Origin of the sequence: Flavobacterium rhizosphaerae (assembly GCF_046000445.1) — a bacterium.
In the GTDB taxonomy this organism is placed as follows: Bacteria; Bacteroidota; Bacteroidia; order Flavobacteriales; family Flavobacteriaceae; genus Flavobacterium; species Flavobacterium rhizosphaerae.
Genome location: NZ_JBELPZ010000021.1, coordinates 1 through 57,671 on the forward strand (window position 1 = coordinate 1; position 57,671 = coordinate 57,671).

Genomic DNA, 57,671 nt, shown 5'->3' on the forward strand with positions numbered 1-57,671 from the left:
GCAGAATAAAGGGAACCCGCGGGCTCCCTTATTTGTTTAAAAAAAATAGGGCTGACTCACTTTTGAGACAGCCCCTTGTATGGGCTATTTTTTATAAACTACTTAATGGCAGTTAGGGTCTAAATGTTTTTTTAGCGTACCGCCTTCGCAGGTTGGTATTTCATCAAACGGATACTGCTCGTCTGTACCGGTAATGGTAATTTCATAAAAAGTGGTGTATCCGTCTCCGTCATCGTCGGTATCAAGGTAATTAGGAATCCCGTCTTCGTCCGTATCATAATAGTAAATATCTATGCCCGGTTCTGTTTCGTCTTTGTTCAATATACCGTCGCTGTCAAGGTCTGTATAATCAACAGCATACAGTTTAAAGGTAAATACAAGGGGAGAGTAATTTGGAATTAATACAGAGCGTGGGTTATTATAATATCCCATTCCCGAAGGTACAAACATTACCCCGGCACCATAATTTTCAAATTCTGCCGGATTAGGGTTGTCAGGGATATCAATGTAATCGCCACTTTTAAACAGGGGCATAAGTTCTTGCCAGGCCTCAATAGTCTCTGCCAGAGAAAATGTGCCCTGCGGGTAGGGTTGGTAGTCAAACTGTGTGCCATTTAAAAGGGTGCCGCGGTAAGAAACAAGTATGTTATCACCACGTGTAGGGGCATTGCCACCTCCTTCATTTAGTAAAAGGTAATATAAAGTATAGGTTACTGTATTATTTTCATTATAACTTTTAGCCTGTTTAGACATTAACGGATAATCAGTCTGATCCCATATAGAAACCTGGGTGATAGGGTCGGTTATTTCTGCAAATTCAATGTTATAATCTTCATCAACACTAACAATATAATTGTTTTTAAGGTAGTTTTCTATACTGTCCATATCAGCTGCATATTGTTCGCCATAATCGCGCGGTGGTACAGTGTTACTGTCATCATCTTTTTTACAGGAAACAAACAGGGCAATAAAAACAAGTGTCAAAACCTTTAAAAGTCTATTCATTTTAAATTTTTTTAATGGGGTGCAAGATACAATTTTCCCTTATTTTTGTATTGGTATATAACAATGATTTTTTAGAAATAGTATGAGGATTGATAAATATTTGTGGTGTACCCGTTATTATAAAACCCGCAGTATAGCTACCCAGGCCATACAAAAAGGACATGTAACGGTAAACGGGCAGCAGGCAAAGGCATCGCGGGAGGTTTTCCCTATGGATATTGTTACCGTAAGAAGAGACCAGATAAATTATAAACTAAAAGTGCTGGATATACCCGCCAACAGGGTAGGGCCAAAACTGGTTGATGTATACCGGAAAGACGAAACGCCTGCCAATGCTTTTGAACACTTAGAAATGCTAAAGCTGGCTAAAGAGCATTACAGGGCTAAAGGTACCGGGCGCCCTACAAAAAAAGACAGGCGCGACCTGGACGATTATACTACCGACCCTGATGAAGAAAACGATATTTTATAAGAATACATATAACAATACATGAAGAATATAATACTAAGCTCCGAAGAAATAGATTATAAAACCCGCCGCATAGCCTATCAGATTTATGAAACTTTTCCTGATGAGGAAGAGGTTGTTTTGGCAGGTATAGCCAGCAATGGCTACCTTTTTACCAAAATGATTGCCAAAGAGCTAAAAAAAATATCGGGCATTAAGATAGATTTATGCGAGGTGCATATTAATAAAACACAACCCCTGGAACCTGTAAAAACCTCTATGGCACCAGAAGAATATGCTAATAAAGCCTTGGTACTGGTAGATGATGTACTAAACAGCGGCACAACATTAATTTATGGTGTTAAGCATTTTTTAGAAGTGCCACTTAAAAAATTTAAAACCGCAGTATTGGTAGACCGTAACCATAAACAATATCCTGTAAAGGTTGATTTTAAAGGTCTCTCGCTTTCTACATCGCTACAGGAACATATTATTGTAGTGTTGGATAAAGAAGAACGCTATGCAAGCCTTAGCTAAAGCAGGCTTATAATGGCATTTACCACTTGCTCTTCGCTTTTGCCGTCTGTAACAACAGTATGTTTAGACTGGTGGTAAAAATAACTTCTGTCAAAAAGGTGTTTAGCTATGTATTCTTCCAATTCTTCAGGGGTTAGCGCTGCTAACAACGGACGATGTGACAGCTGGCCTTTTAGCCGTGCCACAATTTCTTTAATTCCGGCTTTAAGATAAATTGAAATTACATTGGGCTCTTGTAAAAACAAGTGGTTATTGGCATAACATGGCGTGCCGCCACCAAGGCTTATTATCAAGTCGCCTTTTGTTTCCAGTAGTTTTTTTAAGGCTATATGTTCGCGCTTACGAAAAGCAACTTCTTTTTCATCTTTAAAAATATCTGATATAGATTTTCCGGCTTCCTTTTCTATAACATGGTCAAGGTCAGCATACGGAATTTCGGTTGCGTGAGACAATAACCGGGAAATTGTTGTTTTTCCGGAGGCCATATACCCACATAAAATTATTTTTTTACTCATATTAAGGGCTTATAAATTAGGGAGGTAAAAAATAAGTATGAAAAAACTCCAAATTTATAATAAAATCGCTTTGAATAATAAATAATACATCCGTATATTTGCACCCGCGTTCAAGGAAATGTATTTAATGACTCGATAGCTCAGTTGGTAGAGCACAACACTTTTAATGTTGGGGTCCTGGGTTCGAGCCCCAGTCGGGTCACAAATTTTATTACTTTACTTGAATGCTACGACTCGATAGCTCAGTTGGTAGAGCACAACACTTTTAATGTTGGGGTCCTGGGTTCGAGCCCCAGTCGGGTCACAAAAAGTTAAGCGGGCATAACAGCGGCTTAACTTTTTTTGTTTACAACCATTTACCGGCTATGTGGAGAAATTGGTAGACTCGCCATCTTGAGGGGGTGGTGCCGCAAGGCGTGCCGGTTCGAATCCGGCCATAGTCACTTGATGGGACAAATTTAAAATGATGAGTTTGTCCCATTTTTATTTCCATTAATGTCTTTATCAATCTGCTTTATACTTTATTGCCTTATTGAATTGGGTGGTCAATTCAAATCTCTCAAAAGTCAGATGCAGGAAAGAATAGGAAATGTAATGAGAAAATGAATAAATGGTTTTCAACAAATAGACTTAAAGCAATTTTAATTAACTATCAATTTCTCCAATTTATCTCTATTATCTTCTCCCCATTTAGCTGTAGACTTAATAATTGGAATTAGTGATTCTCCCAATTCAGTTAAACTATATTCAACCATTGGAGGTTTTACATCATAAGTCTTTTTCGAAAAGATACCGTGATTAACTAATTGTTTTAATTGTCCCTCCAATACCCGCCTGGTAGCATTTGGTATTTTCCTCTGTAAGTCGCCTGGACGAATAATTTTATTATACACACACCATACTAAATTAATCTTCCATTTGCCACTCATTACTTCCATAAATAAATGAAGCCCACATTCTACCGTTACAGGTGTTTTTCTTTGGTACATAACAAATCAATTTACATTCAAATATAACATTATTATAGGGACAAATTTATCCGTACTTGACTCTATCATTTAATGCTTGTAGGTTTGTTTTATAAAAATAATCAATATGAAATATAAATTATTTGGATCTAATACAGGTTTATATGCGAGTGAAGTTATTTTGGGTGCTGCAAACTTTGGAACCAGGAAAGGATATGGAGCTTCACCAGAAGAATCTAAAAAAATACTTTCTGCGTATGCAGATGCGGGAGGGAATTTCATAGATATATCTGATTTATATCAATTTGGTGAAGCCGAAGAAATAGTGGGCAACTTTTTGGAGAACCAACGAAATAATTTCATCATCTGTACAAAGTATACAAAAAGCAGTGAAGTTAATCCTGCTGTAAGTAATTATGGAAATCACCGTAAGTCGATGAAACAAGCCGTGGAAGCGAGTTTGAAGCGATTAAAAACCGACTATATTGATATTTATATGCCTCATTTCGATGATGGTGTAACTCCTATGGAAGAAATCATCAGAGGGTTAGAAGACTTGGTAAAAGAAGGAAAAATTTTATACACTGGTTTAACTAATTTTCCTGCCTGGAAAGTTGCATCTATGGCAAGCCGGACAAATTTAACCGCACTGCAAATAGAATACAATTTGTTGCAGCGAACTGCAGACCGTGAGTTTGTTACGATGGCAGAGGAATTTGGTTTGGGAATGATGATTTATTCTCCATTAGCTGGTGGTCTGTTAACCGGAAAATACAGAAGTGGAGCATCAGGTCGTTTGAGTTTAGGAAGTAATTCAGAATATATAGAAAACGAAAGAACAAAAACAATCATTGATGAACTTGTTATTATAGCAAAAGAAGCAAATGCTACTGCTGGACAAGTTGCATTTGCCTGGGTATTATCAAAAGGCGCTTTTCCTTTGATTGGAGCCCGTAAACTTTCTCATTTTGAAGACTCTTTACAGGCAACTGCCATTCAGTTAACAGAAGAACAAATTACTAGTTTAGATAATGTAAGCAGTGTATCATTAGGCTATCCTTATGATTTATTAGCTACTGTAAGAAGCTGAAAAGGTATAACAATATTAAGCTTATCCACCGTATAATATAGCTTAAAACTGTGAATATGTATCAATGCTTATGTATAACATCTTTTAGCGTTTGTGCATCATCTATATCCATTTTCGGGATAATTAAAATATCGCCGGTAGGTTCAAGTATGGCAATATCAATATCTTTAAGTTCGGCTATGCCTTTTTTACGCGCAGCAGAATAAATCTCTTGCATTGTTACACGTTCTTGTTTAAGTATATTTTCATAAAGTTCTCCTTTGTACAGCAGCATGGCAGGGCGGTTGGTAACAAGGTGGCTAACGGTTTTATAGCGTACCGCAAGCCATGTTATAATAAACTGCATGCCTATGAGTAATACAAACACTGTAATGCCATCTGCAAGAGGTATATCTTTATTTAGGGTAACAGCAGCAAAAGCAGAGCCCAGCGCTATGGTAACTACAAAATCAAAAGCATTCATTTTAGATAAAGACCGTTTCCCGGAAATACGTAAAAGAATGATTAGGGCAATGTAGGCCAGTATTGTAATAATAAAAGTGCGGAGCACGCTCTCCCAGGTATCAAAAAATAGTTTATTCATAATGATATAAAGCTACGCATATAACATTACAACACAAGTTAAAAACAAAGCTCTTTTATCCATATTGTTGTTAATGTTTAAGCTGTTACTTATTATAAAAAAGCCGGGCTGCCTATTGCAGCCCGGCTTTACATAACTATTTAGTGTACTACTTTAAATTTTCAGCAAAAAAGCCCATCATGCATTTGTATAGCTCAATACGGTTATCTTCGCGGCCAAAACCATGGCCTTCGTTATATTTAACCATATAAGGCGTTTCTACACCTCGGCTTCTAAGGTTTTCTACCACCTGGTCGCTTTCGTTAATATTAACCCTTGGGTCATTAGCTCCCTGTACTACAAAAAGCGGCTTGGTTATTTTATCAGCATTAAGCGCTGGAGATACCTGTTTCATAATTTCTTGGTCAGCAGGGTCATTTTCATTATACCATTGTTCATAAACCTGCCCTAAAAAGGGTTTCCAGTACTCAGGGAACGATTTAAAGAAGGTAAACAGGTTAGATACCCCAACATAATCTACACCGCAGTTATATAAATCTGGTGTTTTAACAAGGCTGCCAAGGGTGGCAAGCCCGCCATAGCTACCGCCATAAATGGCTATTTTATTTTCGTCTATAAAGCCCAGAGATTTGGCATAGGCAACACCGTCTTCCAGATCGTTAAGCATATTGCGCCCTATCTGTTTGTTACCTGCCTGAAAAAACTCTTTGCCATATCCGCCAGACCCGCGGTAATTAACCTGTAATGTGGCATAGCCCCGGCTTGCAAAAAGTTGCGTTTCCGGGTTAAAGCCCCAGTTATCCCTAACACCGTAAGGCCCGCCATGAGGATTTACTATCAAGGGTACTTTTTTACCGCCTGTAGCCTGTTTTGGTATGGTAAGGTAGCCATAAAGGGTAAGCCCGTCTCTGGATTTAAACTGTATAGGGCGCATTTCGGCCATATCTTCTTCCTTAAGCTGCGGCATAAGGTTTATAAGTTCTTTAAAAGTATCCCCTTTGGTTTCATACAGGTAGTAGCTGCCATAATATTTATCGCTGCTTACATATATCAAAAATTTATCTTCATTATCGGTAACGCCGCTAATAGAAAACTCCTTATCGCCAAATTGCTTTTTAAATTTGGCATACAGTTTTTTTGCGGTGCTGCTCACAGGTATTATATTGCTTTTGTCTCCGTTGTAATAATAATAATCTACCTCAAAGCCGCGTTTACGAGAAGTGCTCAAACCGCCTACATCAAAGGTTGGGTTGGCATATATTTTCTTTATAGTTTTATTTTTTTCAAAATCATAAAGTATAATTTCGCGCGTATTATTTTCAAGGTTAGTTAATACATACGCATCGTTTGGGTTTGGGGTGGTATAGTCAAAATCAATAATACCAAAATCATCTTTCCATATGTTGGTTTTTACTTTTTCAAAAGGCTTGTCATTGGCTGTCCGGTAGTATAACACATTGTCTGTGCCGTTTTGTTGCTGGGTATATGCTTTCAGGTTGCCGTCTTTATCAAAATCATAACCTGTTATAGGGTTAGCAGGATCGGTATTTTCATATAGTTTTACATATTCGCCTGTTTTAACATTGATTTTAAAAGGTTCAAAAATTTGCGGATTATCCTTGTTCATCTCTACAATAATATAATCCGGCTGGTCTTTAAGCATATTTATAATGCTGGCACGCACCCCTTCAAAAGGCGTAAGCTCTTTAGGATTAGAGCCATCAATGTTTACCGCAAATATGTGATAGTTTTCATTACCGCCTTTATCCTGAAGATAAACCAGGCGTTCATTATTAATCCATCCATAACCGCGTACCAGGTCTTCTTTTTCTTCAATTACCCGCTCTACTTTGTTGGTTATAGTGTTTTTAATATACACATTCACTTTGCCGTCTGCATCCCTTTCTTTATACGAAATATAAGTCCCGTTAGGGGAGAACTGAAATGAAAATTGAGAAGGGCGTTTAAAATAATCTTCTACCGAATATTTATAGGTTCCAGTTTCTGCCGCCGCAAGGCGCGCAAGCTCTTCTTTAGAAGATGGCAAAGCGGTATTGCCGGGCAGGCTTTTTTCCTGAGCTGTTAAATGGGCCATAGCAAAAAATGCTGCAATAATTAAATGATGTTTTTTCATAATGCTTCTGATTGATGATGATTATCCAAATGTAAAAAAAATATATAAAACTTAAAGCTTTGTGTAATTTATTGAAATTGAAGCTTTATTTCTATAGACATAGGTTATTTTATTAGTAGCAATTGTTAAATAAATGTTACATTTGTTTTAATTAAAAATTAACCATGAAACTAACAAACCCCCTTAAAACCTATTTTTTGTGTTGCAGGTATGTACTTTTGTTAACTGTTTGCAGCACGGTATACAGCCAGGTAAACTTTACCCAGAGTAATTTACCTATTGTAATTATAACTACAGACATAAACCCGGATACAGGGCAGGCTACCGAAATACCGGACGAACCTAAAGTGGCTGCAAGTATGAAAATTATTTATCATGAAGATGGCAGTACCAATTATGTGGCCGACCAGGATAATGATGCATATTTAGATTATGATGGTCGAATAAAAATAGAAATACGCGGCTCTACATCTCAGGATTTACCAAAAAAACAATACGGGTGGACAACCTATGAAGATGATACCCAAACCAAACAGAACGTGAGTATTTTGGGTATGCCAAAAGAAAATGACTGGATACTCAATGGTCTTGCTTTTGATCCGTCACTCATGCGCGATTATATAAGCTATAACCTTTCACGTCAAATAGGTTATTATACTTCCAGGACACAATACTGCGAGGTTATTATAAACGGGGAGTACAAAGGGCTATATATACTTCAGGAAAAGCTTAAAGACGATTCTAACAGGATAAATATTGAAGAAATAGATGAAGATGCCAGTACGGGTATGTCCCTTACAGGCGGCTACATAACAAAAGCCGACAAAACAACCGGGGGAGACCCTGTAGCATGGTCTATGGACTCTTATGAAGGCTGGACAGATTTTATACATGAGGTGCCTAAACCGGAGGATGTTACACCTCAGCAAGATAATTATATACATCAGGTATTTACTGATTTGGCAACAACAGCAAACAGTAATAATATAAACCTGGCAACCGGTTACCCATCAATAATTGATATACCTACTTTTGTAGATTTTATGGTGATGAATGAACTGGGCTCTAATGCTGATGGTTACCAGATAAGTACTTTTTTTCATAAAGATATTGGCGGCAAATTAAGGGCAGGGCCAATTTGGGATTTTAACCTAACCTTTGGTAACGACCTTTTTATATATGGTTTTGACCGTAGCCATACCGATGTATGGCAATTTAGTAATGGTGATAACGAAGGGCCTAAGTTTTGGACTGATTTATTTAACAATCCGGAGTTTAAATGCTATTTTTCGCGCAGGTGGAATGCGCTTACAGCCGAAGGCCAGCCTTTAAATTATAACAGCATTGATGCGTATATTGATGAGATTGTAGCTCAGATAAGTGATGCAGCCGTACGTGAGCAGCAAACCTGGGGCACAGTGCCAAACTGGAGCAACGAAATTGCAGACCTCAAAAGCTGGATTGCACAAAGAATTAACTGGATTACTGCAAATGCGGGCAGCTATTCGGCTTGTGAAAACCCGGAATTACCCTCGCTTGTTATTACAGGTATAAGCTACCATCCAGGTGAGAGCGACGATTTTCCGGAATCTGATGACCAGGAGTTTATACAGATAACCAATACTGGCACTACTGAGGTAAACCTTACGGGAGTTTATTTAAGGGAACTTGGGGTTTCATACCAATTTACGGCAGGCAGCACTATAGCGCCAGGGGCGATGATTTATATTGTTAGCAATCCGGAGGTTTTTGAACTGAAGTATGGTACGGAAGCTTTTGGACAGTTTCAGCGTAATTTGTCAAACAGTACACAAAACCTCGTGCTTGCCGATGGTTTTGGTAATATTATAGATGCAGTGCAGTATGATGATGATGCGCCGTGGCCGGATACAGCAGATGGCGATGGGTATTATCTTCACCTTATAGATAATGCTTTAGATAACAGCATTGCTTCAAGCTGGGAGGCAATACAGGAGGCTACATTAAGCAACAAAAATTTTACCGCTACACCTTCATTTATCACACTGTATCCCAACCCTGTTTATGGCATATTTACAGTAAAATCTGCCCAGGCAATGCAACAGGTAGAAATTTATGATGTGTTTGGAAAACAATTGCAGCATTATACCACACCGGGTAATGAACTAAAGGTAGATATAAATCTGTTCCCGTCAGGTATTTATTTTGTAAAGGTTACTGCTTCAGGTAACAGTGTAACTAAAAAGATAGTGAAGAGTTAATTAAGTTATATATAGTAGTTATCGGTTCCGGAAAAGCATTGTTCATGATGCTTTTCCGGAACTTTTTTTTATTACTTTTATTCCGCATTTTTAAAACCAATGCACTATATATGGAGATTTTTAAAAACATTAATATAAAAGCAAAACCAAGCGAAACCACTGGGTTTGGTACCAATCCCAATAGTTATGGCGGGCGTTTTATTAATAAAGATGGTACTGCGAATATAGAAAAAAAAGGGCTTAATTTTTTTGATCGTATCAGTTGGTACCACACGTTACTTAACATGTCTGGCTGGAAATTTATAGGCATCATTTTTTGCTTTTATGCCGGTATAAACTTTCTCTTTGCATTATTATATTATCTTATAGGTGTTGAAAACCTTGATGGTATTGGTACCGCAGGTGGTGAATGGGTAAAATTTGGCAAAGCTTATTTTTTTAGTGCACAAACTTTTACCACGGTGGGTTATGGGCATATAAGCCCCTCGGGTGTAGGCACGAGTGCACTGGCGGCCACAGAAGCCCTTACTGGCTTGTTGAGCTTTGCTATTGCTACCGGTTTATTTTATGGTCGTTTTAGCCGCCCACGTATGTTTATACAGTTTTCTCATAATGCGTTAATAGCCCCTTATAAAGGCAAGAGCGGCTTAATGGTGCGTATGGCGCCGCATAAAAACACCAACCTTATTGATGCAGAGGCGCGTATGACATTGGGTATGGTAGTTATGGAAAATAATAAACCTGTAAATAAATTTTATACACTGGAGCTTGAAATGGTAAAAATAAGCTCACTAACATTAAGCTGGACCCTTGTTCACCCTATTACGGAAGAAAGTCCCTTTTACGGTTTTACCAAAGAAGACTTTGAAACTATTGAAGGAGAGGTTATTGTTTATATTAAAGCATTTGATGACCTGTTTAGCTCTACTGTGGCAGCAACTTCATCGTATACATTTGATGAAATTGTTTATGGCGCAAAATTTAATATGATGTATTCAGAAAATGAAGACAATAGTAGTACAATTTTATATCTTGATAAATTAAATTCTTTCAAAAAGGCCGATATAAGCGAATACTAACCGCCATGCCCAAAACACTAAATAGCAACCCATCTATTCTAGTTTAAAGCCCTGTGTTATTTATAGAACTGCGTACTTTGTTATATAAATAAAAACATAGGCATTATGAAAAAAACGTTACTACTATCAGCATTGTTGTTTGCCGGGGGGCTAACAGCACAAACTACCCACATGGTTAATTGGTTTATTGGGGTTACATCCAGTGAAACAGTAATTACTATAGAAAATGGAGACACCGTAAAATGGATGTGGGATGATACACTTCCGCATACTGTAACCAGCCAGGCAGGGGGGGCTGAAACATTTGACAGCGGTACCATTACCGGTTCGGGCGAATCATATTCTCATACTTTTACAGTAGATGGTACTACCGCTTATGCCTGTAATTTTCATCCTTCCATGCAGGGTAGTATAACCGTAACCACTACAGGAGGTATAAAAGATGTTAAAACAACGGGTTTTAAAGCTTACCCTAACCCTGTAACCGATATGCTTACAGTTACTTCAGATACGTTTATAAGCAGTATAGAAATTTTTGATATAAATGGTAAACTGGTTTATAAAGCAACCGCAGCAACGCCAAACGTAAATATATATATGCAAAATTTTACTCCGGGCACTTACATTATTAAGGCACATGCTGGTGATGCTATAGAAAATATAACAGTTATAAAGCAATAATAATTGGTTTTACTTGCAACATAAGAGCCTGCATTTTTGCAGGCTCTTATACTGTTTTATAAGCAGGGATATTTAATTTTTCTTACGCAGTTTTTCTTGTGTTAAGTGGTACGGCATCAGGCTCCGCCGGTTTTTTTAAACTTAAAATCTAAGGGCATTGTGTTTCCATTGTACTAATCCATTCGGCTATCATTTGCAGGGCCTCTTCATCTACAACACTACGGCCAATAGGCGGCATCATTTCAGACTGAATGTTATTGTTCATGCGGTAATGTAAAAGCGAATTTTCTATATCCTGTCCGTCTACAATATATTCCTGCCCAGAAGTAACAAAATCAACAGGCTCATTACATACCCCAAGGTTTTGCGGCAAATCAGTTACACCAAATTGAAAATTCATGGGAGTATACCCGCAATAAGCGCCGGGGTTGTGGCAATGGGCACAGTTAATATCAAGGTAAGAGCGTACCCTTAGCTCAAGGGGCTGGGTTTCATCAGTCCAGTTTACTGTTGAAGTTATATTTTGAGGAACAGTATTAAGGTATCCGGTAGCCATCCATTTGCTTAACTGGTTTTCAGTGCCATCCGCATAGTTATATTGTTTGTTGAGGTTTTGTGGTTTGGTACCAATGGTTGTGGCAACATCATTTAAGTCATGGCACATAATGCATGATGCCGTTGCAGGTATTTTATAGCGTGCCATACGCTCCTCGCCATTATGCATCCAGCTCACGCGTACCTCCTGCTGCATAGTATTTAAAGTAGCTTCGGTTTTATCCTGGTTCCATACATAATTGGCAAACATCCATCCGCTTTCTTTTTTAATCATAACCCTTGTTTCAATAATATTGGGCACATCGTCGTCTGTAGTGCTGTCATAATAAAACGTTTTTAGCAGCGCAGTACCTACTGGAAAATTCAGGGTTTCACCATCAGCAGCATAAGTTGCTTTAAGCCCGTCAGGCATCCACACAAAACGTTTCTTTTTAGCATAATCTGTAAATAGGGTACTGTTAAGGTCATACGGTATTACGCGGCTTGCCGGTTGAAGATTTTTAAGCTCGCCTTCAAAAAAATGATAATCACTAAGGTTAGGGTAAGGCACCTGTGCCAGGTCCATTACTACAGGGCTTTCAATTTGTGTTATTATTTCGTCGTAATCATCTTCATTATCGGATTGGCATGAAAACAATAATACTGTTAAAAAAGCTGATAATAATAGGGGCAATGAGTAATTTTGCTTCACTTTTAGTTGTAATTAGTGTATAGTCACAAATATAGAAAAATACTCATAACTCCAGCTTCACACGGTAATTATCCAGTTCTTTTAAAGCCTTGTCGCTTGTGTGGTCAAAATTTTTCTCATGTCGGTTACGCTCCTTCTTCAGGCTGATACGCTTAAGCGAATTGTAAAAGCGGCGCACTTCTTCCAGGCTGCTAAGTATTAATGTAGGGACAATAACATTTTTTCCAGTTTCATCTTTGGCTACCATAGTAAAGTAGGATGAATTACAATGTTTTACCTTGCCTGTCTGAATATTTTCTGCAGTAACACGTATACCAATAATCATAGAGCTGTTGCCAACATAATTTACAGAGGCCTTCATGGTAACCAGTTCGCCCACCTCAATAGGGTTTAAAAAGTCTACCGTATCTACCGATGCCGTAACACAATAGCTGCCGCTGTATTTAGAAGCCGATGCAAAAGCAATCTGATCCATTAGCATTAAAATATAGCCACCGTGTATTTTTCCGCTAAAATTAGCATGAGAGGGCAGCATAAGCTCTGATATGGTAATTTTAGATTCGCTTACCCTGCGGTAATGTGTGTTTTTTATAGCATTCATGGTTTTAGCAGTGTGGGTGTGCCTGAGTTGTCGTCATCTTCATTTTCTTCCTGTTGCAGGGCACGGTTAAGTATATTTTCAGGCAGTGTTTTTTTGGCTTTGGCACCCATTTTCTTAAGTTTTTCTATACTGGTAACAATATTACCACGGCCTTCAAATAATTTATTCATAGCACCCTGATACTCATTTTGGGCATCGCGCATTTTTACGCCAACCTTGGTAAGGTCACCAATAAAGCCTTCAAACTTATCATAAAGCGCCCCGGCCTGCCGGGCAATTTCATAGGCATTTTCCTGTTGTTTCTGGTTGGCCCACATGCTGTCTATAGTCCGAAGGGTAGCCAGCAGGGTGCTTGGGGTTACTATAACAATATTACGCTCAAAGGCTCTGTTGTATAGTGTGTTGTCTTCATTAAGCGCTATAGCAAAAGCAGGCTCTATAGGTATAAACAGCAATACAAAATCAGGGCTTTCAATTTTATACAGGTCATGATAATTTTTTTCACCCAGCTGTTCCACATGTTTTTTTATAGAATTAATGTGCTCTTTAAGGTGTACTAACCTTAAAGGGTCATCTTCTTCATTTACATAACGCTCATACGCCACAAGCGATACTTTACTATCTACAACCATTTTTTTACCATCCGGAAGGTTAATAACCACATCAGGTATTACCCGGCTACCCTCATCATCGGTATGGCGTTGCTGTACAAAATACTCGCGGTCTTTTTCAAGCCCCGATTTTTCCAGTACCCGTTCCAGCACCAGCTCACCCCAGTTACCCTGCATTTTAGTGTCGCCTTTAAGGGCACGGGTAAGGTTAAGGGTTTCGCGGCTCATTACCTCATTCATTTCACGAAGGCCAAGTATCTGCTGGCGCAGTGCGGCATGGTAGTCTATACTCTCCTTATGGGTATCTTCTACTTTTTTCTCAAAAAGGTGTATTTTTTCCTGTAGCGGAGAAAGTATATTTTTCAGGTTTTCGCGGTTCTGTTCGGTAAATTTGGTCGATTTTTCTTCTAATATCCGGTTGGCCAGGTTTTCAAATTCTTTAGTGAATTTTTCCCTAAGCTGTTCGGTTTCGCTGCGCTGTTCCCGCATGCGCTCCATAAGGTTATCAAAATCGGCTTCTTTTTTAGTGAGTTGTACGCTCAGTGCATCTTTATCATGCCTTATTTCGTTACGTTCATTTTGTAAAATAGCCAACTGATTTTCTATAGCCTGTTTTTCATTTTGTGACTGTACTCGTAATTGTTCTAATTGCAGCTGCATACTGTTGTAGCGTTCTTCAAAAATCTTTTTATCTGCAGCGGTTTTAGAAGTAAATACAGCCTTGCCAATAAAAACACCTATGGCAAGGGCAATAATAAAGGCTAATAAAAGGGGTATGGTTTCAGGCATGTAAAGTAGTATTTAGTAATTGGTAAAATTAATATAAAATTGAGTTTTATACCAGTTTAAGGTTGTCATTTTATAACTTTATACAGCACCTGCATTTTATTGGCTAAAAAATTTTCAGAGTTAATTTATCAGGGTGTTTAGTATCTTTGAAAGAAACCCTTATGTTTATTTGCTTATGAACGATAAAACAATTGTTTATCAACGTTTCATGATACCTGGCGAAGCAGAAGCCCTTCAGCAGCTTTTGCAGCAAAATAACATTGGCTGCCTGGTTAAAACCATTTCATCTGGCCTCGATGGAAATTTTGCAGGTAGTTATGATAAAGATTATGAAGTTCGTATTAATCCATTAGACCGTGCTGTTGTTGATGGGCTTGTTGCTCAAAAAGTGCGTGAGGATATAACTAAACTACCCAAAGATTATTACCTCTATACTTTTACAAATGAGGAGCTGATGGAGATTATACATAAGCGAGATGAATGGAATGCTCTTGATTACCAGCTTTCGTTACTGCTTTTACAGGAACGGGGTGTTGAAATAAATAAGGAAACGATACAGCTTGCGGAAAAAAAGAGGATTGCGGAATTAAAGCAACCTGAAAAGGTGAGCAGGGGCTGGCTTTTTGCCGGCTATTTATTTGCCTGTATGGGCGGCTTGGTAGGTGTTGTATTTGGCTATATATTATACTCTTCTAAAAAAACGTTGCCGGATGGCAGGGTAATGTATCGCTATAGTAATGCTGACCGTAGCCACGGCAGGATAATTATGATTTTTGGCCTTACAGTAATTTTTATGTTATGGGTACTAACTTTAGTATCTGGTGATTAATACATTATTATGTAGCTGTTTTTAAATAACTATAAATTACCTGTGTTGTATACTAATTCTAAAATACCTGCCGTTAGTATATACACACTACATACTTTAGCAGTTAATTATATAATTTAATTTCAGGTTATTAAAATGAGAGGCATTAAATTCTGCATTTTGGTTGCAGCTTTATGCTGCATGGTGCCGGCCATGGCACAAAAAAACTTCGGGTCGGCCAAATATACTGCTATGTGCAGCTATTATGGCGAAACTATTACGGGAGATATTATAGCATATGAATCGGGTACTACGGTCCAGAAAGCGGTAGCAGAGATTATGTCGGTAATAGGTCTCAAGCCCAATTTTGAACTCCGCGTAGCCAATGTACCTAATGCGGCAGCGGTTGTTATAAAAAATAAGCGTTATATACTGTACAACCCAAAGTTTATGAACCAGATTAATAAAGCATCGGGTACCAACTGGGCAGCCATAAGTATACTGGCGCACGAAATAGGGCACCACCTCAATGGGCATACGCTGGATAATGTGGGAAGCCGGCCTCAAACGGAATTAGAGGCAGATGAATTTTCAGGGTTTGTATTGCGTAAAATGGGCGCTACATTACCTGATGCCTAAGCAGTAATGTCAATTATTGCATCAATAAAAGGCAGCCATACACACCCTGCAAAAAACGACCGCCTGGCTTATATTGCTACAGGTTGGCAAAATGCAGCTCCTATTAAGGAGGCAGCTCCGGAAAAAGGTAAGGAAGCTAACCCTACTCAGGTAGCTGCCACCCCGGAAAAAGAAGATAAAAACTATATTGCATCATCGGGTACGCCTTCAACAACGTACAGGAAGCCCGTAGCGGCTAAAAAATCTGCCAATACACGGATGGTACGTATTAATGAAAGTATAAAATCAAATAATGTGGTAAGTGTTGCCTATTTTGATAATGATCCGCAGGGGCATTACTATCTTACCAAACGCGGAAACCTAGTTCAGGTTGAAGGAGATAAGGTATATCAGGTGGCCAAAATGTATAAATCTAACAAAATTGGTTACAATATTATGTTTGCTGATAACAACGCGCATAAAATATATATAGGCCGTAATGGGTTATTATTAAACAGTACGGGTAACCGCGTGGGCTATATAAAAGCACGATAATGTTTTTTGGCTAAAACTTTCTTAATGGTTTCAGCGGGTGTTTGGCGTTTATGTAAATTGCAGTATTAAAAACCATACTGATGGAAACTAAACAACATATTGCAGATTTGGAAAACAGGCTTACAGAAGCCATGAAAACCGGTAATGTGGCAGCACTTGATGTATTGCTGGCCGATACTATGCTGTTTACCAACCATAACGGCCATTTGGTAACCAAACAAGATGAGCTTGATGCACACAACAAAGGCAATATAGAAATTTTTGAAATAAAAATAAGCGCTCAGCTTATAGAGGTATATGGCGATATGGGTATAGTATCTGTAATAAAAGACATTAGCGGTAACTACAATGGCCATACCAATGTTGGCGTATACCGTTACACCCGCGTGTGGCAGCAAACGGGTGATAACTGGCAGGTAGTGGCAGGGCATTGCAGTAAAGTGCTGGTTTAATACTTTTTTAGCAATAAATACTGTATTTATTAGCTAATTTTATGGCTCAAATTTAACGCCCAAAAATGAATTTAAAAGTAATTGCTTTTGATGCTGACGATACGCTGTTTATAAACGAACCTTATTTTGAAGAAACTGAAAAAGCCTTTTGCGGGCTGATGGAAGACTACATGAGCCACCAAAGTATAGCACAGGAAGTATTCAGCATACAGATTAAAAACCTTCCGGTGTATGGTTATGGCATTAAGGCATATATACTCAGCCTTATTGAAACCGCAATTAGTATTTCCGGAGGTACAGTAAGCAGCAGGCACATTACCAAAATACTTGACTTAGGTAAAGAGCTTCTTGCCAAACCTATAGAACTTATAGATGGGGTAGAGGATACCCTTAAACAATTGCAGGGAAATTATAAACTGGTAGTGGCTACAAAAGGCGACCTGAAAGACCAGCACCGTAAACTGCACGACAGCGGCCTGGGGCACTATTTTCACCATATAGAAGTAATGTCAAATAAAGAGGCTATAGATTATACCAAGCTTTTAAACCGCCTGGATATTGTTCCTAATGATTTTATGATGGTTGGAAATTCACTTAAAAGCGATGTACTCCCTGTTTTAGAGATAGGGGGATATGCCTGCCATGTGCCTTTTCATACCACCTGGGCGCATGAGCGTATAGACCATGATGTAGTGCACCAACGGTTTACGGCATTAAATGATATCAGGCAGATTATTAATGTAGTGGGATAACTATGGAACCTCAGTTTTTTGAAACCCCGGCTGATTTCAGGAAATGGTTACAACAACATTATACCGATAAGCAGGAAGTGATGGTTGGATTCTATAAAAAAAGCTTAGGCAAATCCAGCATTACCTGGCCCGAATCGGTAGAACAGGCATTATGCTTTGGCTGGATAGATGGCGTGCGCCGCTCTTATAATAATGAGGCATATACTATACGTTTTACACCCCGTAAACCTAACAGTACCTGGAGTGCCGTAAATATAGCTAAAATACAAGAACTACAGGAAAAAGGCTTATTACAGCCTGCTGGCCTGGCAGCTTTTCAAAAACGCACAGAGAAAAATTCTAAAATATACGCCCACGAACAGGATGAAGTAGCAACACTGCCAAAAGCGCTTGAAGAGCAATTTAAAGCTAATAAGGCTGCCTGGAAATTTTTTGAAGCTCAGCCACCATATTATAAAAAGATAATGCTGCACCGTGTGGCATCGGCAAAACAGGAAAAAACCCAACTACAGCGGCTTGAAAAACTTATGGCTGCCTGCCTTGAAGGGAAAAGATTACGCTAACTTATACGATATAAGGCAAAACTTACGTTTTATTAGTATATTTGATGATACTCACCTTTTAAAATCAATTACATTATGAAAAAACTATTTAAATTTTTCGTTCTAACCGCTGTTGCAGCCTGTTTTGCTTTTGTTGTGCCAAACGAAACCAAAACTAAAGAAATTAATATAGTAATTGATGCAGGGCACGGCGGCAAAGATTTTGGAGCCAAATATAATGATATAATTGAGAAAGAGATTACTAATGAAATTGCCCAAAAAATTAATGAACTGAATAAAAACAGCAATATAGTAATACACTTTACCCGGTTTAATGACAATTTTGTAGATTTAAATGAGAGGGTAAATACTATTAACAGCCTTAAGCCGGATTTGTTAATTTCATTACACGTTAATTCACAAAGTATTGGTACCGAACGTTCGGGTATGGAATTTTTTGTATATGACAAAAATGCTGTTGCTACTAAATCTGCACAATACGCTGAAAGTCTTGCCCAACAATTTAAAGAAGCAAATTATAATGTTGGAGAGGTTAAAACAGCGTCTATGTACCTGCTTAAAAATAGTGAATCTCCAGCTATAATTTTTGAAATGGGCTATCTTACCAATCAGTATGACAGGGCTTATCTTACCAATGAAAATAATAAGGAAAAAATAGCCAGAACAATACTTGATTTTGTGGCAAGCATTGAATAACCATGGCAAATAAGCAAAACTATAAAAACCATATACGCTGGTATATACCACACCATTTTGTATTTTATCCCGTTATGCTGGCGGCTATTATATATTGTGCCTGGCAGGCAGCAAATGCCACAGCAGATGTAAAACCACTTTGGCTGGTAGCCGGCTTTGGTTTTTTCAGCCTGGCCTGGCTGTCATTTCTTTTACGCCAGCACTACGCGCTTACACTTCAAAACCGATTAGTATTGCAGGAGTTGCGCTACCGCTATTTTGTACTTACAGGCAAGCGCTTAGAGCCTATAGAGGCTCAACTTAGCGAGGGGCAATTATTTGCATTGCGTTTTGCACCGGATGAAGAACTTGCTGCTTTGGCAGACAGAGCTATTAGTGAAAAGCTTACAGCTAATGAAATAAAAAAAGCAATAAAAAACTGGAAAGGCGATTACCACAGGGTATAAAAAAGTATAATTAGTATAAATATAAAAGCGGGATAGTTTTATAAAACTATCCCGCTCATTTTTGGATTAGGTTCGGAACTATAGAAATTCTTACGTCTAACTCCATAATATTATTCGCGTGGTTCATACCAGCCAAACCGGCTGTTTCCCCTGTTATAATCACTATGATCAGTATCTATATAATCTCCTGAGGCGCGGCGTTCTTCCTCTTCGTCATGCCATCCCGGGCTGCGTTGCATCTGGTCATTTTCGTCCCAGTCGTTATTTTTAGTTCCCCTGCTTTCTGTAGTTTCTTTATCCTGGTTTTTATTTTTCCAGGAGTCTTCATCCTCGTTAAAAGTACGGGTTCTTGGGTCTCTGTAATCATCATGGTTTCTATTGTCACCAGCCTGGTTATCCCTTTCCTGGCCAGCATTTTTATTTATATCGCTCATAACTATCAGGTTCTTTTAAATTAATATTCTGTTTTATCTTTGCTCAGGTCACCTTCCTGAATTTTTTCAGGGGTTTTAGTAGCATCTGTTTGTTTGGCAGCACCTTTCTTGGCTACTTCCATATGTTCTTTTAAGGTACCTTTATCTTTTTCGTCCATTTTGTTTTCACTTGAAACTTTTGGAGCGGGGGTTTGTCTCTTATCCATAACCTTGGTGTATTTGATTTATATCAAATTTCGTAATCTTTGTGGTTGATTCTTAGTTAATTAACTTTGTTTTAGACAGAATAGGTTATTATTTGTAAGATATGATTTTATAATAAATTGATTATCAATACTTTTGTTAATTACTCAATTAAACTTTAACAAATAATTGATGGTGATAATAACCTTTAAAATGAGGTTTCTTACTAAATTAGTAACATAAAAATAAAGATTTACTTATTAAAATTTATGGCAACAAATAATTGGGTTTTAGATACCGCACATTCAGACATACACTTTAGCATCCGTCATTTAGTTATTGCATCTGTTACAGGCTCGTTCAGGATTTTTTCCGGCAGTATGGTAACACAGTGGCATGATAATTTTACTGATGCAAAATTTGATATCAGTATAGATGTTTACAGTATAGATACCAATAATAATGAGAGGGATGAACATCTTAAATCTCCTGATTTTTTTAATGCCGATAAATTTCCGGTTATTGAATTTCACTCATCATCATTTAAAAAAATTGAAGGTGATAAACATAAACTTACCGGGGCGCTTACTATTAAAGGAATAACCAAAGAGGTTACTGTTGATGTGTTGTTTGGCGGTGAGGCCAAAGACGGTTTTGGTGTAGAGAGGGCAGGCTTTGAAATTACAGCTGTCATTAACCGTAATGATTTTGATATACATGCTGATGATGTTACCGAAGCCGGCGGGTTGGTATTGGGCGAAGATATTAAAATGCAGGCTAATATACAGTTTACAAATGAGGAGGAGTAATCTTTAATCTTTTAAGATTAAGACCAGTATAAAAAAATGGCTGCATTTACGCAGCCATTTTTATTTATTATTTGGTTATAGTCTGTGTCCTGTCTGGCCCTACAGATATTACTTTTATAGGTACTTCAAGTTCTTTCTCTATAAACTCAATATATTCTTTAAGTTCAGCGGGTAGTTCATCATACGAGGTCATACCCGTAAGATCTGCCTGCCATCCTTTTTTCTCAACATATACCGGTGTTACGTTTTCTTCTTCAATATTATAAGGCAGGTGTTTAATTTCCTCTCCTTTATATTTATATGATGTACATATTTTTAAAGTATCAAAACCCGAAAGCACATCGCCTTTCATCATATATAACTGGGTTACACCGCTTACTTGTACGGCATATTTTAATGCCACAAGGTCTAACCAGCCACAACGCCTTGCACGGCCGGTAACAGAGCCAAACTCATTACCCACTCTTGCCATAGTTGCGCCTGCCTCATCAAAAAGTTCGGTAGGGAAGGGGCCGCTACCTACACGGGTAGTATATGCCTTAAATATACCAAATACATCTTTTACCTTGTTGGGGGCAATACCCAAACCTGTACAGGCCCCGGCAGCCGTGGTGTTAGATGAGGTAACAAACGGGTATGTACCAAAGTCTATATCAAGCAATGAGCCCTGTGCGCCTTCTGCAAGTATGGTTTTGCCTTCCTTCATCGCATTGTTCAGGTATTCTTCGCTATCAATAAAGGTAAGTTGTTTTAGCGCTTCTATAGCAGTAAAAAACTCTTCTTCAAGCTCATCAAGATCATATTCAAGTTCTACATTATAAAAATCAATCATGGCCTGGTGCTTATCGGCAAGTGCACGGTAACGCTCTTTAAAATCATCAAGCTCAATATCACCTATACGTATGCCGTTCCTGCCGGTTTTATCCATATAAGTTGGGCCTATACCTTTAAGGGTAGATCCTATTTTTGCTTTGCCTTTACTGGTTTCGCTGGCGGCATCCAGCAGGCGGTGGGTTGGTAATATAAGGTGGGCCTTTCTGGATATTAAAAGCCTGCTTTTAATGTCAATATTAAACTTTTCGAGCCCTTCGAGTTCTTTTTGAAACACTACGGGGTCCATAACTACACCGTTACCAATTATATTTATGGATTTTTCATGAAAAATTCCTGAAGGAATGGTTCTTAGTACATGCTTTATACCATCAAATTCAAGCGTATGGCCTGCATTTGGCCCCCCCTGAAAACGGGCTATTATATCATATTTGCTGGTAAGCACGTCAACAATTTTTCCTTTGCCTTCGTCTCCCCATTGCAATCCAAGCAGTAAGTCTACCGTCATTTCTTAATTAAGTTTGTTGTTTATGTTTGCAGTAATTTTCATTATTAAAAACAAAAACCAATCCTTATGCAGGGTTGGTTTGTATTTGCTGTTTTTTCAGCCTTTTCAGCTTTCGGCTGCGGGCTGTTTTTTATGGCCATAAAGATATAAAGAATGGTTGTGAATTTCAATACCAAAAATTTCCTCTATGGTTTTCTTGATGCTTTGTATCCTTGGGTCGCAAAACTCTATAACCTCACCGGTATCGGTCATTATTATATGGTCATGCTGCCTGTCAAAATATGATTTTTCATAATGCGACTGGTTCTGCCCAAACTGGTGGCGCCTTACCAGGCCGCATTCCAGCAACAACTCTATGGTATTGTATAGCGTGGCACGGCTAACGCGGTAATTTTTATTTTTCATTTTGATGTAGAGTGATTCTATATCAAAATGCTCCTGATTATCGTAAATTTCCTGGAGTATGGCATAGCGTTCAGGGGTTTTCCTGTGGCCTTTGTCTTCTAAAAATTTGGTGAAGACATTTTTTACAATCTCCTGATTTTTGTTGTTTTCCATTATATATCCCTCTCAATATGGCAAAGATACGCTAAAAAATTATTTCTGCATTATACAGTTATATTTACTGATAACATTAAAAGTTAAAAACGCTGTCCCTTCTTACGGAGACAGCGTTTTGATTAACAACTTAACTTAATCAACAACTTATTTTTAGTTGGCCAGGAGCCACATAATTTGATTTATCTCGTCATAACCACCAAACTGCCTGTTTAATGCTTCCATTAAATTAGTACTGTTATAGTTCAGTTCAGAGGTAGGGTATAGATACCGCATCGGAAGATCGTTCGGGTTATTTACATTAAGGTTTGTAGCAGGGTCTACCGGAAACTCAGGATAATATACCCTTCTGTATTCGTAATAAGATGTTTTTCCATCCATTAAAAAGTTTAATAGGTAGCGCTGCATCCAGATTTGCTCCAGTTGGCCTTGTGCGTTATCAGCAAATGCTGCTTCCCCTGTAAAATAGTTATCAATGTCGCTTTGTGTTATGGCATTGCCGTGCGCATAAGTGGCATCGGTATTCATAACATATTTCAATGCCGATTTTACACCGTTTTGATAATATTGCTCTGCACTGCCGGTGCTTATCCAGCCTCTTATACGGGCTTCAGCCAAAATAAACTCCTGCTCGGCATAGCTAAGCATCCTGCGGGTTTCACTGTCTTGTTTTACCTGGTACCTCAGGTTGATTTTAGAATATTTGCCTGCACCGTAATTAGCGTTCATTGTGGCATAATCAATAGCCGGGTTAACCCCGTTATAAGCCTGCATATCACCTTCGGCATAACCAGCTGTTATTTGCGCCGGGGCAGGTTCGGCAAAGTAATACAGGCGCTTATCATTTAGTGCTTTAAGGTTATCTATAACCACATTGCTTACCAGTGTGCGCCCGGTAAACATATCGTTGGTGCTATACAAAGGGTGTGCGTTAATGGTGTTATATACCAGTCCGAAATAGTCGGTATCATTTTCAAATAACATATTGTTATTTACAATGGTACTAAAACGTTGCTGAACCCTTAAATCAGCATCATTGGTTTTATTGCTCAGCGTCATTAATACTTTAAGCTCAAAGGCATTTACTGCTCTCAGCCACTTCTCAGGGTTGCCTGCAAAAGGGGTAGGGTCTCCAACAAAGGTTGTACCCTGCTGAAAATGCTGTGCCGCTTCCTCCAGCTCTGTAAGTATGCCTAAAAACACTTCTTTCTGGGTATCATATTTTGGCTTAAAGTTACCTGCTGCGCCCTGTCCGGCTTCGCTGTAGGGTATATCTCCCATATCCATTGTAGTTAAATAAAAAGTGTATGCCCTTATAAAATGTGCCACACCTTTGTAAGATTCTTCCGCCGGGCTGCCTTCGGCAAAAGCCAGCATCTTATCAATGTCCGGCAAAATTGTTAGCTTACCAAAACTTGAAGTCCTTATTAAGTTATATTGCTCGCTCAGCTGCCCTTCATTGGCATAGCCAACATATTTAGGCAGCGCATTTTCTGTAATATAGGCTTTTGAGTCCTGCCCCTGGTATTTTGCTATGCTAAGTATAATATTAGTGGTAAGCATAGAGGCGCTTACCTGTGTAGGGGTATTGGGGTTTGTATTTATTTCCTCAAAATTACTACACCCTGCAAACATGACTACACCAGCAATTGCCATTATAAATTTTTTCATGTTTTTTATATTTAAACAGTTTAATACTATTTTCATTAGAAATTAATTTTGATGTTACCACCAATAAAGCGCTGAGACGGATCGGAAAAATTATCAATACCGCCATCAGGGTCAGAATATTTAAAGTCTTTTGCCCATAAAAACAGGTTTTGGCCAATAAGTGATACTGAAGCATTTTGGGCACCAATAAATTTAACAGCCGTTTGTGGTAAATTATAAGTAAGGCTCAACTCCCTTAGCTTAATAAAAGTAGTGCTGTAGGTATCGTATGTTGAAGGAGCGCCACCCCAGGCAGTGCCTTTGTGTATACGCGAAACATAGCTTTGGTAAGTTACAGGCACATCGTTAGCGGCATATTGCCTTGTATCGCTTGTAATATTACCATACGGGTCATAAGCTACCGTACCCGATACCACTTTTACACCATTGCCCACATAGTTTGCAGTGCCGGTTGTTGCATCTAGATAACGTGCCTCATTAACAGAGTCGGGATGGTTACCAGACTGCCACATATACATTTCTGTAGTGGTTTGTGCAAGCCCGCCAACACGTCCGTCAAACGATACATTTAGTGTGAAGTCTTTATATTTAAGTGTAGAGGAAAGCCCCCATATCCAATCAGGGTCTGCATAGCCGTAAACCGACTGATATGCTGAATATACAGGTAAGCCGTTTTCGTAAATTATGTTTCCGTTACCATCTTTCTGAAAATCGTTGAGTACAAAAGCATCCACCCTTTTACCTACTTTTACCCATGGTTTATCAGCAGAAAATTCAGGGTCAAGTTTGGTATAATAACGTGCGTAACGTGACCAGTTTGCGGTTACATCCCACCTCCAGTCTGCTGTTTTAACAGGTGTAACATTTAAAGTAATCTCTGTACCGCGGCGGGTAATCTCTTCCTGAGTGTTAATATAGTTTGAGCTGAACCCCGAAGCGCTGCTTACAGTAGTTGCCGTTAAGAAATCGTACATACGCTTAGAATAGTATGCCACATCAAACGAAACCCTGTTGTTAAAGAAACTGGCAGCGGTACCAACCTCCCATGTATCAGAAGACTGAGGGTTTACCTCATTACCCCTTATGGTATCAGGATACCAGGCTGAATTTAAACCTCCCCATGCATTAGTATTGATGTTGTATACAGAATTTATATCATATATGCCGGCAGGGGTTTTAGATGAGGTCCATGAACCGCGGAGTTTCCAGAAAGAAAGCCAGTCATATTGTGGTAATACCTCTGAGGCTACAAAACTACCGGAAACTGATGGGTAAAGGTATGACCTGGTAGATGAGGGCAAGGTAGAGCTCCAGTCGTTCCTTAAAGTACCTTCAATAAAAGCTACATCTTTCCACGAAGCAGAAACTCTCCCGTATAAGCTGTTTACCTGCCTTTTATATACATTTGAGTTTACCAGTGCATTGTTTACCGATGACTGTAGCGAATAAAAGCCGGGAACCGAAAGGCCACCCTGGGTACGGCCTTCTATACCTTCGTCACGGGTGTAGTATAATGTGCTACCCAAAAGGCCGTCAATATTAAAGTCGCCAAAGGTTTTATTACCTGTAAGCAGGAAGTCGCTGTTAATACTGTATCCTGTACCGATACCCTCGTTATAAGAACCTTTTAAAGATTCTCCCCATATTTGGGTGCCGTTCTGTATTACAGTGGCAACACCGGCACTTACCAAAGATCCTTTAGATATGCGTATTACCTGTTTGTTGTTATAGGTATCAAAACCGGCACGCGCAGTGGCGTTAAGCCACGGTAAAATTTCATAAGTACCCGATACAAAACCATTAAATATCTGGCGGTCTAAACTATGTATACGTTCATTACGGTCAAAATACGGGTTGTTGTTTGTACCGGTATAGCTGTTGTTTTGCGATTCGTTTTTAACCAGCCAGTAGTCTTTATAATCACGGATATCATAATCAGGGGCAGACCACACTAAAATGTTATACATAGGGTCATAAGCCGTATAACCACTAAAACCAATGTTTGGTGAAGTTTGTTTATTGATGGTTACCGATGATGACAGCTTGAACTTATCTACGTTGATATCTCCAGCTAATGTATAGGTATATTTATCATATTCGGAGTTAGGATACTGACCACGGTTGTTTACCCATGTGGCAGAAGACCTTATATTACCTTTTTCTCCATGCTGGGCTATACTAAGGTTGTTATTTAGAATATACCCCTGCTGCAAAAAGTTTTTAAAGTTGTCTTTTCCGCGGGCAATATAAGGCATAGACTGGTAAGATTTGCTTATAGGGTCCCATTGTATAACATCCTGCCCTTCCATAGGCACACCCCAGGCGCCTGTACCGGTATACCTGCCCGTTGCAGGGTCTATCTGGCGGCCGAATGTAGATTGTTGTTCCGGTATAGCAAGATAACCCGCAGTAAGCATAGTACTACTGTTAAAGCTAACACTAAGGCCATTACCTTCTCTACCTTTTTTGGTAGTAACAATAATAGCGCCGCTTGCCCCCCTGTAGCCATAAAGTGCCGATGCAGTAGCACCTTTAAGTACGGTAACATTTTCTATATCATCGGCAGGTATATCCCTTAATGTCATGTTGCCGTAGGGCACATCGTCAATAACTAACAAGGGTGTCTCTCCCCTTAATTGTACGGTAGGGGCTTCAGAAAATTCAGTGCTGTTTAATACCAGCATACCCGAAACTTTACCGGTTAAAGATGTTGCCACATCTACACCTTTTACAGTTTGTACTGTGTTTCCTTTAACTTTTTGCACTGCATAACCCAATGCTTTTTCGTCACGTTTTATACCTAATGCGGTTATTACCATTTCATTAAGCATAGTGGCTTCTTCCTGCAGTTGTACGTTTATAACTGTATTTGTGCCAATTGGCATTTCGGTGGTTCTAAAACCGATGAAAGAGAAAACAAGTATCTGGCCTTCTTCGGCAGTAACTTTGTAGTTACCATCAGAGTCAGTAACAGTAGAGGATGCAGTGCCTTTTATGCTAATAGTAACACCGGGTACCGGTTGTTGTGTATTATCTGTAACTGTACCGGTTACGGTTAACTGTTGTTGCAGTGTACTCTTTTTAAATGTTATAAATGAATTATTTATCTGGTAGGCAACGTTAAATTTCACCGATACTTCCTCAAGAAGATCTTTTAAGGTTGTGGTACCGGCATTAATAGGTTTTTGGGTGTTTAGTGCTGCTACTTCGTCAGTATAAATCAAAGAATAATCTGTCTGTTCTTCTATAGCGGTTAATAGCGCTTTAAGATTATAAATACTTTTTGAAACCTTAATAGGTGTGTTTTCTGTACTTTGCCCGATATTGGCAGCCAATACTGCCTGCGAGCATAATGTTACTAATAGTAGTAACATTAAATTTAGTTTATGTGTAAGCTTTTTGGTGACAAGATACATAATTGAATATCTTTGTTAATTAGTTAATTTTTTAATTACTCCTGAACCCGATAATTGGTTGCCGCCATGTTCGGGTTTATTTTTTAATAATTTTTGCTACATAGGCTATTTGCATGGTTTTAAAGTTATTGTAATTGTGTTGTTATCCTTAATTTTAAAATCCATATCGTTTATGAATTTTATACTTTCGAGTACGTTTTTAATGTCTTTGCCTGAAAAATTACCACTTATGGTATTGCAGTTATAAATAGGGGAATCTATGGTAAAGTCTACATTATATCTGAGGTGAAGCGTTTGCAGGACTTCTGAAATACTGGCATGTTCAAAATATACACGGCCCTCCATCCATGCTATATAATTTGGTGCTGTAATGTTTTGCGTTTTTACCAGCAAGGCAGTCTGTTTATTATAAATAACTCTCTGGTTTCGGGTAACAATTTCAGAATTTAATGAGTACACATCAGTTACCTTTACTTTACCCGAAACTACGGTTACCGATGGTATTGCACCCTCATAGTTAGATACGGTAAACTTGGTGCCCAGCACCTGGGTTTTAAAATTGTCAGACGATATAATAAATGGGTGTTTTTTATCATGCTCTACTTCAAAATAAGCTTCCCCTTCAAGGGTTACGTTTCGGGATAATTCCCCAAATTTTTCCGGATAGGTTATACTACTGCCTGCATTAAGATATACAACAGATGCATCGGGCAACAGTACTTTTTGCTGTTCGCCCAAACGGGCAGTTACAGTTATTGTGTGTACAGAAGATGTTGGTGGTAAAAATGTAAACAGTAGGCCACCCAACAGCAATAGGGCAGCAACCGATGCCGCAACCATATAACTGCGTTTTTTTGTTTTGGGTTTTAGCGCTGTTTCAATTTTTGAATAAATTATGGCGCCGGCATTATCTGGCACCAAGTCAGGCTGAAATCCTGTTACCTGCTGCATTTTATCAAAAAAGATGTTTACTGTTCTTTCTTCTTTTGCCGATGCTTTTTTACGGCTGTAATTTTTAAATATCTTGTTGTATTGGCCTTTCATTAATACGTATAAGTTTGGTCATATACTTATAAGTACCGGCTTTTTGATTTGCACCTATTCAAAAATTAAAGGGTTACAATTTGTTAAAATTGTTAACATTTACATAACTAACTGTGGTGTGCGGCAGCAATAAGTAGCGCGAGTAGTTTAATGTAATTAATATTTTGCTGCTTAAGGAGCTTAAGGGCTTTATTAATTTGATTTTCAACTGTGCTGGTAGATACATTTTTAAAAGAAGCAATATCACTTATGTTCATATGTTCATAAAATCTTAAAACAAAAATTTCATAACACTTTTCGGGAAGTATCTGTTGGGCCTTTTGCCGCACTTCTTTTATTATCTCTTCTTTAGGAAAATCATTTTGTTCCTGCTCTTCTGCCAATTGTGCAGATTGTTCTAAAATAGTAATTTCTACCGGGGTCAGCTTTTTGTTTTTGAGTTTTTTGGCGCACTGGTTTCTAATGGCCTGGTACAGGTAAGCCCTGAAATTCTGAATTTCGGTCTCTTCCATCCGCACCCAGAAATCTATAAAAATTTCCTGTAATATATCTTCACTACTTTCTTTATCCTGTAGTATATTATACGCAAAAGCATACAAGGCCTTCCAGTTTTCGGTATAAACAGAATCGAAAACCGACTTTTTATCTATAAAAGTATTATGTGCCATGTATTAAAATCCAGCATGCGTATAGCAAAACTACACTAAGTAAAAATATTTTAAGGGATTATGTATATGATTTTTTGATTAAATCTTAAATATTACCAAAGGCTTAATTATTATAAATGCGTGTTACTTTATCTATACCGTCTATCTTTTTAATATTTTCAATAAGCTTTTTGAGTATAGTGTTGTTTTGTACCACAACAGTAACCTGCCCGTTAAAAATACCCGCATTACCATTAAGCGATATACTGCGTATATTAACGTGCATATTATTTGATATTACTTTAGTAAGCTCATTGGTAAGGCCTAAGGTGTCAAGCCCTGTAATATTAATGGTGGCCTTAAATTCTTCCTGGCTGCTGTCTATCCATTTAGCCTGTATAATACGGTAAGCATAGTTACTTTGCAGCCTTATTGCATTGGGACAGTCTTTTTTATGCACTTTTATGCCTTCATTTATAGTAATAAACCCAAAAACATCATCCCCAGGTATAGGGTTGCAGCAATTTGCCAGCTTATAGTCCAGCTTATCTTCATTTTTACCAAAAACAAGCAGGTCATAATTGCGGCTTATTTCTTCTTTTTGTATTTGCTCCTGCGGTACCTGTGGCGAACGTTTAATTTTACCTTTAAAAAAGTTCATAAACGTATTACTCTTTAGTGCAGCATAATCTTTAAGCTGTTGGTTATCTATAGTACCCACACCCACACGGTAAAAAAGGTCCAAGCTGGTTTTTAATTTAAAATAATTTACCAGCTCATTAACCACGTTTTCGTTTAGCGTAATTTTCATGTGCCGCAGCTTGCGGGTAAGTAGCTCCCGGCCCTCTTCGGCTATCTTTTTGGTACTTTCGTTAAGTACGCTCTTAATTTTATTTTTAGCCCGGGATGTGGTTACAAAATCCAGCCAGTTTGGATTTGGCTTTTGATTGGGCGATGTAATTACCTCTACCTGGTCTCCACTGTTAAGCACGTGGTTTAAGGGTACCAGTTTTCCGTTTACGCGTGTGCCGCGGGTGTGTACACCTATCTCTGAGTGGACGCTAAAGGCAAAGTCCAGCGATGTTGCGCCTTTTGGCAGCGATTTAATTTCTCCTTTAGGGGTAAAAACATATATCTCTTTTGAATACAGGTTCAGTTTAAAATCTTCTACAAAATCAACTGCATTGCCCGATGAGTTTTCTAAAGCTTCTTTCAGCATATTAAGCCAGATTTCGAGCCCGTGCTCTTCATTATGCGCACCCTGTTTGTATTTATAATGGGCGGCATAACCTCTCTCGGCTATTTCATCCATACGCTCACTGCGTATCTGTATCTCTACCCAACGGCCTTTTGGGCCCATAACAGTTATGTGGAGCGCCTCATATCCGGTTGATTTGGGAGATGATATCCAGTCACGCAGCCTGCTGGGGCTGGGGCGGTAGTGGTCTGTAACTATTGAATATATTTTCCAGGCCAGGAATTTTTCGTCATGCTGATTGGATTTGTAAATAATACGCAGGGCAAATTTATCATACACTTCATCAAAACTTACACCCTGTGCCAGCATTTTACGGCGGATGGAATATACCGATTTTGGCCTCCCTTTTATAACATATTCTATACCCTCAGTATTGAGCGAGTCTTTCAACACATCAGATATTGCTTTTATATAAGCATCCTGCTCTTCTTTAGTTTCTTTTATTTTACTTACAATATCATTATATACTGCCGGCTCGGTATATTTAAGGCCTAAGTCTTCAAGCTGGTTTTTTATATTAAAAAGCCCAAGCCGGTGAGCCAATGGGGCATATATGTATAAGGTTTCCGAAGCTATTTTGGCTTGTTTATAATCAACCATAGAATCCATGGTTTGCATATTATGAAGCCTGTCAGCCAGTTTAATTAGTATTACCCTCACATCATCATTAAGGGTAAGCAGCATTTTACGGAAGTTTTCTGCCTGTACCGATACGTTTTGGTCTGTTTTTACCTGTGCAATTTTGGTGAGACCGTCTACTATTTGTGCAATTTTAGGATTAAACATCCGTTCAATGTCCTCAATAGTAATATCAGTATCCTCTACCACATCGTGCAGCAGTGCACTGGCAATAGAAGTGGCGCCCAAACCAATTTCAGACGCTACAATTTTAGCCACAGCTATGGGGTGGAATATATAAGCCTCGCCCGATTTACGGCGCTGGTCTTTATGGGCGTCAACAGCCACATCAAAAGCGCGGCGTATAAGTTTTTTATCCTCAACGGTTAGTGTCTGGTAACTTATGCGCAGCAGTTCTTTATATTCTTTGGCTATTGCCTTGTTTTCCTGTTCAAAATCAATTTCAACCATATCTTCATATCCTTCGTTTAAAAGTAATAAAAAGATTTATCATTAGCAATATGCCCACAGCGGTATTATAGCATGTTCAACCAGTTAAAAAAGTATATAAATAAACCAGCCCGGCGATAGCCGGGCTGGTTCAGACACTGAGAAAAATAAAACAAGGATTCAAAAAAATCAATACATGCCGCCTGCTGCGGTTATATGTTCTCCGGTAACCCATGCAGCATCATCTCCGGCTAAAAAGGTTACCACGCGTGCAATATCTTCCGGCTTGCCTATGCGCCCAAGCGGTGTAGCAGCTATTGTATTAGCTTCAAATTCACTATCTTTAATTCCTGCGGTAGCCGTGCCTTCTGTTTCAACCATTCCGGGTGCCACAAGGTTTACCCGTATTTTTTTAGGGGCAAGTTCAATAGCTAATGTACTGGTAATGGTATCAAGTGCACCTTTAGTGGCAGAATATACAACAGTATCAGGAAATCCTTTTTTGCTTACTAATGAGCCTATATTTATAATACTGCCCCCATTATAAGAAAAATGTTTTACGGCCTCCTGGGTTGCAAGCAGCACACCCCATACATTTACATCAAACATTTTATCATAATGCTCTTTTGTTATATCAGCTATAGGGCTAAATTCATAAAAACCGGCGTTGTTTACCAATATATCTACACGGCCGAAGGCTTTTAGGGCTTCATCAAATATTTTTTGTACATCGGCTTGAGTTGTTACCGATCCCTGTACTGCTATTGCACTGCCGCCATCCGTTGCTATCTGGCTTACAGCCTTGTCTGCTCCGGTTTTATCCGATACATAGTTAACTACTACTGATGCGCCTGCTGCTGCAAGGCTTTTTGCTATACCTGTGCCAATGCCTTTACTGGCGCCGGTAACTATAGCTACTTTTCCGTTTAATGTGGTACTCATGTTTGTGATCTATTAATTTATATATTTATATTTATCTATGTAATTGTTTCAAAAAAAAGCAGTTTATTACCGCCAGAATTTATCACTCATTTACAATACAATATTACATAATAAATCAATACATTTAAATTTTTCGATATATATTTTTTATATTAAGGTATTGAGATAATTTATATAACCACCAAACATTTCTTTATCAATAGTATACTTAATGTTGCGCCCTTCTTTCTCGGCAATTAGCAGCCCTGCATCTACAAGTTGCTTTATATGGTGTGATACAGAGGGTTGCGCCAAATCCAGCATATCACAAATTTGTGCGCAGGGCATCCATTGTTGTTTCTTAACTTCCTGCATTATACGCAGCCGGTGCGGGTCGCCCAATGCTTTTGATATCCGTTCTATCTCCTTTGCTTTCATAATTATATTGAAAGATACAAATTTATCAATTTAAATCAGTATTACCTAATAGCAGTATTTTTCAATCAGTCTTTTTTCTATTCCCAGTGTAACGGCTATACGATAAATAAATCCTGCAAGTGGCGAAAAAAAAAGTATTAAGGGGTTTACGGGGTGGGTATCTCCCCAATGGTATAATATTGCAATATGAAAAATGTTTTTGGGGAATTGGTTTGCTGTAAATGTTCTTTTTTGCTGTACAAGCCCAAAAAGCGTTTTCAGAAAATTTTCAAAATCAGGCTGGCCCGGTGAAAGTTTTACCCTGAAAATAATTTCTTCATTTGTATTATTGAAAAAACGGTGTTTTTCTAAAGGGTATGCTATGGTATTTTCGCCAGGTTTTAGATGTAACATTACTTTACCTTTTTGAATGCCGAGAATACCTTTTACTGCAAAAAATTCTTCACTGAATGTTTTATGAAAATGCATCGGGTTGCCACCACCGGGTTTCAGGCTTACTTCAAACAGGCTGTATGCATTACATGTAGCTGCAGCGCTTTGTAAAACTTTAGTATACTCCCCGTTTATGGGGTTGTGGTATATTACTATATCGTCGGGCATTATTTAAATTGGCGTTGCCTTTTGGCTTCAAAAATGAGTACTGCTGCTGCAACAGAAACATTCATTGAATCAATTTCTCCCTGCATGGGTATAATAATGTTCTGCGTTGAGGCATCGCGCCACGCCTGGGATAATCCTGTAGCCTCTGTACCCACTACAATGGAGCAGGGTATGGTGTAGTCCTGATCATGGTAGTTAGCGTGGTCCTGCAACGTGGCGCAAAATATATTTATGTTACGGCTTTTTAGATAGTCAATTATTTCATCAGTAGTACCAGTGGCGATAGTATTGGTAAACAGGCAGCCTACACTGCTACGCACAATATTGGGGTTATACAGGTCGCTTTTTGGGTTGGCTATAATTACTGCATCAAGCCCGGCAGCATCAGCAGTGCGCAGCATTGCACCAATATTACCGGGCTTTTCGGGCGCTTCGGCAACAAGTATCAGCGGGTTGCTGCCAATGGCAAGCTTTTCCAACGATGTGTCTTTGCTTTCTGCTACGGCAATAATACCTTCTGTGCTGTCTCTGTAGGCCAGTTTTTGGTATACCTCATGGCTTATTTCTATATATTGGGCATTAGCAATATCCTGCAAAGGCCCCAGCCCCGATTCCGGTAATAAATCAGGAGTGTATAATATGGTTTGTAAACTGTATCCACCTTTTATGGCAAGCTCTAGCTCTCGGCGGCCTTCAATTAAAAAAGTGCCGCTTTGTCTGCGTGCTTTAGATTTTTCCTGAAGTTGTACCAGTTGTTTTATAATTGGATTTTGTGGACTGCTGATGTATTTCACGTTATAAAATCTATTTCTTTAATACCGGGCAGATAGTTGCCGGTGTATGTCTATAAAACTGTAGTGGTTTTAAGGCAACTCAAGCAATACATGCCCAAAGCTAAGTATAAATGGCATCAATACGTTTAATATGTTGTTTTGTTGCTGCCAAATGTGTTTCGGTAATAAGTTTATAATAATATAATTTTACAATATACCGCGGGCTTTTATTTCCAGGTATTTGTTAATGCTGTCTATGGTAAGGTTTTCCGGTTTAGTGAGTACAGAGTGTATACCATACTTATTAAGCTCATTTACAATAAGCCTTTTTTCAAAGGCAAATTTTTCGGCAATAACCTGGTCATATACTTCCTGTACGTTTTCGGCCCTTTTATAAATCAGTTCTTCCAGTTCTACATTTTCAAAAAATATTACTACCAGTAAATGGCTTTTGGCAATACCCTTAAGGTAAGGAAGCTGCCTTTTTAAACCATCGAGCGTTTCAAAATTAGTATACAGCAATATAAGGCTGCGGTGGGTTATGTTTTTCCTGATATCCCCGTACAGCCTGCCGTAATCGCTTTCAAAAAAATCGGTTTTTATATTATACAGGGTTTCAAGTATTTTTTGCATTTGCCCGGACCGGCGGTCGGCCATAACGCGGTTTTCCGTTTTTTTGCTAAACGTAAACATACCTGATTTATCCTGCTTTTTTAATATTACATTACTTAAAACAAGGGTAGAGTTTATGGCATAGTCTAAAAGGCTCAGCCCATTAAAAGGCATTTTCATTACACGGCCTTTATCTATGGCCATATAAATATTTTGTGAGCGTTCGTCCTGAAACTGGTTTACCATCAATTGCTTCTTTTTGGCTGTGGCTTTCCAGTTTATAGTGCGTATATCATCACCGGTAACATATTCTTTTATCTGCTCAAACTCCATGGTGTGCCCAATACGGCGTATTTTTTTTAGGCCGTACTCAAACAGACGGTTAGAAAAAGCCATAAGGTTGTATTTGCGCAACTGTAAAAAAGAAGGGTAGGTGGGCACCATAGCGCCATCGCCAAAAATATAGCGGCGGGCTACCAACCTTAAAGGAGATGAAATGTATATATTTAATTTGCCAAAATGGTATTCGCCCCGTGCTACAGGGCGCAGGTAATACCCAAAAGCAGCAGTGGCACCCGGCTGTACCATTTTAATGATACTGAAATTACGCTCCTGAAACTGAAAAGGTATTTCGTCTATTACTTTTGCCCTAACCGTAAAACCATAGTTGTTCTGCATGGTAATGATTACCTCATTTTCATCGCCGTTACTAAACTTTTCGGGCGTTTTTCTTTCGGCAGTAAAAAAATTACGCCCAACATACAGCAATAGTATATCAATTAAAATAAAACCCAGAAAAACAAAAAACAACAGCCAGGTAGCCCTGTACAGCGAAGGATAAATATAAGACAACACAAACATTACCAGTATGCCTATAAAGGCATAAAAGGTAAAGTTGTTGAGGTAAAGGTTTTTAAACCATGTGAGTACCCTATTCATTAACGTGGTATTTCAACAGTATCTATAATTTGTTTAATAATCTGTTCGCCGCTAAGGCCTTCCATTTCGCGCTCTGGTGCCACCACTACACGGTGTTGCAATACCGGCACGGCAGAGTCTTTAATATCATCCGGGGTTACAAAATCGCGGTTACGCAGCGCGGCATACCCTTTTGCAGCGTTTAATATGGCTATAGAGGCACGTGGCGAAGCGCCAAGGTATAAAAACGGATTCTCCCGGGTGTTGCTCACTATTTTGGCAATATACTCCAAAAGGTTAGGCTCTATAACAATTTGTTTAACCAAAGCCTGGTATTTTACAATATCACTTTGGGTAAGTACTTTTTTAATATCCTGCAATTTATCGCGGTTTTGCAGAGCATTTTCGCGCTGCAATATGGAGATTTCTTCTTCCAGGTTAGGGTAGCTAATGTTTATCTTAAACAAAAAGCGGTCTAACTGTGCTTCGGGCAGCCTGTAAGTACCTTCCTGCTCTATAGGGTTTTGGGTGGCTATTACTAAAAAGGGCGCTTCCATAATATACGTTTCGCCTTCAACTGTAATCTGGCGTTCTTCCATCACCTCAAATAAAGCCGCCTGGGTTTTGGCCGGGGCACGGTTAATTTCGTCAATCAGGACAAAGTTTGAAAAAACGGGCCCTTTTTTAAAGTTGAATTCTGATTTTGAAAGGTCAAATACCGAGGTGCCTAAAATATCACTGGGCATCAGGTCTGGTGTAAACTGTATACGGCTAAAATCGAGCGAAAGGGTTTTACTCAGTAATTTTGCGGTAATGGTTTTGGCTACACCGGGTACACCCTCAATTAAAACATGCCCGTTTGAAAGAATGGCTACCAAAAGGCGGTCTATCATTTTATGCTGCCCTACAATTACCGAGCTTATTTCCCGCTTTATGGCCTCAATGCTGTTTTTTAGCTCATTAAGGTCTATTCTGGATGTAAAGCTGATATCCTCATTTTCTGTAACAGGGGCTATAGTGTTATCTGTAGCCTGATGTACTGTTTCCGGGCTGTTTTCTGTTTCCTGCTGAGGTACAGGGTTTATATTTTCCTGGTTTTCTTCGGGGTTAGTATTCTCAAATTCTGTCATAACCTTAATTTTTCTATGGCGTTATTTATTTCTACCACATCGGCTTCTGTACTGTTTAGCGCGTGGCGGTGTTTTTTTATCAGGTTTACAGCCTTTTGTATATCATCTACAGGTTTTCCTGTTTTTTGATGCAGTTTTTGTATAAAACCATCATCAAGGCTATAGGTATCTATCAGGTATTCGTTGCGCACATACTCCAGAAAATAAATAATTTTCTTTTCTATTATAGTATGGTGGTTACGCTCCTGGTAATACAGGTTACCAATTGTTTTGGCAAAACTTATGGTAGTATTTAACAAAGGGGATACTATGGGTACAACACGCTGTTTACGTTTGGCATTAAATAATATAAATATCAGCAGCCCTAACAGTCCCAGCCTCCAGGCAGCGCGTAGCGCCGGCTGTTGCATAATATACCGTAATGATGAACGGTCTTCCATTTCTTCATCATCAATATTCTGCCAAAACAGTTTGCCCACAGGTATTTTAGAGGTTACCTCTTCGGCATATTGATAATAATTGTTTTTAAGCAGGTAAAAATTGGTAAAAGCTATGGGCTGTGTATGCAATAATATGCGCCCGTCACCAAAGCGTACTTCTATAAAATCTGGCTTCTTTACACCTTTAAAAGTCTCGTAACCCAGAATAGTAATACTGTCATTATTTTGGCTTATGCTGTCAAAATAACGGGGTACTATACCTTCTTTAAACCAAAATTTCCTGGCCTTATTATTTTTTACTGTAAGTTGCACAGAGTCTGCCGGTTGTTCATATTTTATGCGTAGCCCCAGCGTGTCGAGCAGTTTTTGGGGCATATGCTCCATGCTTAGCATAACCGTATTGCCATAGTCAGCATAGTATAGCAGTTCTTGTACCGATGATGGATCCAGGGTATTATTTCCACTTACTTTAAGTATAGAGCCGGCTTCATATTTTCGGGTATCATAGTTATAATGTGCATCCAGAAATTCATAGGGAGAGGAACTGAATTTTGTAATATCATGGTTTTTAAACAGGCCTTCGGCTTCATTATTAAAAACATACAGTCCAAAGGGTATTTTATCGTTAACATTATACGTGCGTGACCAGTCTATATCTTTTGGAGATAAGGCCGAAGCTATAATAATTAGCACAAACAGTACTACCGAACTTATAATTATACCTATGAGTAATTTCCTGCTCATGGCTATAGGGTATTTATTGTTTTTTGAAAAGCCTTTTCTGCCTTGCTGAAAGCATAGGTGTCAATTGTAAATTCACCGTACCAGCTATAATCATACAGGTAAGAAAGGTATTCAAAATCTTTTCTTAAGGCTTCATCTTTTATTTCGTACAGGTAGTCAGAATTTGTTTTGTCCCAGTTCCAGGCAATAAGTTCGCGTACCGAAAGCTTTTTTAAAAGCCACAAATAGTAGTAGCGCACTGCCAGGCGGTAATTTCCGGATTCTTTAGTTTGCTGTATCAGTGTAGAAAAATCCATTACGTGTATATCTTCGGTATCTACATCGTGTGGAGCAATAATTTTGCGACTCCTGCGGAATATCCACCCTACTTCTTTTTTAATTATTGCCATAACCACAATATAAATGGCTGCGCCAATAACCAGGATGAGCAAAACACGGTATATAATAGTTTTCCATGCTATTTCGGTATCATAGGCGGCATCGGTACCAAAAATACGGTCTAACAAATTATTAAGCCACTCCATAAAGCGGGAAAACCAGGATTGCGATTCCTCTTTAGGGCGGTAGTTAAATTCACGGCCTTTGTAACGCTCTTTAAAATCATCTTCAAAAGTACGCTGGGTATAAACCGGGGGTGGAGGTGGTTCATAAGTAACTTCTTCATCCCCTTCAGCAGCAGATGTGTTATATTCAGTTGTATCTACAGCAGGAGGTTCTGTGTAAATTGTAACATCATCCTGTGCGCTGGCTATAAAAGGCAGGCATAAAAAAAGTATGTAAATTATATATCGGGCCACAAAAAGATTCATTGGTTAGTTTGCCGTTATTGTGTTTCTCAGTTTACGGTTTACCCAAAACGGATAAACAAGGTAATACCACGAAATAACGCCTAAAGTGCTAAATATAATAAATAAGTTAAGTATTATAGGCATATCGGGCGAATAGCGTGTTACAAAACCTTCCAGCATGCCGGCGGCAAAGGTAAAAGGCAGGGTGCTTGCCCATATTTTAAGCCCGTTTTTAAATCCGGTTTTTAGCGATTCTACCCTTGAAAATGTTTTAGGAAAAAGTATAGATGCACCAATAATAAGTCCTGCGCCGGCCTCTATTACCATAGCAAAAATTTCCATACAGCCGTGTATCCATATGCCGCGTACGCTGGCCCAAAATACATTTTGCTCATAAAAAAAGTATTGAAAGGAACCTAGCATAATGGCATTTTGCATTAATATCCATGCGGTACCCACACCACCTGATATACCAAGTATAAATGAGGTGGCACCAACTTTTAAGTTGTTGAGCGTTATACCAATGGCGCTACCCCAGTTGCTACCGCTTTTATATACGGCAACAGGGTTACCTTCTTTAATGTTTTTAAGTGTTTGGTTTACATAGCCATCGCCCATTATAAGGCGTACAAAAGAGCTGTCATGCACAGCAGAAATAGTGCCTATGGCTGTAAAAACAAAAAAGAGGATAAAGGCATATAGTATATACCTGCGGTTTTGATATACAATAAGGGGTACTTCTGTCTTAAAAAAGCATGCTACGCGGTTAGTTTCCTCCCGTTTGGTTTTATATATTTTTTGGTAGGTGTGTGCGGCAAGGTTATTTAAGTAGATAACCGACTTGCTTTTAGGGTAATAAGTCTGTGCAAAACTAAGGTCGTTAACCAAATGTATGTACAGGCTTGCCAGCTCATCAGGATTTTTTTTAGTTTTACCAAAAATAGCCTGTTCAAATTCAAGCCATTTTTGTTTATTTTGTTTAATAAAAGCAACCTCTCTCATAGTAGGCCTAAAAATATAAAATATGTCACAACTATCCATAACAACAACACAAAATGTTAATATAAATTTTGAAACCGCCGGAGTGGGCCAGAGGGTGGTGGCCTATTTGCTGGATATTGTAATTTTTATAGCCTATAACCTTGTGGTGTACCAGTTGTTATTCAGGTATCTGGGTATAAACGATTATTTAGATACGTTAGACCCCTGGTCTCAAAGAGCTATAATCGGGGTTGCATGGCTGCCTATGATGTTTTATGCCCTGCTTTTAGAAACTTTTTTAGACGGGCAAACTATAGGTAAAAAAGTAATGAAGATTAAAGTGATTAAAATTGATGGCTACCAAGCTGGTTTTAGTGATTATCTGGTACGATGGCTATTTAGGATTGTGGAGGTTACCCCACCAATGAGTATTGTAGGCATTATAGCTATGGCGGTAAATAAAGATGCCCGCCGGCTGGGCGACCTGGCAGCAGGTACTGCGGTAATTACCCTGAAAAATGATGTAACAATAGACCACACCATATTACGCGAATTAGATGATACTTATACGCCGGTTTATCCACTGGTTATTAAACTGTCTGATAATGATATGCGTATTATTAAACAAACTTATGAAACCAGCTACCAGCAGGCCGACTTTGATATGATGGAACGCCTGCAACGAAAAATTGAAAACGTTACGGGCATAAAATCAGTTTCCAAAAGCCCGACAGCTTTTGTAGACACTATTTTAAAAGATTATAATTATTATACCCAGAGTATGTAAAAAGGGAGTGAAATTATTGAGTGAAATTTATTTTGTTACATATACCCACCCCGCTATAGGCTCAGGGAAATCAGTGTCGTTAAGCTCCAATACATAATAATAGGTGCCCGTGGGTACCATAGTGCCGGATGCTCCCACTTTTTGTTCGCTGGATACGCAGTCCCAGTCTTCCACATCGTTATTTCCCTGCCATATCAGGTTACCCCACCGGTTATAAATACTTATTTTAAAATTTGGGAAGATATTACGCAGCCCTTCAATATAAAAGGTGTCGTTATAGCCATCGCCATTCGGGGTAACATAATTATACACCACTGGTGGGCATTTTTTTGATATAAGTAAAAAAGAAGTGGTTACAAAACAACTGCCGTTATCTAATCGTACAAAAATCTGCTGCGGATTTTCATCAGCGGCAAATGAACCGGTATTATAAATACGGTTATTGGCCGCTCGTGCATCCTCATCTGAAAGATAAAATGTAACCGTTTCATAATCATTATTTTTAAGACTTTGCTCATACGCCGAAAAATCAAACAGCGCTATACCCTCTGCATCAAGGCAAACGGTTATATCTTCAGGTTGCACTGCTTCCGGTAAAAACAATAGGTTAGTGATTAGTGTGTAGGCATTATCATTTTCATCCGTTTCCAGCACTATGCCCGTGCCGTTTCCGGTATCATCTGCTACAAAAGTAATTTCGCCTTCAATAGCATAGTCAGCGGGTATGTTTATTGTAATGGTTCCCTGCTCGCTTTCGCCTATAGCGAGTGCATTTTGGGTTTGTGTAGTAGCAAGCAGTACCCCATCCAGGTAAATGGCTACGGGTATACCTGCGGGTAAAACATCGGTACTGTTGGTGTTGTAAACAGTATAATTAAAAACCAGTTTATTTTCTCTGCAATCCCTTGTAATATTTTCAGCCGTTACAGTGGCATTTGGCAGCTGGCTGTTCAGTTTGGTAATAATGGCGTTTATCATAACAAAGTCCCGGCCGGATGTAAGCTGTATCTCAGCAGAAGTATCGCCTGCAGCTATGTAGTTTTGTATATCATAAACATCAAGATCCATATTATAGAGCGTATCAGAGCCTGTAAAACTGTTGGTGCCGTTAAAGGCATTATTAGCAGGGTTTAAAGGAGGGTTGCTTAAAATATTATTATTTATCCGCAGGGTTTCATTTATTGCTAAAGATTTATCACCTTCCCAGGCTAAAAAACCTATTTTAGCTCCTTGATTATCAATTACATTAAGGTTGGGTAGTGTAATGTTAACCTCATCTGGAACATTTTGCAAACCATCATAAATATTAAGCTGGTTAAGGGGGAGATTGTTATTTTCATATATAACAACAATAGCCCACCCTCCAAAATTAGTAGCATTAGAACAGTACAGGTTATCAGATGTATCACCATTTATAATATCGGTGAGGTCAAAATTGGCTACCGTATAAGTACCATTACCCTGCTGCTCAACAAGTGTTGTAACATTAGCAAAAGCGCTAAAATAATCACGGTCGCTAAAGTTTAATGCAAAAGTACGCTCAGGCGCAATGGTTTGTCCGTTCAGGCTAATCTCAGGATATTCTGAGCCAGACCCTGCCCAATACAGGTAAGCAGCCAGCAATATGTCATCAGTCCCTAATGCAAGTGTGGCGCTAGATGAGGTGTTAATAGTACACGGTAAACCTGTGCCATTTTCCCCCTGATTTAAGGTGTTGCCAAAAAACAAAAAATCATAACGGCCTGCAAACTGTTCATAAAGTTCTATTTGCTGAGCTGTACAGCGCATTGAAAAAGCAACAATTAATATCAGTAGTGTTTTTAGCTTCACATTAAATTTTTTTTAAAAATAAGCAATATTTGGCAACACCCAATATTTTAATAGGCGTAGCAACAATCAGTATTATTGGCCGTTGTTAAACTAATGCCAAATTATTTGTTATTTTTACCCTTTAAAAAAATTATATGAAATTCCCATTTTTATACTTTGATCCCGGCACCGGGGCGTTGGTGGTACAGGTACTGGCTGCTGCGGGTGCAGGGATAGCGCTTTTTTACAAAAGAATAGTAAACGGTATTAAGTCGGCCTTTGGAAAAAAACAGGAGCAGGACCTTATGGGCGATATAGATGTTGAAGATGATGCCGATGACACAAATAAATAGGCACGCCTCATCTTTCAGGGACCCTTCCGGCTACATATCAGTTAGCGGCGGCGAGGTATGCAGGCATATAAACCCCATTTACTTTAATCAGTATAATGCCTTGAAAAGTAGTGGTTTTTATGAAAAGCTGTTTGAGAAAAAGCTTTTAATCCCCCACAAGGAAGTTAGCGCAGACAACAACCAGATTATACTGGAGGCTAAAAAGATTCCTTTTTTTTCATATCCTTACGAGTGGAGCTTTACCCAATATAAACATGCCGCACTGCATACCCTGAAACTGCAAAAATATTGCCTGCAGAATGGCTATACCCTTAAAGATGCTACTGCTTTTAATATTACATTTTACAAGGGGGCACCTGTTTTTGTTGATACGCTTTCTTTTGATAGTTATAAAGAAGGGGAGCCCTGGCGTGCTTATAAACAGTTTTTAATGCATTTTCTGGCGCCGCTTGTACTGGCTAAATATTATGGCAATGATATGCTTAAGCAATTACAGCAGTATATAGATGGTATGCCCCTGGACAAAGTGGTTAAATTATTACCTTTTAAAGCCAGGTTTAGTCCCGTATTATATACTAATATATATCTCACAGCTAAGTATGAAGGTAAGTTTAGCAGCGGCACTAATACAAAAGAGAAAAAAGTAAGCGTGTCTAAAGAGGCACAGCTAAAGATACTTGATGCTTTATACGGTTATATAAAAGACCTTACGCTTAAAGAAGCAACTGAGTGGAACAATTATTACAGTATTACTAACTATGACACCGCCGCTTTTGACTATAAAAAGCAACTTGTAAAAAAATGGTGCCACCAGATAAATGCAAAAAAAGTAGTTGACCTTGGCGGGAATGACGGAACTTTTTCAAGAGAATTGAAAAATGATGCCCATGAAATACTGGTTATAGACATAGACCCTAATGCGGTAGATTATAACTATCAGCAGGTATTAAAAAACAAAGAACATACTATACTCCCCCTGGTGAGCGACCTGCTAAACCCCGCACCTGGAATAGGCTTTAATAACAAAGAGCGGCTGCCATTGCAGGAACGTATAGCTGACAATAATTATAATGTAGCACTTGCACTTGCACTCATACACCATATATCGCTTACAGGTAATGTGCCTTTTAGTATGTCGGCCGAAATGTTTACTTCGTTAACCCCTTATCTCATCATAGAATTTCCTGACAGGGATGATAGCTGGGTAGATTTTCTGCTTAAAAGTAAGCGTGAATTTATGGAGTATTTTGACTATTATAGTATAGGGAATTTTGAGCAGGATTACCTTGATTTTTATACCGTTATAGAAAAAGAAAAAATACCCAATACAAGCAGAACTATGTACCTGTTACAACGCAAATAACCTGATGGAAAAATTAAGGCAAAAAATAATACAGTTTATAAATTCACCTAAGGATGCGCCAGTAATTGCTGCTTTTGTTATAGGATTTTATTTACTAACCTATTATTACAGCAAAAACTTCAGCCTTGCCAATAGCTGGATACAATTGTTGTTTTTTTCGGCCTATTATATAATAATACCTTTATTTATTTTATTTACTGGCTACAGTGTTTTTGCCCGTGTGGCAAAAGGTAAATTCAAAAAGCATTTTTTATTTATTTCCATTCCGGTACTGTTTTCGTTTTACATATTGCAGCTCAGCTGGCTGGGCGAATGGAAACGGCCCATATTTGCAGCGGTAATAATAATTTTTGGGTTGCTGACTTTAAAATGGGCGCGCTTTTATAAAGTATTTGTTTTACTGATAGCTTTTATGAGCCTGTTTAACCTGATACCTATTTTACAGGTAGGGTATATTGTTGCAACATCATCTGACAGCTGGAAAGAACAGCCGGACAATATAGAGCACGCTGTATTTAAACATAAACCTAATATATACTACATACAGCCCGATGGCTATGCCAGTTTTGCCAATTTGCAGGATAACAACTATAATTTTGATAACAGCGCTTTTGAAGGCTTTTTAAAAGAAAATGGTTTTACGTTGTATAACGATTTCCGTTCCAATTACTTTTCTACTTTGCTATCCAATTCATCTATGTTCAGCATGAAGCATCATTATATACCTGAAGATATAAACACTTATGCGGCAAGAGAAGTTATAGTTGGAGAAAATGCAGTGATAAAAACATTAAAAAATAATGGTTATAGAACTCATTTTATAACAGACAGGCCCTATATGGTAATGAATAGGCCGAAATTAGGTTATGATTATTGTAATATAGAGTACAGTAGTATTCCTTTTATAAAAGATGGTTGGGAAGATGTACGTAATGTTGGAGCAGATTTTAAAGACGCTTTTGAACCAGAAAAAGGAAGAAATTTTTATTTTATTGAACGGATGTTGCCTAGTCATATTTGCAGTTTAGAAGTTTATAGCTTAGGCGCAGAAGAAGAAAGGAAGAGCTATTTACAGAGGTTACAAGAGGCCAACGAGTGGCTAAGAAATGAAATTAAATTTATAACAGCTAAAGACCCACAGGGTATTATAATAATAGCAGCAGACCACGGAGGGTTTGTTGGTTTTGAATATACGTTACAAAGCGAATATAACGTGGATAATCCCGTATTGGTTAAGTCGGTTTTTGGCGCTATGGCCGCTATAAAATGGAATAACCCGGAGCATACAGCATATGACGGGCAGTTAAAAACATCGGTAAATTTGTTCCGTACAGTGTTTTCTTATTTGGCAGAAGATAAAAAATACCTTGATAACCTCCAGAAAGACGATAGTTATATTAAAATGCTTAAACCTTCAGGACTATATAAAAGAATAGATGACAATGGAAAGGTGGTAATGGAAAAAAGAGGATAATACATGTATAGTATTGTAAAATATGACAGCAGTTACCGCAGCGTATGGAATGATTTTGTAGCACGTTCTAAAAACGGTACATTTTTATTTAACCGTGGCTTTATGGAATACCATGCCGACCGTTTTGAAGATTATTCGCTTATAGTATTTAAAGGCACCAAAATAATTGCCCTTTTACCGGCCCATATAAATAATAACGAATTGTATTCTCACTGGGGGCTTACGTATGGGGGCTTGGTGCTTGACTTTAAAGTTAAGTTACCGGGAGTAATTGAAATTGTTAGGGCAATACTTAATTGCCTTAACAGTTTCGAAGTCAGAAAAATTCATATTAAAACCATACCTTCTATTTATCACATAGCCCCGGCTCAGGAATTTGAATACGCGCTGTTTTTATGTAAAGCCAAACTGACAAGGCGAGATACACTGTCGGTAATAGAAAATGAATATGCTATTAAAATTGCCGCTAACCGTTTAGAAGGGGTTAAAAAAGGACAGTTAAACAATTTTAAAGTTGAAGAAAGTACTGATTATCATTTTTTTTGGAATGATGTACTCCTTCCTAACCTTCAGCATAAGCATAACGCTAAGCCTGTTCATAGTATAGAGGAGATAATACAATTAAAAAATAAATTTCCTGATACTATAAAATTATTTGTGGTTAAAGATGAAAAAGGAATAGCCGCAGGAACTGTAATTTTTGAAACCGATACTGTAGCCCACGCGCAGTACATTTCGGGCAATAATGATAAAGGTAAAACAGGCAGTTTGGATTTTTTATATTATGAATTGATAACTAAGATCTATAAGGATAAAAAATATATAGATTTTGGAACTTCTAATGAAGCACAGGGAAAAAAGCTCAATTATGGTTTAAATTTCTGGAAAGAGAGTTATGGTGCCCGTACCATAGTTCAGGATTTTTATGAAGTAGATACAGCTAATTATACCTTGCTGGATAACGTATTAATATAAAGTGGTTATTGGCGCTGTTTAAAAAGATATTCGCAAACTCTTTAGTAAAACTTTCATCGTTAAATACGCTGAATATAGGCATACGTATACTTGCCGGGTTGATATCAAGTAAAATGATTGCCCTTTTTATTGGCCCTGGCGGTATGGCCCTTACCGGCAGCCTTCGGAATTTTCTTAGTTCGGTAGATGCTTTTTCTATGCTTGGCATGCAAAACGGTATCATAAAATATACCGCAGAGTATGAGCGCCAGCGTGAAAATCTTTACAAATCGCTGGCTACATCTTTTTTGGTTGTTGGTGTTGCAGTAGTTATATGTTTACTGGTACTTGTAGGCCCTGCCGCATACCTCAGCCAATGGGTTTTTAACGGTACGGATGAGTATGCGTGGGTATTTCGTATACTTGGTATTGCATTGCCGTTTTATACCGGAGGCATATTATTTATGTCGGTACTTAACGGACTTGGAAGATACAAAAAAGTAATACTTTTAAACCTGGCAGCAAATATTGGCGGTGTAGCCCTTTCGGCAATATTAATATGGCAATATAATATAAAAGGGGCATTTTTAGGCCTCATATTAAGTCCTGTTATTTTATGTTTCTTTTCTTTTTATCCTCTATACCGGTTGTTAGGTGGCTTTCACTTTTTACATAAAAAGTATTTTAGCATCCCTATTTTAAAAAGTCTGGCTTCTTATAGCCTTATGGCGCTTTTTACAGCCATTATGGCGCCCTTTGTGTTTATATCAATACGTAACATGATTATTGATAACCACGGTGCTGACGAAGCAGGATACTGGGAGGCTGTTAACCGAATTTCTGTATTTTACCTTATGTTTGTAACCACGCTGCTAACCGTTTACTTTTTACCACAACTGTCTAAGGGTACTACAATTCAGCATACCAAATCTATTTTCAGGAGTTATTATAAAATAATTGTACCTGTATTTGGTGCCGGGCTTGTGGCAGTATATCTGCTGAGATATTTTATAATTGGCCTGCTTTTCAGCGATAACTTTTTACCCATGCATAAGCTTTTTGCATGGCAGTTAGCAGGCGATTTTTTTAAGGTTTGCAGCCTGATACTGGGCCAGGAATTTTTTGCAAAAAAAATGATAAAAGCCTATCTGGCTACCGAAGTTTTCTCTTTCGCAATACTTTATACAGGCTGTGCTTTACTGATACCTGATTACGGAAGCGAAGGCGCTGTTATGGCACATATGTTTACCTACTTTGTATATTTTGTTGTATTGGCTTTTATATTTAGGAAAAAGCTTTTTTAATTTCACCACATACATTCATTAGTGCCATCATGTGGTATTTTTCTGTACTGAATAAATCTGTACCACCATTTTGTCTGGCTAAACTTTGATTTAGACATATCAGGAATATAAATTTTTTGGCCTCTATATAATATTGTACAGCTAATTTTATCTTTCCTATATTGTATCAGTCTTTTCATACGGAATTTAAATTCGATTAGAGGAATATCGTAGTTTACAAGATTACTTCTGTCCGTATGAGTACCGGTCATATTTAATACCGTTACATAATCTTCTTCAAAATTCCATATTTTGGTGTATCTGGTATTAATAATATAGTGGTTGGTACGGCTTTTTTCAGTTATTAAGTTACTGAACATAGTTAAATTTCCTGTGGTGGAAAGTCCTACATAATTTTGCATTCCCCAAAGAAGTATTACCACAGTAGGTATAAATTGTTTTGCAGAAAGTTTTATTACATTATTTTCCCTATCAAAAATATCTTTATCTTTTAGTAAGGTCACAAAAAACAATACCCAACCTATGTTAAAAATAACTCCATTGCACATCCTGTACAGGTCAGAGTTTACAAGCTGGTACCTCCTTATTATATACGAAATGATAACTGACAGTATACTAAAAGCTATATATATTCTTAGTGCGCGGATAAGCTTAAAGTGAATATTGTTTTTTGAAAAATCCAGTATGCAGGCAGTAATCAGAAAACCGGCAAATGCACTAAAATTTGAAAAATTACATAACGAAAGGTAAAAATGGAACATCACGAGTGCCCAAGCAACAAATTTTCTTGATTTAGCAAAAAGCAACCCGAAAGGTAGCACCATCTCAATAAGTATTGTACTAATTTGCATCAGGCGTAATACTGTAGGTGAGGTAATAAAAGTATCGCCAAGAAGCAGTGGGCTGAAAAATATATTTACTGATTTAATACAGCTGCCCTCTGTCATAAAAAAGCCGCTATTCAGTTTATGGAAACCTGCAATAAAATAAATGGTGATTAATATAAGCCTTAAAATAAAACTTATTTCAGCAGAATGTGGCTTTTTAAGTTTATAGCCAAGCAACTTTAAAATTACAATGCAAAGTATAGTTATTAATACACCCGTTTCCAAATTACTATGGTTTGCCAGCCTGGGAAATTTTGTTGCTTCTGTAATAATATAGGCAGCTAATGAGAGTATTGCAGGTAACCACCATTTGTAATTTATGTACAGCAGTAGCAGCATTGCTATAGTAAAAGCAATAGTTTTTTTATAAAACCAGACACCGCTGCCCAAATCTATAAGCAGGGCAACCACTATCAGGCACAGCAGTACAGAATATAAAGGATTTATATTTTTAGTTTTTATATTCATGCATTTGGTTTGCTTGTTTCCATGCTTCTAAATATGCAGAGGCTACTTTTATGTAATTGTGCTCCCGCTCAATAAAAGCACGGGCACGCCAGCCTATCGCTTTAATTTCTTCCGGATGTTCTATAAAGTATAGTAGTTCTTTTGCAATGGCTTGGGCATTTGGCAGGGCATTTACGGCTACTGGTTCAGTTAGGTTATAATGTTTTGTAAATTCTTTTTCTGCTCCGGTAAATACTACTTTCCCTTTTGCCATAGCTTCAAGCGCGTTATAGCCTTGATCATAAGCATATACCTGGTCTAATACTATATGTGCCCGGTTATAACTATCTATATAGTCTTTATAAGGCAAATTTTCTGCTATAATTATTTCCGCTTTTTCCGGGTGTTTTTCCTTTACAATTTTTAGCGCCTCCTCAAAAAAATGAATTCCTTTTTTAAAGTAACTCAACCTATTTATACCTAAAAAAATCACTATACGGGTGTCGGTTTCCTGTTCTGAATACTGTATTGTATCTGTATTAACAGGGTTGGGAATAAAACGGGTTGTATAACCCATTGCCTGCATAGGTATTTCATAATCAAGATCTGATGTAATAATTGCCTGTGCTTTTTCTGAAACAAATTTAAAAAGATCTCTGTAAGGCTTTGTTGTATATTTAAGTGTAAATAAAAAATGGGGCATAAGGCTTTTATCCTGTAAATAAGGTGTAAGTACAGAATACCTTAGCTTATCCTCTAAAGCATATTCAACAACAGGAGTGTCGTCACCACATACCAATAAGCTTAAGGGACCATTTTGGTTAAATAACTTTTTATACAATTTTTTAGCCAGCCATGGAGGCAATTCTAATGCGTCTGAATTTATTAGCTGTACATAGTCAAACCCTTTTAGCAAGGGTAGGATTTTATTAAAACGCCACGCCCTTTCAACGGCAGTAATATCAAGTTTGAAAATTTTATAGAGTACTCTTTTTAAAAGTAAAATACTTCCGGGCTTAGTAGTAAATCGGGCAGCAACATTATAATCGGTAGTATAATTTTTAAAGGAATCACCTGTACTTACAATTACAGCGCTATGCCCTAATTTTTCAAGCCCTTCTTTTAATGAATTGTGTAACCTGCTGTATTCGCCTATAAGAAGTATTTTCATAAGGCAGCCTTAAATTTTTATATTTGCTGTAAATATAAAACAATTGGCACAAGCATTTAAAAAATCAGATATCGAAATTCTGTTATCTACCATGAACAGGGACAGTCTTGATTTTTTAACACCAATGTTCCCATTTACACATTTTACTGAATTTAAAATTCTCATCATAAACCAGACCACACAAGAAAATATTCTTCAGTCACCATATGTCAACATACGGGTTATAAATTCTTTTGAAAAGGGACTTTCTAAGAGTAGAAACCTGGCCTTAGCGAATGCAGGAGGCAAAATAGCTCTTATGACAGATGATGATGTAATATTTAAAGAGGGCTTTGATGAAACCATTTATACTGCTTTTAATGCATTTCCCGACGCTGCTTTGATAAAATTTTGCGCAGCTGCTTTTGAAGGGAAGCTTTTTAGAAAATATACCCGGCATGCTGTGAAAAATATGAATGCTATGCAGCGCCTTAATACCATGTCTATAGAAATAGCACTGAATGTTGAACGCGTTAAACAGTCTGGTATTATATTTAATGCACTATTCGGCCTGGGCAGTTTTTTCTCTATGGGCGAAGAGCCTATATTTGTAAATGATTTGCATAAAGCCGGTTTCCAGGTGAGCTTTGTCCCCAAAACAATAGTTACCCATAAATCCGTTAAAGACAGTGATAATATAGCCATAAGCGAAGTATACCGCATAAGGGGGGCATACTTAAAAAAAATATTTGATAAACAATTTTTTTTATGGGTAGGCATACAGCTTATGTATCATCTAAAAGGCCGTGTAATAACACCGTTTCAAATTCCCTTTTGCATAAAAAATGCTTTAAAGGGGCGAAAACAACTTTTAAACCTGACAGAAAAATGACAACTACGATAAACGATATAAAAATTATAGATTTCCCTGTGATTGAAGATGCCCGGGGTAACCTTGCTTTTGTACAGCATGGCAGCCTGCCTTATGATTTTAAACGTGTTTATTACCTTTATGATGTTCCCGGGGGGGCAGAGAGGGGAGGGCATGCCCATATTGACCAGCAACAGATATTAATTGCTCTTAGCGGTAGTTTTGACGTGATTTTAGATGACGGTAAGCAAAAAAAAACGTATACCCTTAACAGGCCCTCTAAAGGCTTACATGTTGTAAAGGGGCTTTGGCGAGAACTGCAAAATTTTTCATCGGGTGCTGTTTGCCTTGTTATTGCGCAGGATGTTTATGATGAGGCCGATTATATAAGAGAATATGAAGACTTTGTAAAGTGGAAAAATGTTTAGTTAATTATATATGTCTATATAAACTTTTTTATAACGTAAATGTGTTTTTAAGTAATGCAGTAAACGGAGTACAAAGGCCGGTTGCCATAAAAGCATCCGGGTTTTAGCAGAAAGGTTTTTGGTATCAATAGCAGTATAATAAAACCTGAATGTTTTATGGTCTCCTGCTAATTTATGTTTAAATGCATACGATGCACGGTACATATCCAAATATTTTTTAAGCGGTTTATTATATGCTTCTTCAGCTTTAAATTTATCCAGCCGGGAGAATTTTCTATTTAAAGTTTGCGAGTGTGATACACGGTTTTGTGCCCCAAGCCTATATTGTGTGGTAACTTTTTTGGTGTATGCCACAGGATATTTCAGGGCAATGCGTATCCACATATCGGTATCTTCGCCAGCACCCAGTGTTATACTGTTGTCAAAATTTCCTACAGCTTCAAAAACTTCTTTTTTTACGACTACCGCTGTTGTCCATAAAGCCCTGTCATTCATACTAATGGCAAATACATTTTCTACAATACCACTAAAACCATTGGGTATATTTTTAAAAATAGTTTTTTTTACAGTATTGTCAGGCAATAAAAACTCATAGTTACTTGCTACAATACCAGCTTGAGGGTAATTTCTATGCAACGCGTATAGTGTTTCCAGATGGTTGGGGTACCAGTAATCATCCGCATCTAAAAAAGAGATGAGGGACGCCGATGCTTTTTCTATCCCTAGGTTTCTTGCTGCGGATATTCCCCTGTTTTCTGTAACAAAATATTTCAGCCTTTGGTCTTTAAAGCTAAGTGTTTGTTTTTCACTTTCATCTGTAGAGCCATCGTTAATTACAATAACTTCAAAATCATTAAATGTTTGGGCAAAAACACTTGAAAGGGTTTGCCTTATCTCTTTTTCCTTATTATAAAGTGGTATGACGATAGAGAATATAGGCATTAACTTATGCTTTAGTAGCTATTAGTACAGTTTCATTGTTTAATAACCCATAATATTTATCTTCGGGGTAGACATCTGCAGTTACGCTAAACCCCGCATTTTCTAAACGTGCTTTTAGTCCGCTAACAGAATAGATCCTTACATGGTCATCCTGCAAGAAATGCTTCAGGCGCTCTTCAGGACTTGTAATGGTGAAATCCTCATAAATATCGCCTTCTTTAAAAGGGGTTTGTATTATAACGTTTCCACCCGGTTTTAGCACACGTAATAATTCTGCCATTGCGGTAGTGTCATTTTCTATATGTTCTAAAATATGATAGCAGATTATGAGTTCGAAAAAATTGTCTTCCAAATTTATGTTAGTAATATCAAACTGAAAATCTGACAGGAAATGGCCAGAAAGGTCGGTACTCATATATACTAAACCCTGTTGTTTTTTCATTTTACGGGAAAGGGAACGCGAAGGGGAAAAGTCTAATATTTTAATGCCATTTTTTAAAAATCCTGAAGTAAGTATACGCCAAAGGCGCCTGTCGCGGTTAAGGCTCCCGCATTTTGGGCATAATAAATTGCCGTTGGGTAGTGTGATAAACTTGCTTAATTTTTTATTGCAAACTGGGCATTTGTGGCTGCTACCACTATAGGCAAGCGCATACACCTGCCTTATTGCGGGTTCTATATGCATTAGCTGCCTGCGAGATATTATACTAGAGACTATTTTTTTTGCTAAACGGTACATTTTTTACTTTATATGGCAAATATAACCCAAACGGTAAATATCAAGTGCTAAAAGGCTGGGGTCTTTTTTAAAGATCATCTTTTTAAGAAGTGGTTCGGTTATTTTAAAACCAACTCCAATAAGTTTATCTATTCTGTATTTTTTTAAAGTGATGTAATGGCGGATGAGTGAATTTATTTTTTCTGCATCAGGCTCATCTACAAGCAAATTTTTACGGTTTTGTACTGATTGCAGGCATTTTTTAAAAAACACTTCATTATTTTCAAGCCCCAAATGGAGTATAGGGTTGTTGATATGAACAACATCTACGTTATTTTTAAACAATTTATAGCTAAAATAATTATCAAGGCCATACAGGTTTTGGCTATCCTGGTAATTGTTTTCTAAAAAAATATGTTTGGGAGTAAGGAAGTTACCGCTAAAAATAGTTCCATAAGGCTGTTGTGAACGTATAGCAGCCTCTTTTTGTTCACGTTGTTTACCGTATTTGTAACGTAGCATTTTATCAGGGGCTGGAGGCTGTTTTTCGTAGCTGTACCCACCCATAACTACACTGTTTTTACCTATATACGAAAGGTAACGCTTTATAAATAAATTATCTGGTAACTTAACATCGGCATCAAGAAAAAGCAGGGTGTTATATTTGGCCGATTCTGCCAGTAATTTACGCGTAACAGTGCGGCCTAAATTACTTTCATTTTGTATCAGCCTGCAGTTATTAAGTGTTGTAACACCATTGTTCTCACCATTTACAGGTAAGCCGGGGCTATCATTAATAACAATAACTTCAAATATAATATTACTTTCAATACATTGCTTACACAGGCTACTAACCAGTGGCATTACCTCATAATTATAAGCCGGTATAAGTATGGAGAGCATTTTATTAAATTTAAGCAAATGTACAAACTCCGTAATAAATATTTTAGTATTAGGGCATATACTGTATATTTGGATAAACTAATTAAGTATGGACAGGCAGGCGTACAGCAAAGCGATTTATAACAAGCTTTTTGAAAACAAGGAAATACTAAAACAGCAATATAACAGCAGCCGTAACGCTATTGGATATTTTTTTATAGATGACCTGCTTCCGGAGGAGTTGGCTCAAGAAATTTATACGTCTTTTCCCAAGGCAGCCGAAATGGTTCTTAAAAAAAGCCTTCGGGAGGATAAATATGTGGCGGCCCAGATGAATAAATATAATCCACTGCTCGAAGAGATAATTTATGCCTTTCAGGATGCTGAAATTGTTACGCTTGTAGGCGAAATTTGCGGGCTTAAAGGTATTGAACCCGATGAGCACCTGTATGCCGGGGGAATCTCTATGATGGGGCACAAGCAATTTCTTAACCCTCACCTTGATAACTCACACAATAAAGACAGGCAGCTGTGGCGTGTGCTTAACCTGCTGTATTATGTAACACCACACTGGCAGGAGCCTTATGGAGGCAATCTGGAGCTATGGCCTGGCGGGATTAAGCAAAAGCAAATAACCATACACAGCAAATTTAACAGGCTCGCTGTAATGGCAACACATAACCACTCTTTACACTCTGTTTCGCCAGTTACACATCAGGGATACCGCTGCTGTATCTCTAATTATTATTTTTCTCAAAATCCGGTGCATGAAGATGATACCTTTCATGTAACTTCTTTCAGGGGCAGGCCCGAAGATAAAGTTACCGATGTATTGCTACAGGCAGATACTGCACTTAGGATGGGTATTAGGCAGGTTTTTAAAAAAGGTATTGTAGAAAATCCTCATGTATATAGAAAAGAAGACGGTAAAGAGAAAAATAAAGACTAATCTATACGTATTTTTTCTTTAAAAAAAAGTAGCAGGCTAATAAAGAGTAAAGGCTCAAAAGGATAGCTGAAGCGGGAATTGGTACCAAACGTTACCATAGCCTGGAGTACAGATGCTGCAAAAACCATAAACGTGGCTATAGCCCCTAATGATATTTTTCTTTTTACAAAAAACTGAAAAAGATAATAGGGTATTATCAATAGTATAAATGCAATTTCAAGAATTATTATTACAAACTGTTGTGCCCGCCATAGCGCAGTAAACATTTTATTACTGTAGGGTATATTAAAATCTTGATAATTCCAATACATTGCACTAAACCAAAATTCACGCCACGATAAAAAGACTTGTTTAAGATAAGCTCCCGGATTATTTTTAATGGCCGTTTTACTAAACCCTGCAAGTTCATTAGAAAGGTCAGGTATAGAAGTAAGACCTGTTTTTTGCTGTAGTTCTTCCCGGGCAAACCATATAGTCATGGCAACATCCTCATTTTGCTGTATAACCTGTTTTCGGTAATTTACATATACATCGCTTATAATCGGATATTCATCATGGGCATCCTCTGCAAAATAAACACACATTTGCGCTAAATTAATTCCGAAATAGGTTGTTGAGGTAAAATAGCCCGTGTTGTGTTTGTTTAGGTAAGACCATCCCAAAAATGCTATAAGCGGAAATACAGTTAGTAGTAAACAGGTATTAATAACTCTTCTAAAACTGAAATCTTTAAGCGTATATAAGGCATATACAAGAAAGGGTATAAAAATATAAAACGGTTTTATTAATACCAGCCAGCCTAACAGCAGGCTTGTAAAAAGTATATGCGCAATGCCTGTTTTATTTATAAATATTTTAAAAATATGGTAGAAACACAGCGTGATGCATAACAGGGTAAATGCTTCGGTAAGTATTGCAAACTCATAAAAAGCTACGTGAATTAAAGCATTCATAAACAGCGTTGTATATACCGCTGTTTTTTTGTTAAATCCTAAAAGTACTATTGTTTTATATTGATATATGGCTGTAACAATACCGCATATTACCTGATATATAACAGCAAGCCATAATATATTTCCTGCCAATGCCAGCAAGAGCGGGTAGCCCGGTGTCCTGTACCCTTCATAACCGCTTACGCTTGCACTAAGCAACCGGTCTGTTAATGCTATATAATCTCCCGAATCAGGAAAAATGGTAACATGCCAGTAAAACAGGGCAATAATAAATCTGCTGATACTATTAAAAACTACAATGCTTAGTATTGGCCTTTTTAACAGCAGTGCCTGTAGTTTATAAAACATGTTTAAATGGTTCTCTGTACTACTTCAAAAAGCGTACCGCTGTCAACCTTAAGGGTTTTGGTGGGGAATTTCATTATAAGGGCATAATCATGCGTTGCCATAATAATAGTTTTGCCGTTTTGGTTAATTTCGCGTAACAGTTGCATAACCTCCACACTGGTTTGAGGGTCAAGGTTGCCCGTAGGCTCATCTGCCAGTATTACTTCGGGGTCATTAAGCAGGGCGCGTGCCACGGCTATACGCTGCTGCTCACCACCTGATATTTGGTGCGGCATTTTTGTAACAGCGTGTTTCATGCCTACTTTATCAAGCACCTCATTTATCTTAACCTCCATTTCGCGCTTTTCACTCCAGCCCGTTGCTTTCAGCACAAACAAAAGATTGTCATATACGTTGCGGTCTGGCAAAAGTTTAAAATCCTGAAACACAATACCAATTTTGCGGCGCAGGTAGGGTATATCACGCTCACGTAGCTTGGTTAAGTCATAATCTACAAACGTACCTTCTCCTTCCCTTAGTTTCAGGTCGGCATAGAGTGTTTTCATCAGGCTGCTCTTTCCAGAGCCTGTTTTACCTATAATATAAATAAACTCCCCGGGTTTAACTTCAAGGTTTATATTGGTAAGTACGGCGTTGTTGCCCTGGTATACGTTTACATCTTTTAAAGTGAGAACAGGCTGCATGGTTTTGCTACGGTTTTATAAGGGTAAAAGTAATAAGTAAACAGCGGTATTCAAAATTTATTTTACGGGCGGCAAAATAGTTGCTATAATGGTTAAAGTTGGGTTAAAACGGCGGGGTTGCCCAAGCACTAATTTGTAAGTTTGGCGGCATAACTGTAAACAGTACATAATTTACAGGCT

The 57,671-nt window shown here is 38.1% G+C and carries 58 protein-coding genes and 3 tRNA genes; 27 read left to right on the forward strand and 34 right to left on the reverse strand.

The window, feature by feature from the left end; genetic code table 11:
- Positions 1-102: 102 nt before the first annotated feature.
- Positions 103-1,005, reverse strand: coding sequence for an FKBP-type peptidyl-prolyl cis-trans isomerase (locus ABS766_RS14930; RefSeq protein ID WP_408085998.1), 903 nt, complete (start codon positions 1,003-1,005; stop codon positions 103-105).
- 82 nt (positions 1,006-1,087) lie between these two features.
- Between ABS766_RS14930 and ABS766_RS14935 the strand changes: the two genes are divergently transcribed.
- Both ABS766_RS14935 and ABS766_RS14940 read left to right on the forward strand, forming a co-directional pair.
- A complete protein-coding gene (locus tag ABS766_RS14935; RefSeq protein ID WP_408085999.1) occupies positions 1,088-1,477 on the forward strand; it encodes an RNA-binding S4 domain-containing protein in 390 nt (129 codons plus the stop codon).
- A gap of 18 nt (positions 1,478-1,495) precedes the next feature.
- On the forward strand, positions 1,496-1,990 hold the full coding sequence (locus ABS766_RS14940) for a phosphoribosyltransferase family protein (RefSeq protein WP_408086000.1): 495 nt from the start codon (positions 1,496-1,498) through the stop codon (positions 1,988-1,990).
- On the opposite strand, the gene ABS766_RS14945 is transcribed toward ABS766_RS14940, so the two are convergent.
- Positions 1,987-2,505, reverse strand: a complete 519-nt coding sequence (locus tag ABS766_RS14945; RefSeq protein ID WP_408086001.1) for a shikimate kinase — start codon at positions 2,503-2,505, stop codon at positions 1,987-1,989. The genes ABS766_RS14940 and ABS766_RS14945 overlap by 4 nt on opposite strands.
- Positions 2,506-2,634: 129 nt before the next feature.
- Here ABS766_RS14945 and ABS766_RS14950 point away from each other — a divergent pair.
- The 3 genes from ABS766_RS14950 (at position 2,635) to ABS766_RS14960 (ending at position 2,948) form a co-directional block, all read left to right on the forward strand.
- Positions 2,635-2,707 (forward strand) — tRNA-Lys (locus tag ABS766_RS14950).
- Between the two features lie 29 nt (positions 2,708-2,736).
- A tRNA-Lys gene (locus tag ABS766_RS14955) sits at positions 2,737-2,809 on the forward strand.
- Between the two features lie 57 nt (positions 2,810-2,866).
- Positions 2,867-2,948: transfer RNA gene (locus tag ABS766_RS14960), tRNA-Leu, on the forward strand.
- A gap of 198 nt (positions 2,949-3,146) precedes the next feature.
- On the opposite strand, the gene ABS766_RS14965 is transcribed toward ABS766_RS14960, so the two are convergent.
- Positions 3,147-3,494, reverse strand: coding sequence for a winged helix-turn-helix transcriptional regulator (locus tag ABS766_RS14965; protein WP_408086002.1), 348 nt, complete (start codon positions 3,492-3,494; stop codon positions 3,147-3,149).
- 106 nt (positions 3,495-3,600) lie between these two features.
- Between ABS766_RS14965 and ABS766_RS14970 the strand changes: the two genes are divergently transcribed.
- Entirely contained in the window at positions 3,601-4,563 is a 963-nt protein-coding gene (locus ABS766_RS14970; RefSeq protein ID WP_408086003.1) for an aldo/keto reductase, read from the forward strand.
- Between the two features lie 61 nt (positions 4,564-4,624).
- Here the strand turns inward: ABS766_RS14970 and ABS766_RS14975 are convergent, their stop codons facing one another.
- Together ABS766_RS14975 and ABS766_RS14980 are read right to left on the reverse strand one after the other, a co-directional pair.
- A complete protein-coding gene (locus tag ABS766_RS14975; RefSeq protein WP_408086004.1) occupies positions 4,625-5,146 on the reverse strand; it encodes a DUF421 domain-containing protein in 522 nt (173 codons plus the stop codon).
- A 148-nt stretch (positions 5,147-5,294) separates the two neighbouring features.
- Entirely contained in the window at positions 5,295-7,280 is a 1,986-nt protein-coding gene (locus tag ABS766_RS14980) for a S9 family peptidase (RefSeq protein WP_408086005.1), read from the reverse strand.
- 164 nt (positions 7,281-7,444) lie between these two features.
- On the opposite strand from ABS766_RS14980, the gene ABS766_RS14985 reads away from it, so the two are divergent.
- From ABS766_RS14985 to ABS766_RS14995, 3 genes are all read left to right on the forward strand, one after another.
- On the forward strand, positions 7,445-9,520 hold the full coding sequence (locus tag ABS766_RS14985) for a CotH kinase family protein (RefSeq protein ID WP_408086006.1): 2,076 nt from the start codon (positions 7,445-7,447) through the stop codon (positions 9,518-9,520).
- Between the two features lie 110 nt (positions 9,521-9,630).
- Positions 9,631-10,599, forward strand: a complete 969-nt coding sequence (locus ABS766_RS14990; RefSeq protein WP_408086007.1) for an ion channel — start codon at positions 9,631-9,633, stop codon at positions 10,597-10,599.
- 105 nt (positions 10,600-10,704) lie between these two features.
- Positions 10,705-11,280 carry a T9SS type A sorting domain-containing protein gene (locus ABS766_RS14995; RefSeq protein ID WP_408086008.1) on the forward strand — a complete coding sequence of 192 codons (576 nt, stop codon included), beginning with the start codon at positions 10,705-10,707 and terminating at the stop codon, positions 11,278-11,280.
- A gap of 148 nt (positions 11,281-11,428) precedes the next feature.
- On the opposite strand, the gene ABS766_RS15000 is transcribed toward ABS766_RS14995, so the two are convergent.
- From ABS766_RS15000 to rmuC, 3 genes are all read right to left on the reverse strand, one after another.
- Complete coding sequence (locus ABS766_RS15000; protein ID WP_408086009.1) at positions 11,429-12,508, reverse strand: hypothetical protein; 1,080 nt, start codon at positions 12,506-12,508, stop codon at positions 11,429-11,431.
- Between the two features lie 61 nt (positions 12,509-12,569).
- Positions 12,570-13,127 (reverse strand): acyl-CoA thioesterase, encoded by a 558-nt coding sequence (locus ABS766_RS15005; RefSeq protein ID WP_408086010.1) that lies wholly within the window; start codon positions 13,125-13,127, stop codon positions 12,570-12,572.
- Positions 13,124-14,527, reverse strand: coding sequence for a DNA recombination protein RmuC (rmuC, locus tag ABS766_RS15010; protein WP_408086011.1), 1,404 nt, complete (start codon positions 14,525-14,527; stop codon positions 13,124-13,126). Before rmuC ends, ABS766_RS15005 begins: the two co-directional genes overlap by 4 nt.
- A 175-nt stretch (positions 14,528-14,702) precedes the next feature.
- Between rmuC and ABS766_RS15015 the strand changes: the two genes are divergently transcribed.
- The 8 genes from ABS766_RS15015 (at position 14,703) to ABS766_RS15050 (ending at position 19,417) form a co-directional block, all read left to right on the forward strand.
- Positions 14,703-15,356, forward strand: a complete 654-nt coding sequence (locus ABS766_RS15015; protein WP_408086012.1) for a hypothetical protein — start codon at positions 14,703-14,705, stop codon at positions 15,354-15,356.
- Positions 15,357-15,515: 159 nt separating this feature from the next.
- Entirely contained in the window at positions 15,516-15,974 is a 459-nt protein-coding gene (locus tag ABS766_RS15020) for a M48 family metalloprotease (protein ID WP_408086013.1), read from the forward strand.
- Between the two features lie 6 nt (positions 15,975-15,980).
- The gene (locus ABS766_RS15025; RefSeq protein WP_408086014.1) at positions 15,981-16,508 is read left to right on the forward strand and encodes a hypothetical protein; all 528 of its coding nucleotides are present in this window, start codon (positions 15,981-15,983) and stop codon (positions 16,506-16,508) included.
- Between the two features lie 80 nt (positions 16,509-16,588).
- Positions 16,589-16,960: a nuclear transport factor 2 family protein gene (locus tag ABS766_RS15030; RefSeq protein ID WP_408086015.1), complete on the forward strand. Its 372-nt coding sequence runs from the start codon at positions 16,589-16,591 to the stop codon at positions 16,958-16,960.
- A 65-nt stretch (positions 16,961-17,025) separates the two neighbouring features.
- On the forward strand, positions 17,026-17,712 hold the full coding sequence (locus ABS766_RS15035) for an HAD family hydrolase (RefSeq protein ID WP_408086016.1): 687 nt from the start codon (positions 17,026-17,028) through the stop codon (positions 17,710-17,712).
- A 2-nt stretch (positions 17,713-17,714) separates the two neighbouring features.
- On the forward strand, positions 17,715-18,275 hold the full coding sequence (locus ABS766_RS15040) for a YdeI/OmpD-associated family protein (RefSeq protein ID WP_408086017.1): 561 nt from the start codon (positions 17,715-17,717) through the stop codon (positions 18,273-18,275).
- Positions 18,276-18,350: 75 nt separating this feature from the next.
- Positions 18,351-18,971 (forward strand): N-acetylmuramoyl-L-alanine amidase family protein, encoded by a 621-nt coding sequence (locus tag ABS766_RS15045; RefSeq protein ID WP_408086018.1) that lies wholly within the window; start codon positions 18,351-18,353, stop codon positions 18,969-18,971.
- A gap of 2 nt (positions 18,972-18,973) precedes the next feature.
- A complete protein-coding gene (locus ABS766_RS15050) occupies positions 18,974-19,417 on the forward strand; it encodes a DUF6526 family protein (RefSeq protein ID WP_408086019.1) in 444 nt (147 codons plus the stop codon).
- Positions 19,418-19,527: 110 nt separating this feature from the next.
- Here ABS766_RS15050 and ABS766_RS15055 read toward each other — a convergent pair whose 3' ends face one another.
- Positions 19,528-19,851 (reverse strand): hypothetical protein, encoded by a 324-nt coding sequence (locus ABS766_RS15055; protein ID WP_408086020.1) that lies wholly within the window; start codon positions 19,849-19,851, stop codon positions 19,528-19,530.
- Between the two features lie 20 nt (positions 19,852-19,871).
- Positions 19,872-20,057: an Ntn hydrolase family protein gene (locus tag ABS766_RS15060; RefSeq protein ID WP_408086021.1), complete on the reverse strand. Its 186-nt coding sequence runs from the start codon at positions 20,055-20,057 to the stop codon at positions 19,872-19,874.
- A gap of 246 nt (positions 20,058-20,303) precedes the next feature.
- On the opposite strand from ABS766_RS15060, the gene ABS766_RS15065 reads away from it, so the two are divergent.
- Complete coding sequence (locus ABS766_RS15065) at positions 20,304-20,843, forward strand: YceI family protein (protein ID WP_408086022.1); 540 nt, start codon at positions 20,304-20,306, stop codon at positions 20,841-20,843.
- 67 nt (positions 20,844-20,910) lie between these two features.
- Here ABS766_RS15065 and ABS766_RS15070 read toward each other — a convergent pair whose 3' ends face one another.
- The 16 genes from ABS766_RS15070 to ABS766_RS15145 all read right to left on the reverse strand — a co-directional run bounded on the left by ABS766_RS15070 (position 20,911) and on the right by ABS766_RS15145 (position 40,210).
- A complete protein-coding gene (locus ABS766_RS15070; RefSeq protein WP_408086023.1) occupies positions 20,911-22,182 on the reverse strand; it encodes an adenylosuccinate synthase in 1,272 nt (423 codons plus the stop codon).
- Between the two features lie 105 nt (positions 22,183-22,287).
- Complete coding sequence (locus tag ABS766_RS15075) at positions 22,288-22,740, reverse strand: Fur family transcriptional regulator (protein ID WP_408086024.1); 453 nt, start codon at positions 22,738-22,740, stop codon at positions 22,288-22,290.
- 153 nt (positions 22,741-22,893) lie between these two features.
- Positions 22,894-24,411, reverse strand: a complete 1,518-nt coding sequence (locus ABS766_RS15080) for a SusD/RagB family nutrient-binding outer membrane lipoprotein (protein WP_408086025.1) — start codon at positions 24,409-24,411, stop codon at positions 22,894-22,896.
- Between the two features lie 35 nt (positions 24,412-24,446).
- A complete protein-coding gene (locus ABS766_RS15085; protein ID WP_408086026.1) occupies positions 24,447-27,785 on the reverse strand; it encodes a SusC/RagA family TonB-linked outer membrane protein in 3,339 nt (1,112 codons plus the stop codon).
- Positions 27,786-27,932: 147 nt separating this feature from the next.
- The gene (locus ABS766_RS15090) at positions 27,933-28,871 is read right to left on the reverse strand and encodes a FecR family protein (RefSeq protein ID WP_408086027.1); all 939 of its coding nucleotides are present in this window, start codon (positions 28,869-28,871) and stop codon (positions 27,933-27,935) included.
- A gap of 107 nt (positions 28,872-28,978) precedes the next feature.
- On the reverse strand, positions 28,979-29,539 hold the full coding sequence (locus ABS766_RS15095) for an RNA polymerase sigma factor (RefSeq protein ID WP_408086028.1): 561 nt from the start codon (positions 29,537-29,539) through the stop codon (positions 28,979-28,981).
- 103 nt (positions 29,540-29,642) lie between these two features.
- Positions 29,643-31,865 (reverse strand): RelA/SpoT family protein, encoded by a 2,223-nt coding sequence (locus ABS766_RS15100; RefSeq protein ID WP_408086029.1) that lies wholly within the window; start codon positions 31,863-31,865, stop codon positions 29,643-29,645.
- 168 nt (positions 31,866-32,033) lie between these two features.
- Positions 32,034-32,786 carry an SDR family NAD(P)-dependent oxidoreductase gene (locus ABS766_RS15105; protein ID WP_408086030.1) on the reverse strand — a complete coding sequence of 251 codons (753 nt, stop codon included), beginning with the start codon at positions 32,784-32,786 and terminating at the stop codon, positions 32,034-32,036.
- A 147-nt stretch (positions 32,787-32,933) separates the two neighbouring features.
- A complete protein-coding gene (locus ABS766_RS15110; RefSeq protein WP_408086031.1) occupies positions 32,934-33,203 on the reverse strand; it encodes an ArsR/SmtB family transcription factor in 270 nt (89 codons plus the stop codon).
- Between the two features lie 45 nt (positions 33,204-33,248).
- On the reverse strand, positions 33,249-33,803 hold the full coding sequence (locus ABS766_RS15115) for a cupin domain-containing protein (protein WP_408086032.1): 555 nt from the start codon (positions 33,801-33,803) through the stop codon (positions 33,249-33,251).
- Positions 33,803-34,597 (reverse strand): TrmH family RNA methyltransferase, encoded by a 795-nt coding sequence (locus ABS766_RS15120; RefSeq protein ID WP_408086033.1) that lies wholly within the window; start codon positions 34,595-34,597, stop codon positions 33,803-33,805. Before ABS766_RS15120 ends, ABS766_RS15115 begins: the two co-directional genes overlap by 1 nt.
- Positions 34,598-34,783: 186 nt before the next feature.
- A complete protein-coding gene (locus ABS766_RS15125; RefSeq protein ID WP_408086034.1) occupies positions 34,784-36,127 on the reverse strand; it encodes a DUF58 domain-containing protein in 1,344 nt (447 codons plus the stop codon).
- A complete protein-coding gene (locus ABS766_RS15130) occupies positions 36,127-37,236 on the reverse strand; it encodes an AAA family ATPase (protein ID WP_408086035.1) in 1,110 nt (369 codons plus the stop codon). The genes ABS766_RS15125 and ABS766_RS15130 overlap by 1 nt, the downstream gene beginning before the upstream one ends.
- Positions 37,233-38,420, reverse strand: a complete 1,188-nt coding sequence (locus ABS766_RS15135) for a DUF4350 domain-containing protein (protein WP_408086036.1) — start codon at positions 38,418-38,420, stop codon at positions 37,233-37,235. Before ABS766_RS15135 ends, ABS766_RS15130 begins: the two co-directional genes overlap by 4 nt.
- Positions 38,421-38,422: 2 nt before the next feature.
- Entirely contained in the window at positions 38,423-39,229 is an 807-nt protein-coding gene (locus ABS766_RS15140; RefSeq protein ID WP_408086037.1) for a hypothetical protein, read from the reverse strand.
- A gap of 3 nt (positions 39,230-39,232) precedes the next feature.
- Positions 39,233-40,210 (reverse strand): stage II sporulation protein M, encoded by a 978-nt coding sequence (locus ABS766_RS15145; RefSeq protein WP_408086038.1) that lies wholly within the window; start codon positions 40,208-40,210, stop codon positions 39,233-39,235.
- Between the two features lie 22 nt (positions 40,211-40,232).
- On the opposite strand from ABS766_RS15145, the gene ABS766_RS15150 reads away from it, so the two are divergent.
- A complete protein-coding gene (locus ABS766_RS15150; RefSeq protein ID WP_408086039.1) occupies positions 40,233-40,976 on the forward strand; it encodes an RDD family protein in 744 nt (247 codons plus the stop codon).
- A gap of 27 nt (positions 40,977-41,003) precedes the next feature.
- Here ABS766_RS15150 and ABS766_RS15155 read toward each other — a convergent pair whose 3' ends face one another.
- On the reverse strand, positions 41,004-42,764 hold the full coding sequence (locus tag ABS766_RS15155) for a T9SS type B sorting domain-containing protein (protein ID WP_408086040.1): 1,761 nt from the start codon (positions 42,762-42,764) through the stop codon (positions 41,004-41,006).
- Positions 42,765-42,940: 176 nt separating this feature from the next.
- On the opposite strand from ABS766_RS15155, the gene ABS766_RS15160 reads away from it, so the two are divergent.
- Genes ABS766_RS15160 through ABS766_RS15180 form a run of 5 tightly spaced genes read left to right on the forward strand, consistent with a single transcriptional unit; the run spans position 42,941 to position 48,233 of the window.
- On the forward strand, positions 42,941-43,138 hold the full coding sequence (locus tag ABS766_RS15160) for a hypothetical protein (RefSeq protein ID WP_408086041.1): 198 nt from the start codon (positions 42,941-42,943) through the stop codon (positions 43,136-43,138).
- Positions 43,122-44,501, forward strand: a complete 1,380-nt coding sequence (locus tag ABS766_RS15165) for a methyltransferase domain-containing protein (RefSeq protein WP_408086042.1) — start codon at positions 43,122-43,124, stop codon at positions 44,499-44,501. Before ABS766_RS15160 ends, ABS766_RS15165 begins: the two co-directional genes overlap by 17 nt.
- Before the next feature lie 4 nt (positions 44,502-44,505).
- Positions 44,506-45,975, forward strand: a complete 1,470-nt coding sequence (locus ABS766_RS15170) for an alkaline phosphatase family protein (protein ID WP_408086043.1) — start codon at positions 44,506-44,508, stop codon at positions 45,973-45,975.
- A 3-nt stretch (positions 45,976-45,978) separates the two neighbouring features.
- Positions 45,979-46,950 (forward strand): GNAT family N-acetyltransferase, encoded by a 972-nt coding sequence (locus ABS766_RS15175; RefSeq protein ID WP_408086044.1) that lies wholly within the window; start codon positions 45,979-45,981, stop codon positions 46,948-46,950.
- An 8-nt stretch (positions 46,951-46,958) separates the two neighbouring features.
- Positions 46,959-48,233 carry an O-antigen translocase gene (locus tag ABS766_RS15180; protein WP_408086045.1) on the forward strand — a complete coding sequence of 425 codons (1,275 nt, stop codon included), beginning with the start codon at positions 46,959-46,961 and terminating at the stop codon, positions 48,231-48,233.
- Positions 48,234-48,235: 2 nt separating this feature from the next.
- Here the strand turns inward: ABS766_RS15180 and ABS766_RS15185 are convergent, their stop codons facing one another.
- Together ABS766_RS15185 and ABS766_RS15190 are read right to left on the reverse strand one after the other, a co-directional pair.
- Complete coding sequence (locus ABS766_RS15185) at positions 48,236-49,588, reverse strand: hypothetical protein (protein WP_408086046.1); 1,353 nt, start codon at positions 49,586-49,588, stop codon at positions 48,236-48,238.
- The gene (locus ABS766_RS15190; RefSeq protein WP_408086047.1) at positions 49,572-50,738 is read right to left on the reverse strand and encodes a glycosyltransferase family protein; all 1,167 of its coding nucleotides are present in this window, start codon (positions 50,736-50,738) and stop codon (positions 49,572-49,574) included. Before ABS766_RS15190 ends, ABS766_RS15185 begins: the two co-directional genes overlap by 17 nt.
- Before the next feature lie 43 nt (positions 50,739-50,781).
- Between ABS766_RS15190 and ABS766_RS15195 the strand changes: the two genes are divergently transcribed.
- Both ABS766_RS15195 and ABS766_RS15200 read left to right on the forward strand, forming a co-directional pair.
- Positions 50,782-51,609: a glycosyltransferase family 2 protein gene (locus ABS766_RS15195; protein WP_408086048.1), complete on the forward strand. Its 828-nt coding sequence runs from the start codon at positions 50,782-50,784 to the stop codon at positions 51,607-51,609.
- Entirely contained in the window at positions 51,606-52,016 is a 411-nt protein-coding gene (locus ABS766_RS15200; protein WP_408086049.1) for a sugar 3,4-ketoisomerase, read from the forward strand. Before ABS766_RS15195 ends, ABS766_RS15200 begins: the two co-directional genes overlap by 4 nt.
- On the opposite strand, the gene ABS766_RS15205 is transcribed toward ABS766_RS15200, so the two are convergent.
- The 3 genes from ABS766_RS15205 to ABS766_RS15215 are packed head-to-tail and all read right to left on the reverse strand — an operon-like array spanning position 52,017 to position 54,579.
- Positions 52,017-52,958, reverse strand: coding sequence for a glycosyltransferase family 2 protein (locus ABS766_RS15205; RefSeq protein ID WP_408086050.1), 942 nt, complete (start codon positions 52,956-52,958; stop codon positions 52,017-52,019).
- 4 nt (positions 52,959-52,962) lie between these two features.
- The gene (locus ABS766_RS15210; RefSeq protein ID WP_408086051.1) at positions 52,963-53,643 is read right to left on the reverse strand and encodes a methyltransferase domain-containing protein; all 681 of its coding nucleotides are present in this window, start codon (positions 53,641-53,643) and stop codon (positions 52,963-52,965) included.
- A 57-nt stretch (positions 53,644-53,700) separates the two neighbouring features.
- Positions 53,701-54,579: a glycosyltransferase family 2 protein gene (locus tag ABS766_RS15215; RefSeq protein WP_408086052.1), complete on the reverse strand. Its 879-nt coding sequence runs from the start codon at positions 54,577-54,579 to the stop codon at positions 53,701-53,703.
- Positions 54,580-54,667: 88 nt separating this feature from the next.
- On the opposite strand from ABS766_RS15215, the gene ABS766_RS15220 reads away from it, so the two are divergent.
- Complete coding sequence (locus tag ABS766_RS15220; RefSeq protein WP_408086053.1) at positions 54,668-55,507, forward strand: 2OG-Fe(II) oxygenase; 840 nt, start codon at positions 54,668-54,670, stop codon at positions 55,505-55,507.
- Here ABS766_RS15220 and ABS766_RS15225 read toward each other — a convergent pair.
- Together ABS766_RS15225 and ABS766_RS15230 are read right to left on the reverse strand one after the other, a co-directional pair.
- Positions 55,504-56,808 (reverse strand): hypothetical protein, encoded by a 1,305-nt coding sequence (locus ABS766_RS15225; RefSeq protein ID WP_408086054.1) that lies wholly within the window; start codon positions 56,806-56,808, stop codon positions 55,504-55,506. The genes ABS766_RS15220 and ABS766_RS15225 overlap by 4 nt on opposite strands.
- 2 nt (positions 56,809-56,810) lie before the next feature.
- Positions 56,811-57,491, reverse strand: coding sequence for a cell division ATP-binding protein FtsE (locus ABS766_RS15230; RefSeq protein ID WP_408086055.1), 681 nt, complete (start codon positions 57,489-57,491; stop codon positions 56,811-56,813).
- Positions 57,492-57,671: the final 180 nt, after the last annotated feature.

Bases quoted from the DNA above. Each gene is read 5' to 3' on its own strand.
- ABS766_RS14930 (WP_408085998.1), bottom strand. From the start codon at position 1,005: ATGAATAGACTTTTAAAGGTTTTGACACTTGTTTTTATTGCCCTGTTT.
- ABS766_RS14935 (WP_408085999.1), top strand. From the start codon at position 1,088: ATGAGGATTGATAAATATTTGTGGTGTACCCGTTATTATAAAACCCGC.
- ABS766_RS14940 (WP_408086000.1), top strand. From the start codon at position 1,496: ATGAAGAATATAATACTAAGCTCCGAAGAAATAGATTATAAAACCCGC.
- ABS766_RS14945 (WP_408086001.1), bottom strand. From the start codon at position 2,505: ATGAGTAAAAAAATAATTTTATGTGGGTATATGGCCTCCGGAAAAACA.
- ABS766_RS14965 (WP_408086002.1), bottom strand. From the start codon at position 3,494: ATGTACCAAAGAAAAACACCTGTAACGGTAGAATGTGGGCTTCATTTA.
- ABS766_RS14970 (WP_408086003.1), top strand. From the start codon at position 3,601: ATGAAATATAAATTATTTGGATCTAATACAGGTTTATATGCGAGTGAA.
- ABS766_RS14975 (WP_408086004.1), bottom strand. From the start codon at position 5,146: ATGAATAAACTATTTTTTGATACCTGGGAGAGCGTGCTCCGCACTTTT.
- ABS766_RS14980 (WP_408086005.1), bottom strand. From the start codon at position 7,280: ATGAAAAAACATCATTTAATTATTGCAGCATTTTTTGCTATGGCCCAT.
- ABS766_RS14985 (WP_408086006.1), top strand. From the start codon at position 7,445: ATGAAACTAACAAACCCCCTTAAAACCTATTTTTTGTGTTGCAGGTAT.
- ABS766_RS14990 (WP_408086007.1), top strand. From the start codon at position 9,631: ATGGAGATTTTTAAAAACATTAATATAAAAGCAAAACCAAGCGAAACC.
- ABS766_RS14995 (WP_408086008.1), top strand. From the start codon at position 10,705: ATGAAAAAAACGTTACTACTATCAGCATTGTTGTTTGCCGGGGGGCTA.
- ABS766_RS15005 (WP_408086010.1), bottom strand. From the start codon at position 13,127: ATGAATGCTATAAAAAACACACATTACCGCAGGGTAAGCGAATCTAAA.
- rmuC (WP_408086011.1), bottom strand. From the start codon at position 14,527: ATGCCTGAAACCATACCCCTTTTATTAGCCTTTATTATTGCCCTTGCC.
- ABS766_RS15015 (WP_408086012.1), top strand. From the start codon at position 14,703: ATGAACGATAAAACAATTGTTTATCAACGTTTCATGATACCTGGCGAA.
- ABS766_RS15025 (WP_408086014.1), top strand. From the start codon at position 15,981: ATGTCAATTATTGCATCAATAAAAGGCAGCCATACACACCCTGCAAAA.
- ABS766_RS15030 (WP_408086015.1), top strand. From the start codon at position 16,589: ATGGAAACTAAACAACATATTGCAGATTTGGAAAACAGGCTTACAGAA.
- ABS766_RS15035 (WP_408086016.1), top strand. From the start codon at position 17,026: ATGAATTTAAAAGTAATTGCTTTTGATGCTGACGATACGCTGTTTATA.
- ABS766_RS15040 (WP_408086017.1), top strand. From the start codon at position 17,715: ATGGAACCTCAGTTTTTTGAAACCCCGGCTGATTTCAGGAAATGGTTA.
- ABS766_RS15045 (WP_408086018.1), top strand. From the start codon at position 18,351: ATGAAAAAACTATTTAAATTTTTCGTTCTAACCGCTGTTGCAGCCTGT.
- ABS766_RS15050 (WP_408086019.1), top strand. From the start codon at position 18,974: ATGGCAAATAAGCAAAACTATAAAAACCATATACGCTGGTATATACCA.
- ABS766_RS15055 (WP_408086020.1), bottom strand. From the start codon at position 19,851: ATGAGCGATATAAATAAAAATGCTGGCCAGGAAAGGGATAACCAGGCT.
- ABS766_RS15060 (WP_408086021.1), bottom strand. From the start codon at position 20,057: ATGGATAAGAGACAAACCCCCGCTCCAAAAGTTTCAAGTGAAAACAAA.
- ABS766_RS15065 (WP_408086022.1), top strand. From the start codon at position 20,304: ATGGCAACAAATAATTGGGTTTTAGATACCGCACATTCAGACATACAC.
- ABS766_RS15070 (WP_408086023.1), bottom strand. From the start codon at position 22,182: ATGACGGTAGACTTACTGCTTGGATTGCAATGGGGAGACGAAGGCAAA.
- ABS766_RS15075 (WP_408086024.1), bottom strand. From the start codon at position 22,740: ATGGAAAACAACAAAAATCAGGAGATTGTAAAAAATGTCTTCACCAAA.
- ABS766_RS15080 (WP_408086025.1), bottom strand. From the start codon at position 24,411: ATGAAAAAATTTATAATGGCAATTGCTGGTGTAGTCATGTTTGCAGGG.
- ABS766_RS15085 (WP_408086026.1), bottom strand. From the start codon at position 27,785: ATGTTACTACTATTAGTAACATTATGCTCGCAGGCAGTATTGGCTGCC.
- ABS766_RS15090 (WP_408086027.1), bottom strand. From the start codon at position 28,871: ATGAAAGGCCAATACAACAAGATATTTAAAAATTACAGCCGTAAAAAA.
- ABS766_RS15095 (WP_408086028.1), bottom strand. From the start codon at position 29,539: ATGGCACATAATACTTTTATAGATAAAAAGTCGGTTTTCGATTCTGTT.
- ABS766_RS15100 (WP_408086029.1), bottom strand. From the start codon at position 31,865: ATGGTTGAAATTGATTTTGAACAGGAAAACAAGGCAATAGCCAAAGAA.
- ABS766_RS15105 (WP_408086030.1), bottom strand. From the start codon at position 32,786: ATGAGTACCACATTAAACGGAAAAGTAGCTATAGTTACCGGCGCCAGT.
- ABS766_RS15110 (WP_408086031.1), bottom strand. From the start codon at position 33,203: ATGAAAGCAAAGGAGATAGAACGGATATCAAAAGCATTGGGCGACCCG.
- ABS766_RS15115 (WP_408086032.1), bottom strand. From the start codon at position 33,803: ATGCCCGACGATATAGTAATATACCACAACCCCATAAACGGGGAGTAT.
- ABS766_RS15125 (WP_408086034.1), bottom strand. From the start codon at position 36,127: ATGAATAGGGTACTCACATGGTTTAAAAACCTTTACCTCAACAACTTT.
- ABS766_RS15130 (WP_408086035.1), bottom strand. From the start codon at position 37,236: ATGACAGAATTTGAGAATACTAACCCCGAAGAAAACCAGGAAAATATA.
- ABS766_RS15135 (WP_408086036.1), bottom strand. From the start codon at position 38,420: ATGAGCAGGAAATTACTCATAGGTATAATTATAAGTTCGGTAGTACTG.
- ABS766_RS15140 (WP_408086037.1), bottom strand. From the start codon at position 39,229: ATGAATCTTTTTGTGGCCCGATATATAATTTACATACTTTTTTTATGC.
- ABS766_RS15145 (WP_408086038.1), bottom strand. From the start codon at position 40,210: ATGAGAGAGGTTGCTTTTATTAAACAAAATAAACAAAAATGGCTTGAA.
- ABS766_RS15150 (WP_408086039.1), top strand. From the start codon at position 40,233: ATGTCACAACTATCCATAACAACAACACAAAATGTTAATATAAATTTT.
- ABS766_RS15155 (WP_408086040.1), bottom strand. From the start codon at position 42,764: ATGCGCTGTACAGCTCAGCAAATAGAACTTTATGAACAGTTTGCAGGC.
- ABS766_RS15160 (WP_408086041.1), top strand. From the start codon at position 42,941: ATGAAATTCCCATTTTTATACTTTGATCCCGGCACCGGGGCGTTGGTG.
- ABS766_RS15165 (WP_408086042.1), top strand. From the start codon at position 43,122: ATGACACAAATAAATAGGCACGCCTCATCTTTCAGGGACCCTTCCGGC.
- ABS766_RS15170 (WP_408086043.1), top strand. From the start codon at position 44,506: ATGGAAAAATTAAGGCAAAAAATAATACAGTTTATAAATTCACCTAAG.
- ABS766_RS15175 (WP_408086044.1), top strand. From the start codon at position 45,979: ATGTATAGTATTGTAAAATATGACAGCAGTTACCGCAGCGTATGGAAT.
- ABS766_RS15185 (WP_408086046.1), bottom strand. From the start codon at position 49,588: ATGAATATAAAAACTAAAAATATAAATCCTTTATATTCTGTACTGCTG.
- ABS766_RS15190 (WP_408086047.1), bottom strand. From the start codon at position 50,738: ATGAAAATACTTCTTATAGGCGAATACAGCAGGTTACACAATTCATTA.
- ABS766_RS15200 (WP_408086049.1), top strand. From the start codon at position 51,606: ATGACAACTACGATAAACGATATAAAAATTATAGATTTCCCTGTGATT.
- ABS766_RS15205 (WP_408086050.1), bottom strand. From the start codon at position 52,958: ATGCCTATATTCTCTATCGTCATACCACTTTATAATAAGGAAAAAGAG.
- ABS766_RS15210 (WP_408086051.1), bottom strand. From the start codon at position 53,643: ATGCATATAGAACCCGCAATAAGGCAGGTGTATGCGCTTGCCTATAGT.
- ABS766_RS15215 (WP_408086052.1), bottom strand. From the start codon at position 54,579: ATGCTCTCCATACTTATACCGGCTTATAATTATGAGGTAATGCCACTG.
- ABS766_RS15220 (WP_408086053.1), top strand. From the start codon at position 54,668: ATGGACAGGCAGGCGTACAGCAAAGCGATTTATAACAAGCTTTTTGAA.
- ABS766_RS15225 (WP_408086054.1), bottom strand. From the start codon at position 56,808: ATGTTTTATAAACTACAGGCACTGCTGTTAAAAAGGCCAATACTAAGC.
- ABS766_RS15230 (WP_408086055.1), bottom strand. From the start codon at position 57,491: ATGCAGCCTGTTCTCACTTTAAAAGATGTAAACGTATACCAGGGCAAC.